At 69.3% G+C, this 56871-nt stretch carries 50 protein-coding genes (2 of these 50 cut by a window edge); 32 read left to right on the top strand and 18 right to left on the bottom strand.

The features are described from left to right. Positions 1 to 45, top strand: the 3' portion of a protein-coding gene (locus CCO03_RS01235) for an MFS transporter (RefSeq protein WP_087276166.1). The gene continues 1590 nt to the left of window position 1, outside the view; only the last 45 of its 1635 coding nucleotides appear in the window; its start codon lies beyond the left edge, outside the window; it ends in the stop codon at positions 43 to 45. A gap of 69 nt (positions 46 to 114) precedes the next feature. Here CCO03_RS01235 and CCO03_RS01240 read toward each other — a convergent pair whose 3' ends face one another. The 4 genes from CCO03_RS01240 to CCO03_RS01255 all read right to left on the bottom strand — a co-directional run bounded on the left by CCO03_RS01240 (position 115) and on the right by CCO03_RS01255 (position 4731). Continuing rightward, on the bottom strand, positions 115 to 1341 hold the full coding sequence (locus CCO03_RS01240; protein WP_205690345.1) for an MFS transporter: 1227 nt from the start codon (positions 1339 to 1341) through the stop codon (positions 115 to 117). A gap of 337 nt (positions 1342 to 1678) precedes the next feature. Next, positions 1679 to 2455 carry an enoyl-CoA hydratase/isomerase family protein gene (locus CCO03_RS01245; protein ID WP_087276168.1) on the bottom strand — a complete coding sequence of 259 codons (777 nt, stop codon included), beginning with the start codon at positions 2453 to 2455 and terminating at the stop codon, positions 1679 to 1681. Positions 2456 to 2477: 22 nt separating this feature from the next. Then, positions 2478 to 3569 carry an acyl-CoA dehydrogenase gene (locus tag CCO03_RS01250; RefSeq protein WP_087276171.1) on the bottom strand — a complete coding sequence of 364 codons (1092 nt, stop codon included), beginning with the start codon at positions 3567 to 3569 and terminating at the stop codon, positions 2478 to 2480. A gap of 13 nt (positions 3570 to 3582) precedes the next feature. Further along, positions 3583 to 4731: an acyl-CoA dehydrogenase family protein gene (locus CCO03_RS01255; protein ID WP_087276175.1), complete on the bottom strand. Its 1149-nt coding sequence runs from the start codon at positions 4729 to 4731 to the stop codon at positions 3583 to 3585. 102 nt (positions 4732 to 4833) lie between these two features. Between CCO03_RS01255 and CCO03_RS01260 the strand changes: the two genes are divergently transcribed. The 3 genes from CCO03_RS01260 to CCO03_RS20135 all read left to right on the top strand — a co-directional run bounded on the left by CCO03_RS01260 (position 4834) and on the right by CCO03_RS20135 (position 8612). After that, on the top strand, positions 4834 to 6081 hold the full coding sequence (locus tag CCO03_RS01260) for a CaiB/BaiF CoA transferase family protein (RefSeq protein WP_087276178.1): 1248 nt from the start codon (positions 4834 to 4836) through the stop codon (positions 6079 to 6081). A 107-nt stretch (positions 6082 to 6188) separates the two neighbouring features. Next, on the top strand, positions 6189 to 7169 hold the full coding sequence (locus tag CCO03_RS01265; RefSeq protein WP_087276181.1) for a Bug family tripartite tricarboxylate transporter substrate binding protein: 981 nt from the start codon (positions 6189 to 6191) through the stop codon (positions 7167 to 7169). Between the two features lie 471 nt (positions 7170 to 7640). Continuing rightward, a complete protein-coding gene (locus CCO03_RS20135) occupies positions 7641 to 8612 on the top strand; it encodes a TetR/AcrR family transcriptional regulator (protein ID WP_157667433.1) in 972 nt (323 codons plus the stop codon). A 382-nt stretch (positions 8613 to 8994) separates the two neighbouring features. Here CCO03_RS20135 and CCO03_RS01280 read toward each other — a convergent pair whose 3' ends face one another. From CCO03_RS01280 to CCO03_RS01305, 6 genes are all read right to left on the bottom strand, one after another. Further along, positions 8995 to 10476 (bottom strand): IPTL-CTERM sorting domain-containing protein, encoded by a 1482-nt coding sequence (locus CCO03_RS01280; RefSeq protein ID WP_087276188.1) that lies wholly within the window; start codon positions 10474 to 10476, stop codon positions 8995 to 8997. A 224-nt stretch (positions 10477 to 10700) separates the two neighbouring features. After that, a complete protein-coding gene (locus tag CCO03_RS01285; protein ID WP_087276191.1) occupies positions 10701 to 11960 on the bottom strand; it encodes a serine hydrolase domain-containing protein in 1260 nt (419 codons plus the stop codon). Between the two features lie 343 nt (positions 11961 to 12303). Continuing rightward, positions 12304 to 13065 carry a class II glutamine amidotransferase gene (locus CCO03_RS01290; RefSeq protein ID WP_087276194.1) on the bottom strand — a complete coding sequence of 254 codons (762 nt, stop codon included), beginning with the start codon at positions 13063 to 13065 and terminating at the stop codon, positions 12304 to 12306. A gap of 146 nt (positions 13066 to 13211) precedes the next feature. After that, positions 13212 to 13454, bottom strand: coding sequence for a cysteine-rich CWC family protein (locus tag CCO03_RS01295; protein ID WP_087276197.1), 243 nt, complete (start codon positions 13452 to 13454; stop codon positions 13212 to 13214). 72 nt (positions 13455 to 13526) lie between these two features. Then, the gene (locus tag CCO03_RS01300) at positions 13527 to 13814 is read right to left on the bottom strand and encodes a hypothetical protein (protein WP_087276200.1); all 288 of its coding nucleotides are present in this window, start codon (positions 13812 to 13814) and stop codon (positions 13527 to 13529) included. A gap of 100 nt (positions 13815 to 13914) precedes the next feature. Continuing rightward, positions 13915 to 15183, bottom strand: a complete 1269-nt coding sequence (locus tag CCO03_RS01305) for an MFS transporter (protein ID WP_087276204.1) — start codon at positions 15181 to 15183, stop codon at positions 13915 to 13917. An 829-nt stretch (positions 15184 to 16012) separates the two neighbouring features. Here CCO03_RS01305 and CCO03_RS01310 point away from each other — a divergent pair. The 18 genes from CCO03_RS01310 to CCO03_RS01395 all read left to right on the top strand — a co-directional run bounded on the left by CCO03_RS01310 (position 16013) and on the right by CCO03_RS01395 (position 34821). Further along, positions 16013 to 17029, top strand: a complete 1017-nt coding sequence (locus tag CCO03_RS01310; RefSeq protein ID WP_087283928.1) for a tripartite tricarboxylate transporter substrate binding protein — start codon at positions 16013 to 16015, stop codon at positions 17027 to 17029. A 312-nt stretch (positions 17030 to 17341) separates the two neighbouring features. After that, positions 17342 to 18334: a Bug family tripartite tricarboxylate transporter substrate binding protein gene (locus tag CCO03_RS01315; RefSeq protein ID WP_087276207.1), complete on the top strand. Its 993-nt coding sequence runs from the start codon at positions 17342 to 17344 to the stop codon at positions 18332 to 18334. Between the two features lie 14 nt (positions 18335 to 18348). Beyond that, positions 18349 to 19539 (top strand): lipid-transfer protein, encoded by a 1191-nt coding sequence (locus CCO03_RS01320; protein ID WP_087276210.1) that lies wholly within the window; start codon positions 18349 to 18351, stop codon positions 19537 to 19539. Between the two features lie 104 nt (positions 19540 to 19643). Continuing rightward, positions 19644 to 20096 (top strand): MaoC family dehydratase N-terminal domain-containing protein, encoded by a 453-nt coding sequence (locus CCO03_RS01325; protein ID WP_087276215.1) that lies wholly within the window; start codon positions 19644 to 19646, stop codon positions 20094 to 20096. Positions 20097 to 20107: 11 nt separating this feature from the next. After that, positions 20108 to 20530 (top strand): MaoC family dehydratase, encoded by a 423-nt coding sequence (locus CCO03_RS01330; protein WP_087276217.1) that lies wholly within the window; start codon positions 20108 to 20110, stop codon positions 20528 to 20530. Between the two features lie 23 nt (positions 20531 to 20553). Next, positions 20554 to 22278 (top strand): long-chain-fatty-acid--CoA ligase, encoded by a 1725-nt coding sequence (locus CCO03_RS01335; RefSeq protein WP_087276220.1) that lies wholly within the window; start codon positions 20554 to 20556, stop codon positions 22276 to 22278. 274 nt (positions 22279 to 22552) lie between these two features. Beyond that, positions 22553 to 23371, top strand: coding sequence for an enoyl-CoA hydratase/isomerase family protein (locus CCO03_RS01340; protein ID WP_087276223.1), 819 nt, complete (start codon positions 22553 to 22555; stop codon positions 23369 to 23371). Between the two features lie 43 nt (positions 23372 to 23414). Then, complete coding sequence (locus tag CCO03_RS01345; protein WP_087276227.1) at positions 23415 to 24332, top strand: SDR family NAD(P)-dependent oxidoreductase; 918 nt, start codon at positions 23415 to 23417, stop codon at positions 24330 to 24332. 347 nt (positions 24333 to 24679) lie between these two features. After that, positions 24680 to 25066, top strand: a complete 387-nt coding sequence (locus CCO03_RS01350) for a Zn-ribbon domain-containing OB-fold protein (RefSeq protein ID WP_087276230.1) — start codon at positions 24680 to 24682, stop codon at positions 25064 to 25066. A 24-nt stretch (positions 25067 to 25090) separates the two neighbouring features. After that, positions 25091 to 26266: a thiolase gene (locus CCO03_RS01355; RefSeq protein WP_087276233.1), complete on the top strand. Its 1176-nt coding sequence runs from the start codon at positions 25091 to 25093 to the stop codon at positions 26264 to 26266. Positions 26267 to 26504: 238 nt separating this feature from the next. Next, positions 26505 to 27536, top strand: coding sequence for a Bug family tripartite tricarboxylate transporter substrate binding protein (locus CCO03_RS01360; protein ID WP_087276236.1), 1032 nt, complete (start codon positions 26505 to 26507; stop codon positions 27534 to 27536). Positions 27537 to 27643: 107 nt separating this feature from the next. Next, positions 27644 to 28801, top strand: a complete 1158-nt coding sequence (locus CCO03_RS01365) for an acyl-CoA dehydrogenase family protein (RefSeq protein WP_087276239.1) — start codon at positions 27644 to 27646, stop codon at positions 28799 to 28801. A gap of 71 nt (positions 28802 to 28872) precedes the next feature. Then, a complete protein-coding gene (locus tag CCO03_RS01370; protein ID WP_087276242.1) occupies positions 28873 to 29844 on the top strand; it encodes an NAD(P)H-dependent flavin oxidoreductase in 972 nt (323 codons plus the stop codon). Between the two features lie 189 nt (positions 29845 to 30033). Continuing rightward, positions 30034 to 30489 carry a PaaI family thioesterase gene (locus tag CCO03_RS01375; protein WP_087276246.1) on the top strand — a complete coding sequence of 152 codons (456 nt, stop codon included), beginning with the start codon at positions 30034 to 30036 and terminating at the stop codon, positions 30487 to 30489. 97 nt (positions 30490 to 30586) lie between these two features. Then, the gene (locus CCO03_RS01380) at positions 30587 to 31825 is read left to right on the top strand and encodes a CaiB/BaiF CoA transferase family protein (protein WP_087276248.1); all 1239 of its coding nucleotides are present in this window, start codon (positions 30587 to 30589) and stop codon (positions 31823 to 31825) included. Between the two features lie 97 nt (positions 31826 to 31922). Continuing rightward, positions 31923 to 32915: a tripartite tricarboxylate transporter substrate binding protein gene (locus CCO03_RS01385; protein ID WP_087283931.1), complete on the top strand. Its 993-nt coding sequence runs from the start codon at positions 31923 to 31925 to the stop codon at positions 32913 to 32915. A gap of 43 nt (positions 32916 to 32958) precedes the next feature. Further along, on the top strand, positions 32959 to 33708 hold the full coding sequence (locus CCO03_RS01390) for an electron transfer flavoprotein subunit beta/FixA family protein (RefSeq protein ID WP_087276252.1): 750 nt from the start codon (positions 32959 to 32961) through the stop codon (positions 33706 to 33708). Positions 33709 to 33888: 180 nt separating this feature from the next. Continuing rightward, positions 33889 to 34821, top strand: coding sequence for an electron transfer flavoprotein subunit alpha/FixB family protein (locus CCO03_RS01395; protein ID WP_087276254.1), 933 nt, complete (start codon positions 33889 to 33891; stop codon positions 34819 to 34821). 136 nt (positions 34822 to 34957) lie between these two features. On the opposite strand, the gene CCO03_RS01400 is transcribed toward CCO03_RS01395, so the two are convergent. Together CCO03_RS01400 and CCO03_RS01405 are read right to left on the bottom strand one after the other, a co-directional pair. Then, the gene (locus tag CCO03_RS01400; protein ID WP_087276257.1) at positions 34958 to 36040 is read right to left on the bottom strand and encodes a Zn-dependent alcohol dehydrogenase; all 1083 of its coding nucleotides are present in this window, start codon (positions 36038 to 36040) and stop codon (positions 34958 to 34960) included. Positions 36041 to 36483: 443 nt separating this feature from the next. Next, positions 36484 to 37323 carry an SDR family NAD(P)-dependent oxidoreductase gene (locus CCO03_RS01405; protein ID WP_087276259.1) on the bottom strand — a complete coding sequence of 280 codons (840 nt, stop codon included), beginning with the start codon at positions 37321 to 37323 and terminating at the stop codon, positions 36484 to 36486. A gap of 527 nt (positions 37324 to 37850) precedes the next feature. Between CCO03_RS01405 and CCO03_RS01410 the strand changes: the two genes are divergently transcribed. Then, entirely contained in the window at positions 37851 to 39284 is a 1434-nt protein-coding gene (locus CCO03_RS01410; protein WP_087276263.1) for an FAD-binding oxidoreductase, read from the top strand. A gap of 921 nt (positions 39285 to 40205) precedes the next feature. Then, positions 40206 to 40880 (top strand): Crp/Fnr family transcriptional regulator, encoded by a 675-nt coding sequence (locus CCO03_RS01415; RefSeq protein WP_087276266.1) that lies wholly within the window; start codon positions 40206 to 40208, stop codon positions 40878 to 40880. Between the two features lie 356 nt (positions 40881 to 41236). Here the strand turns inward: CCO03_RS01415 and CCO03_RS01420 are convergent, their stop codons facing one another. The 3 genes from CCO03_RS01420 to CCO03_RS01430 all read right to left on the bottom strand — a co-directional run bounded on the left by CCO03_RS01420 (position 41237) and on the right by CCO03_RS01430 (position 43740). Next, complete coding sequence (locus tag CCO03_RS01420) at positions 41237 to 41914, bottom strand: alpha/beta fold hydrolase (RefSeq protein ID WP_087276269.1); 678 nt, start codon at positions 41912 to 41914, stop codon at positions 41237 to 41239. 138 nt (positions 41915 to 42052) lie between these two features. Beyond that, complete coding sequence (locus CCO03_RS01425) at positions 42053 to 42847, bottom strand: ABC transporter ATP-binding protein (RefSeq protein ID WP_087276271.1); 795 nt, start codon at positions 42845 to 42847, stop codon at positions 42053 to 42055. Next, positions 42847 to 43740, bottom strand: coding sequence for an ABC transporter permease (locus CCO03_RS01430; protein WP_087283934.1), 894 nt, complete (start codon positions 43738 to 43740; stop codon positions 42847 to 42849). Before CCO03_RS01430 ends, CCO03_RS01425 begins: the two co-directional genes overlap by 1 nt. A 545-nt stretch (positions 43741 to 44285) precedes the next feature. Here CCO03_RS01430 and CCO03_RS01435 point away from each other — a divergent pair. Next, positions 44286 to 46421, top strand: coding sequence for a hypothetical protein (locus tag CCO03_RS01435; protein ID WP_157667434.1), 2136 nt, complete (start codon positions 44286 to 44288; stop codon positions 46419 to 46421). Positions 46422 to 46426: 5 nt separating this feature from the next. On the opposite strand, the gene CCO03_RS01440 is transcribed toward CCO03_RS01435, so the two are convergent. Then, positions 46427 to 46621: a hypothetical protein gene (locus CCO03_RS01440; RefSeq protein ID WP_087276278.1), complete on the bottom strand. Its 195-nt coding sequence runs from the start codon at positions 46619 to 46621 to the stop codon at positions 46427 to 46429. 557 nt (positions 46622 to 47178) lie between these two features. Further along, entirely contained in the window at positions 47179 to 48063 is an 885-nt protein-coding gene (gene pdxY, locus CCO03_RS01445) for a pyridoxal kinase PdxY (protein WP_087276282.1), read from the bottom strand. A gap of 209 nt (positions 48064 to 48272) precedes the next feature. Here pdxY and CCO03_RS01450 point away from each other — a divergent pair, with 209 nt between their 5' ends. The 3 genes from CCO03_RS01450 to CCO03_RS01460 all read left to right on the top strand — a co-directional run bounded on the left by CCO03_RS01450 (position 48273) and on the right by CCO03_RS01460 (position 52278). Further along, the gene (locus CCO03_RS01450; protein ID WP_157667435.1) at positions 48273 to 49412 is read left to right on the top strand and encodes an IPTL-CTERM sorting domain-containing protein; all 1140 of its coding nucleotides are present in this window, start codon (positions 48273 to 48275) and stop codon (positions 49410 to 49412) included. 757 nt (positions 49413 to 50169) lie between these two features. After that, positions 50170 to 51159, top strand: a complete 990-nt coding sequence (locus CCO03_RS01455) for a quinone oxidoreductase family protein (RefSeq protein ID WP_087283937.1) — start codon at positions 50170 to 50172, stop codon at positions 51157 to 51159. Between the two features lie 111 nt (positions 51160 to 51270). Further along, positions 51271 to 52278 (top strand): Bug family tripartite tricarboxylate transporter substrate binding protein, encoded by a 1008-nt coding sequence (locus CCO03_RS01460; protein WP_157667436.1) that lies wholly within the window; start codon positions 51271 to 51273, stop codon positions 52276 to 52278. Between the two features lie 540 nt (positions 52279 to 52818). Here the strand turns inward: CCO03_RS01460 and CCO03_RS01465 are convergent. Beyond that, positions 52819 to 54189 (bottom strand): MFS transporter, encoded by a 1371-nt coding sequence (locus tag CCO03_RS01465; protein ID WP_087276291.1) that lies wholly within the window; start codon positions 54187 to 54189, stop codon positions 52819 to 52821. 402 nt (positions 54190 to 54591) lie between these two features. On the opposite strand from CCO03_RS01465, the gene CCO03_RS01470 reads away from it, so the two are divergent. From CCO03_RS01470 to CCO03_RS01485, 4 genes are all read left to right on the top strand, one after another. Next, on the top strand, positions 54592 to 54792 hold the full coding sequence (locus CCO03_RS01470) for a hypothetical protein (RefSeq protein ID WP_087276294.1): 201 nt from the start codon (positions 54592 to 54594) through the stop codon (positions 54790 to 54792). Next, complete coding sequence (locus CCO03_RS01475) at positions 54789 to 55391, top strand: SCO family protein (RefSeq protein ID WP_087276296.1); 603 nt, start codon at positions 54789 to 54791, stop codon at positions 55389 to 55391. The genes CCO03_RS01470 and CCO03_RS01475 overlap by 4 nt, the downstream gene beginning before the upstream one ends. 30 nt (positions 55392 to 55421) lie before the next feature. After that, positions 55422 to 55883: a copper chaperone PCu(A)C gene (locus CCO03_RS01480; protein ID WP_087276300.1), complete on the top strand. Its 462-nt coding sequence runs from the start codon at positions 55422 to 55424 to the stop codon at positions 55881 to 55883. A 155-nt stretch (positions 55884 to 56038) separates the two neighbouring features. Further along, positions 56039 to 56871 carry the 5' portion of a choice-of-anchor I family protein gene (locus tag CCO03_RS01485; RefSeq protein ID WP_087283940.1) on the top strand. The gene runs 1084 nt beyond the window's last position, so 833 of the gene's 1917 nt are visible here — the first part of the coding sequence; it begins with the start codon at positions 56039 to 56041; its stop codon lies beyond the right edge, outside the window.

Below are 56871 nucleotides of genomic sequence, written 5' to 3' on the forward strand. Positions count from 1 at the left end.
CTGGTGTCGCGCTTCGTGGTCGAGCCGCCCGGGCGGCATGCCTAGCAGTATGGTGGTGTTGCCGTTCAACATGAAACGGCAACAGGCTCATACTGCCTTGATTTAGCGTGGCGATCAGGGGGCAGACCGCGCCAGCGTGCGGTCGTGCAGCAGGGCAGCGAGGTTGCACAGCCCGAAGCCCAGGCCGGCCAGGCAGGCGCCGGTCCAGCCGCCATGCAGCCAGGCCATGGCCCCCACGGCCGAGCCCGTGGACGCGCCGACGAAGTACCCCGTCATGTAGACCGCGTTGATGCGCGATCGCGCCTGGGGCGCCAGCGCATAGATCACGCCCTGGTTGCAGATGTGCACGGCCTGCAGCGCCAGGTCGATCAGCAGCATGCCGGCGATGAAGATCCAGACCGACTGCTGGCCCCACCACAGCGGCAGCCAGCTGAGCAGCAGCAAGGCCACGCCGGCGGCCGTGGTCGCGGTGGCATGGCCGCGGTCGATCAGGCGTCCGGCCAGGTTGGCCATCAGGGCGCCCGTCACGCCGGCCAGGCCGATGAGGCCGATGGTGGCGTCGGACAGGCCGTGCGCAGGCCCGCCCAGCAGCAGCGCCATGGTCGAAAACAGCACGCTGACCGAGCCGAACGAGAACCCGCCCAGCAGCGTGCGGCTGCGCAGGCGCGGCTGGGTGGTGAGCAGCTGCCACATGCTGCCCAGCACCTGGGCGTACGACAGGCCGGCCGTGCTGCGCGAGCGCGGCAGCACCCCGGCCAGCACCGCGGCAACGGCCAGCATCACGGCGCCCGTCACCCAGTACGACAGGCTCCAGCCGCCGATGCCCGACAGCACGCCGGCCACGGTGCGCGCCAGCAGGATGCCCGTGAGCAGGCCCCCCATCACGAACCCCACGGCACGGCCCGCATGGGCCGGCGACGCCAGCAGCGACGCCATGGGCACCAGCACCTGCGCCGCGACCGAGAACAGGCCGGTCAGCAGCGTGCCCAGCACCAGCCAGGTGAACTGGCCCGGCAGCCGCGGCGAGGCGGCGCTGAGCAGCAGGCCCAGCGCGGCCACGCCCATCAAGGTCACGACGAGGCGGCGGCGCTCCAGCATGTCGCCCAGCGGCACCAGGAACAGCAGGCCCAGGGCATACGAAACCTGGGCGCAGGTCACCAGCACGCTGGCCGTGCCGTCGGAGATGCCGAACGACTGCGCGATGGAGTGCAGCAGCGGCTGGTTGAGGTAGTTGGCGCCGGCGCACAGGCCGCAGGCCACCGCCATCAGCAGCAGCACGCGTGGCGTGAGGTGGGGTGCGGCGGGCGTGGGGGCCCGCAAATCGGATTCGGAAGGCGACATGGCGGCCGAGTCTAGGCCTTGCCCGCGGGCATGCCGCGATCAGGGGCACCCTGTGACGGGCCTTCATGACCGAGGCCCCAGGCGTGCGCGGCGCGGGCGGCAGCGCAGGGGTCGTCGCCTGGCGCTGTCAGGCGACGCCGTACTTCGCGAGCCACGGCGCTGCCCATGGTGTTCGACCCGGTCGTGCCTTGCAGCGCGGCGCGGGTGGACGGCGCACGGGGATGAGGTGGCGATCTCCCGGCCCGGCGCCAGGGCCGGCTTCGACGACACGCTGTGGGTTGCCGTGGCCAGGAGGGGCTGCGGTGCAGCCATCGCCGGACAGCGCCCCACCAGCGGCTCAGGCGAAGCGGGGTTCGCGCCGCTCGGCCATGGCCTGGACGCCTTCCTTGAAGTCGTCGGCCTTGAACTGCCAGGCCTGCTCGGCGCTTTCGCGGGCCACGGCGCTGCGGATCTTCTCGACGCGGTCACCCTGCAGCGTGGCGCGGGTGGACTGCACGGCGCCCGGCGACGAGGTCGCGATCTCCTGGGCCAGCGCCAGCGCGCGCTCGCGCACCTGGTCCTGCGGCACCAGCTCGTCGGCCAGGCCCATGGCCAGCGCCTCTTCGCCGTTGATGCGCTTGCCCGTGTAGAACAGCAGGGCGGCCTGTTGCTTGCCCACCAGGGCGGGCAGCGTGTGGCTCAGGCCAAAGCCGGGGTGGATGCCCAGGCGGTTGAAGTTGGCGGAAAACCGTGCCTCGGGGCAGGCGATGCGGAAATCCGCCACCAGGGCCACGCCCAGGCCACCGCCGATGGCCGGGCCCTGCACGGCGGCCACGATGGGTTTGGTGCAGGCGAAGATGCGCAGCGCCTCGTTGTAGATGGGGTTGACCTGGCGGGGGCTGCGCTCGGCCGTCACGTTCGTGGGGCCGCCAAAGTTGGCGCCGGCGCAGAAGGACTTGCCTTCGGCGCACAGCAGGATGACGCGGCAGCTGGCGTCGGCTTCGAAGCGCTCGCAAGCTTCGGCGATGGCCGCCACCATCACGTCGTCGAAGTAGTTGTGGGGGCCGCGTGCCAGCTCGATGATGCCGATGTGGCCTTGGCTGGTGACGCGGATGCCGGTGTCTGTGGTGCTCATGGGGGGAACTCGCTCGAAGGCTTCAGGGGACCAGCAGGGGCTGGGGTGCGACGCGCTGGGTCAGGGCGGGCCAGAAGCCCTCGGCGCGGCCCTGGATGAAGGCCTGGCCCAGGCGCTCGGCCCACCAGCTTGCCGCACCGAAGTCGCTGCGCCAAGCCCATAGGCGACGCGTGGCGAAGTTGAGCGCGTGCTCGTAGGTGAAGCCAATGGCGCCGTGCACCTGGTGGGCAATGGCGGTGCCGCGGTTGGCCGCCTCGCCGGCGCGCACCTTGGCCACGGCGGTGCTGAAGGTGGCCGAGGGGGCCGAGGGCTGCTGCAGCGAGGGCAGGTCGCGGCAGGCCACCAGGGCGGCGACGCGGGCGCTCGCGAACTCGCCCGAGAGTTCGGCCAGCTGCTGCTGGATGGCCTGGTAGCTGCCGATGGGCCGCCCGAACTGGACGCGGTCCTTGGCGTACTGCACCGCCTGATCCAGCGCGAACTCGAGCGCGCCGACCATCATGCTGGCGCGTGCGGCAGCGCCCAGGGTCCAGATCGGCCAGATGAGCTCGGGCCAGGGGCTGGCAAACGGCGTCGCGCGGGCCTGCGTCAGCACCAGGTCATCGGCCGGCATGCGGCTCAGGTCCAGGCCCGGGGTCTGCGCCACGCCGGCGCCGGTCAGGTCGAGCAGGGCGAGCCGACCGTCGCCCAGGCCCAGCACCGCGTGTGAGCACCAGCGCGCCCACGGCACGCGCTTGAGGGTGCCGGTCAGCAGCAGCTGCTCGCCCGCGGGCTGCACGCTCAGCGCCTGCACGGCCTGCTCGCTGACCACGGTGAGCGGGCCATCGGGCACGGCCTGCGCCGCGGCCGACAGGCACAGGCTGGCGATGCAGGTGTCGGCCACGGGCAGGGGCACCTGGTGCCGGCCCAGCGCGGTCAGCAGCGGAAAGGCGGTTTCCCAGTCGGCGGCGATGCCGCCGTCGTCCTCGCGCGCCAGCAGGCGCGTGAAGCCGTTGTCGTCGACCAGCCGCCACAGCGTGGCCGGAAATTCGCCGGCTTCTGCGCGTTCGATGAGGCCGCGGTGGACCTCCTGGGTGAACAGGCGGGTGACGCTGTCTTCGATCAGGTATTCGTTCATGGTGGTGCTTTCGTCAACGCAGGCCCAGACCGCGCGCGATGATGCCGCGCAGGATTTCGCGCGTGCCGCCGCGCAGGGAGAACGAGGGCACGGACAGGGCCAGGTAGTCCAGCACCTGGGCCAGGTCCGAGTCGGGGTCGAGTCCGTCGGCAAACAGCGCGTGGGCGATGTCGGGCATGCCCTGCTCCAGCAGCGCGCCCTGGTCTTTGACGACCGAGGTCGCCACGGCCGGGTCCTGGCCTTCGGCCATCATCAGCGCCACACCTTGCGACATCTGGCGCAGGCAGGCGTACTGGGCCACGATGCGGCCCAGCGCGGCGGCCTGGGCCGGGTTGCCGGGGTCGGCCGCGTCCAGCATCTCCAGCACCAGCTGCGTGCTGCTCAGGAAGCGCTCGGGGCCGGAACGCTCGAACTTCAGCTCGCCGGTCACCTGCTGCCAGCCCTGGCCTTCCTCGCCGATCAGGTGGTCGTCGGGCACGAACACGTCGTCGAAGGTGCATTCGCAGAAGGCCTGGCCGCCCAGCTGGGTCTGGATGGGGCGAATCTCCAGGCCCTGCGTCTGTGCCTGCTTCACGTCGATCAGCAGCTGCGACATGCCGGCGTGGCGGTTTTCGCTGCGGTCGCTGGTGCGCACCAGGGCGATCATGTAGTCGGCCATGTTGGCGCCCGAGGTCCAGACCTTGCGGCCGGTGATCGACCAGCCGCCCGGCACCTTGGTGGCGCGCGTGCGGATCGAGGCCAGGTCCGAGCCCGAATCGGGCTCGCTCATGCCGATGCAGAACGCCACCTCGCCGCGCACGATGCGCGGCACGATCTGCGGCGCTAGCACGTGGGGCGAGTACTTGATCAACAGCGGTCCGCTCTGGCGGTCGGCCACCCAGTGGAAGCTCACCGGCGCCCCCGCCGCCAGCAGCTCTTCCAGCAGCACGTAGCGCTCGAGGTTGGTGCGCTCGCCGCCGCCATAGACCTTGGGCCACAGCATCCCGATCCAGCCGCGCTCGGCCAGCTTGCGGCTGAAGGTCTGGTCCTTGCCGGTCCAGTTCTTGGCGCGGGCGACCTTGCTGTAGGCCGGCATTTCCTGGGCCAGGAAGTCGCGGACCTCCTGACGCAGAACCTCGCATTCGGGCGGCATGTTGCCCGGGGTGATGTGCAACGCTTGCATGGCTTGAGTGGGGCGGTGAAGTGAATGAATCTTGCTTGCTGACGAGCAAATATATGTGCTAGCCTGCGGCCCGTCAATCTGTGAACCACCCGTCGCCAGCGCATGAACACCTCGACCGCTTCTCCTTCGTCATCCACCCCAGGTCCACTCGCCGGCATCCGTGTGCTCGACCTCACCGCCGTGGTACTGGGGCCTGTGGCCACGCAGACGCTGGCGGACTACGGCGCCGATGTCATCAAGGTCGAGAGTCCCGAGGGCGACCTCATGCGGGCCAACGGCGTCTCGCGCCACAAGGGCATGAGCTCCATCTTCCTCAACCTCAACCGCAACAAGCGCTCGGTCGTCATCGACCTGAAGGCGCCCAAGGGGCGGGCGGCGCTGTTGCGCCTGGCCGCGACCTGCGACGTGCTGGTGCACAACATGCGCGTCAAGGCCATCGAGCGGCTGGGCCTGGGCTACGAGGCGGTCAAGGCCGTCCGGCCCGACATCGTCTACTGCGTGGCCACCGGCTTTGGCGAAGCCGGTGTGGATGCGGGCAAGCCGGCGTTCGACGACGTGATCCAGGGCGCCTGCGGCCTGGCCGACCTGATCGGCCGCGAGTCCGGCAAGCCCGAGTACCCGCCTACGCTGCTGGCCGACAAGATCTCGGGCCTGGCCACGGCCAACGCCGTGCTGGCGGCCCTGGTGCACAAGGCGCGCACGGGCCAGGGCCAGCATGTCGAGGTGCCGATGTTCGAAACCATGGTCGCCTTCACCATGGCCGAGCACATGGGCGGCAAGACCTTTGTGCCGGCCACCGCGAGCGCCGGCTATGCGCGGCTGGTGCAGGGCGGACGCAAGCCCGCGCCCACGCGCGATGGCCACGTGGCCATGCTGCCCTACACCACCGAGCACTGGCAGCGCTTTTTCCGGCATTTCGACCGGCCCGACCTGGCCGCCAAGTACGACATCCAGGACCGCCACGAGCGCAACCGCCGCGTGGGCGAGCTGTACGCCGACCTGCGGGCGCTCACGGCACAGCACACCACGGCCGAGCTGGTGGACGCCTGCCGCCAGCTCGACATCCCGATCACCGAGATCTACGCCATCGACACCCTGGATCAGCACCCCCACGCCCAGAGCGTGGGCCTGTTCCAGGCCATGGACCACCCGTCCGAAGGCCCCATGGTCGCCATCCGGCCCACGGCCTTGTTCGCGGCCACGCCCACGTGCATCCGCACCCCGGCGCCCAAGCTGGGGCAAGACACCGAGGCCGTGCTGCACGAGGCGGGCTTCGAGGCGGCCGAGGTCTCGGCGCTGATGCAGGCCGGCGTCGTCCGCGGCGCGCTGCCGTCCGAGCCCGTGGCCTGATTTTGAATGGGGTATGCATGCATCATCGTTTTGCATGAAACGGCAATGACCTCATACCCCATGAACCATGTTCCCAGCCTTCACCACACCACAACACCGGAGACACCATGCACACCACGCTCACCCGCCGCCAGGTTCTGGCCCTGGGCGCCGGGGCCGCTCTGCTGACCCAGGGCACGGCCCAGGCGGAGTCGGCCTTTCCCAGCCGACCCATCAAGTTCATCCTGCCGTTCTCGGCCGGGGGCGGCACCGACGAAAGCTCGCGCGCCTTGGCCGACGAGCTGCAGAAGGCGCTCAAGGTGCCCGTGGTGTGCGAGAACAAGCCCGGCGCCAGCGGCGCCATCGCGGTGCAGACCGTCAAGGCCGCGCCCGCCGATGGCTACACGCTGCTCATCGCCACCAACTCGCTCGTCGCGGTCAACCCCGTGGCCTTGAAAAACCTGGGCTACGACCCCTTCAAGGACCTGACGCCGCTGCACGGCATCACCGTGTCGCCGCCCGTGGTCAGCGCGCCGCTGAACACGCCCTACAGCTCGGTCAAGGATGCCCTGCTCAAGGCCAAGGCCAGCGGCAACCCGCTCAAGATCGGCAACTACTCCGCCGGCTACGAGCTGCTGGCGGCCTGGCTGGGGCACCTCGAGGGCACGCCCGTCATCCACGTGCCCTACAAAGGCCCGTCCAACATGCTGGTCGACCTCGTGGGTGGCCAGCTCGATTTCGCCATCAGCGATCCGGCCAGCGCGCAGGAGCTGATCAAGGGCGGCAAGATCAAGGGCATGGCCACGGGCGCCGACCAGCGCGACCCCAGCATGGCCGACGTGCCCACCATGAAGGAGCAGGGGTACAAGGACTTCGAGTCCTACGTCTGGGCCTCGGTCTACGCCAAGGCCGGCACGCCGCCGGCCGTGCTCAAGACCCTGGCCGAGGCATTGAACGTGGCCAACCGCTCACCCACCATGGAAGCCCGCCGCGCCGGCCGGCCCGGCCAGCGCATGGACATGGCGCTGGGGGAGATGGGCAAGTTCCAGCGCCAGGAGTACGAACGCTTCAAGAAAGTGGCCCAGGCCACGAACTACCAGCCCAAGTGAGGCGTGCGTCGGTGCCTCTGGGCAGGTCACCGATGACCGCCCGCCGGGAAGGGGATCGGCAGCCTGTTGCGGGCCCGGCCGGGAGCCCGTGCTGGCGTGTCGCCGGAGTCCGGCTTGGGCCAGCCCGCCTCAAGGTCGGCCCCCAGCGTGCAGGTGCCGAACGGCGCTGGTGGCAACGCCGGGCCAGGACCCAATCGGGACGCCCGGTCGGGACGCCCTGTCGGGAACGCCTTTAGCATGCAGCCCCGGTGGACGTGCCGGGACGGCTGGCGTGAGGGCTTGCTGTGCTGACGTGGCGAGCCCGCGCTCGCGGCACCCCCGACCGCCGGGAGGCGCCGGTTCAGCCGAGCTGGCCCTGGGCTGGACGGGGCGGCCAGGTGTCTCGACCCCGCGCCGCCCGACCCGTGAACACCGCATGATGGCGCCAGCCGCCTTTCCTCGACTCCTGGCTTTCAACCTGCAGTACCCCGCATGAGCACCTCCGCATCGACGACCCGGACCCGACCCCCTCGCACCCCCTCTGCTGCCGCTGGCGAGGGGAGCAGCCCGTCGCCGCGCGTCCGGACCAGGACCGCCTCGACCCCATCCACCCGCAAGACCCGCCAGGCCGCCGCGATCGAGGCCGAGACGGGGACCGGAACCGGAACCGGAACCGCCAAAGCCCCTGAGGCTGCCAAGACCCGGGCCGCCCAAGCCGCCAAAGCCGAGGTCGCCAAGGCCACCCGAGCGATCCAAGCCACGGCCAGCACGGCCCCAGGCCGCGCGGCCAAGCAGCTGGCGCGCTCGCCGCGTGCCGCAGCGGGCGACGCCGTGCCGGCGGCCCGCCCGGCGCCGCGCCAGCGGCGCACGCAGGAGCAACGGCGCGAGGAGTCCGAGCTGCGCATGCTGGAAGCCGCGCTGGCGCTGGTGGCCGAAAAAGGCACGGTGCGCGTCACGCTGGCCGAGATCGGCGAGCGTGCCGGTTACAGCCGCGGCCTGCCCGCGCACCGCTTTGGCAGCAAGGCCAGGCTGCTCGCCACGCTGGCCGCCTTCATCCACGAGCGGTTTGGCCAGCAGTGGATGCCCCAGCCCGCCGAGCCCGGGCTGCCCACCATCGAGGCGGTGATCCGCGCCTACTTCACGCGCGATGCGTCCAGCCTGACGACGACGCGCGCCCTCATCGTCATGATGGCCGAGGGGGGGCTGGGCGACTCCGAGCTGCAACCCATCCTGGCCGACTACAACCGCAAGCTGCACCGCTACTACGTGCACCACATCGAGCGCGCGCAGCAGGCGGGGCAGGCCCGGGCTGACGTGGACGCCCACTCGCTGGCCGTGGTGCTGCTGTCCGCGTTTCGCGGCGCCATGCTGCAGCGCCTGAACGACCCCGACATCCAGCTCGACCGTGTGCGCGACGAGGTGCTGGCGCTGGTGCGCGCCCGCTTGCTCATCGATCCATCGTGATGGGCAGTATGGCCAGGTTGTCGTTTTGCATGAAACGGTAACAGGCTGATACTGCTGGACTTGACGGGTGTCAGCAGCCCGATTCAGTGTCCACGGTGGCCGGGGTTCCTGGGCTTGCGCACGGTGCGTGCGGCCACAGGCCCTGGGTCGCGCACGCGTGGCGCTTCACCGCCGGGGGCCGCCGAACGCTTGCATTCCCCGCTCACATCGCAACCCCTGGGTCTGTTCAGGGGTGAGCGCCGAGCCGCTGGCCACGGTGGCGCATCGCCGGTCACCGCCCCTCACCATGCACCCGCTGCATGGGCTGGGGTGCCATCGACGACCGCGCGTGTCGTTCGGCCGGGTGCGGGTCCACGGGGTGGCACAGCGCGCGAGGCCGGACTCAGGGCTGCCGCGCAGGCAGGCGGCGCGTGCGGCGCCACCCCAGGCCCGCCAGCAGGGCCGGCAGCAGGCCCAGGCTCCAGGGCGACAGCGCGGGCACCGGCGCCACCACGGCGGCAGCCGTCACCTCCAGCATCGCGCTCAGCGTGCCGGTGGCGCCCCAGATGTCCGTCACCGCGATGACGATGGGGTAGCTGCCCGTGGTGCCGGCTGCCGGCGTGCCCGAGAGCGTGCCATCGGGCGCCAGGCTCAATCCCGTGGGCAGGCTGCCGCTCGTCAAGGCAAAGGTGAACGGCGCCGTGCCGCCCACGGGCGCCAGCACCTGGCTGTAGGCCGTGCCCACCTGGGCATCGGGCAGCACGGCGGGCTGGATGATCAGTGCGCCTGGCGCGGTGACCACCAGCGTGTAGGCCTGGGTGCCTGTGGCGCCCCAGCGGTCGGTCACCGTGGCCTCGATGGCGTAGCTGCCCGCCGTGCCGGCCGCAGGCGTGCCCGAGAGCGCGCCATCGGCCGCCAGGCTCAATCCCGACGGCAGGCTGCCGCTGCTCAGTGCGAAGGTGAAGGGTGCCGTGCCGCCCACCGGGCTCAGCGTTTGGCTGTAGGCACTGCCCACCGTGCCATTGGGCAGGCTGGTGGGGGTGATGGCCAGCGCCGCGGGCGGGTCGATCACCAAGGTGTAGTCCTGCGTGTCTTCGCGGCCGTTGAAGTCGGTGACCAGGGCGGTGAAGGCGTAGCTGCCGGCCGTGCCCGCTGCGGGCGTGCCGCTCAGGGTGCCGTCGGTGGCCAGGGTCAGGCCGGTGGGCAAGGTGCCTGCGCTCACGTTGAACGCGTAGGGCGTGGCGCCGTTCGCAGCCACCAGGGCCTGGCTGTAGCTCACGCCCACCTGGCCCGCAGGCACCGTGGGGGTGGTGATGGCCAGCGGCATGGTGAAGTTCAGGCACCAGCCGCCCAGGCTGCCCACGTCGCCAGCCGCGTCATCCACGATGAACAACTGCCAGCTGCCATTGGGGTTCTGGCCGTTGAAGGTGGCCAGCTGGGTGGCCGTGTACGGGCCGGCCGGGGCTGGGGCGGGATAGTTGTCAGGCTGGAAGTTGTCGTAGTTGGTAGGGCGGTAGCTGCCCGATGCGATGGCCGTGTTGTCCGGCAGTGCAGCGGTTGCGGCGTCGTCCAGCAGCAGGTTGACGTTCACGAGGTCGAGGCTGCCGCCCACGTCGGACATCAGCACCAGGCTTTGGCCCGTGGGGGCCACCAGCAGCATGTCGATGTCGTCTGGGAAGGTGTGGTAGAGGCTGTTGAGGCTGACCGTGACTTTCATCGTCGAACCGGCCAGGCCGCTGACGTTGAGGGCCGAGGGGTAGGGGGTCGCGTTGCCTAAACTGGGGATGGAGGTGCTCGACGGGTTGCAGAAGGATTGGGCGTGGGTGCCACCGGCGGCCAGCACCAGGGCGGCGGCCGCGAAACAGGTTTGAAGGAGTTTGCGCATGGTGAGGGGCCAGGTGGTGGAGGTGGCGCACAGTCACGCCAAACCCAAAGTGTACGGATTAACGACAAAACGTTAAAAAATGCACAGTTCCACGAGGTGCACGCGTGACAGACGCTCGGTGCCTGTCGGGCAGGCTGGCGGGTGAATGGCCATGGCACCCGCGCCGGCTGGTCTGAATGCGGGCTGCGCCGGCCTTGACCCACAGCGCGTTCGCCGATTCGCCTTCAGTCGACGATGGCCTGGTTCACGAGGTTGCGCATGATGATGCGGTAGGGCACGCGCATGGCGGTGGATTGCATCATCAGCACGGCGAACAGCTCTTCCTGCGGATCGACCCAGAAGTAGGTGCCGTAGATCCCGCTCCACGAAAAGTCACCCACGCTGCCCGGCAGCGGGTTCAGGCCCGGTGCGGTGCGCACCGCAAAGCCCAGGCCAAAGCCCTGGCCCATCTCGGCGCTGGGCAGGTGCGAGCCGAAGAACGACATCTCCGGGCCCATGGCGATGCCGGGGTGCAGGTGGTTGCTGGTCATCAGCGCCACGGTCTTGCGCGACAGCAGGCGCACGCCGTCCAGTTCGCCGCCGTTGAGCCAGAACTGGCACAGGCGGGCGTAGTCGGCCATGGTGCTCACCATGCCGCCGCCGCCCGATTTGAAGGCCAGGTCGTCCGTGGGCTTGGGGATGGGGGGCAGCTGCAGGTTGGGGCCCTCGGGCTGCGGGTAGGCCGAGCGCGAGGCCTGGCTGGCGGGGGCCGAGAAGCCGGTGTCCACCAGCCGCAGCGGGCCGGCGATGTGCTCGGCCACGAATTCATCCAGCCCCTGGCCGGAGACCACCTCGACGATGCGACCCAGCACGTCGGTGGACACGCTGTACTCCCAGGCGGCGCCCGGCTGGTGCAGCAGCGGCAGTTGCGCCAGCTTGGTCACGAACTCGGCGTTGGTGTCGCCATGCCGGCCGACCTTGGCCTGGTTGTAGGCCTGCTTGATGGGGTGGTTGCCGGTGAAGCCGTAGACCAGGCCCGAGGTGTGGCGCAGCAGGTCCTGCACCGTCATCGAGCGCTTGAGCGGCACGCGGTTGAGCGTCAGCGTGCCATCGTCGGCCGTGACCAGCTGGCCCACGGTCAGTTGCGCGAACTCGGGCAGGTACTGCTCCACAGGGTCGGAGGTGGCCAGCTTGCCCTGCTCGACCAGCATCATGATGGCCAGCGAGGTGATGGGCTTGCTCATGGAGGCGATGCGGAACAGCGCGTCGGCCGTCATGGGGGCGCCCGATTGCGGGTCGCGCAGGCCGAAGCACTGCTCGTAGGCCACCTGGCCGCGCCGCGCGACCCAGACCACGGCGCCCGGGATCTCGCCCTCGTCCACCCCTTGCTGCATGCGGGCTGTGAGGCGGGCCAGGCGTTCGCTGGACAGGCCGACGGCTTCGGGTCGGGCCCGGGGCAGGGCAGGGGGCGTGGCGGAACGGTGCGCCGTGGCGGTGGGGCTCATGGGGATTCTCCAGATGAGGAACCGGCCATTGTTCGCCCAGGCGAGGGGCACACCTGTGCAGTGCGCGACAGCGGCGCGGGCGCCACGGTGGGCGGCTGCCGGGCGGTGCACAGCGGCGCAGCGTTCAGCGCAGGCGGTAAGGGGATTTTTGAGGAGTATGGGTCGCTTCTCGTTGGTTGAGAAACGAGAGGGTGAGCATACTGGTGAAATCGGATGAGCGGCGTGCCGATGGCGCCGAACCGGGCCCGTGCGTTCCGCATGACGCCCTGCGGTGCGACGCCAGGGCGCATGCCGCCATCCAGTCCGGCAACCGCGTGCCCAAGCGCGTCGAGGCCCGTGCAGGTCAGCGCACGGCGCCGTCGACGAACACCTTGAGTTCGCCGGACTCGAACGGGATCCAGGTTTCGTTGCGGGTCAGCGGCGTGGTGGCGATGACGGCCACGCGGTCGGTCGCCGTGGTCACCTGCTGGAAGTCCACCGACAGGTCCTCGTCGGCCAGCTGCGCGGTGTTGAACGGGTGCTGGCGCACGATGTAGCAGAGCTTGGTCGTGGCATGCGCCCACAGGGCTTCGCCGTTCGAGAGCAGGAAGTTGAAGGTGCCGAAGCGCGCGATGCGCGGGGCCAGCTCGCGCAGCGTCAGCGTCAGCTCATCGATGGGCGGCAGGCTGGCGTGCGACTTGGCCAGCTCCTGCATCAGCCAGCAGAAGGCCTGCTCGCTGTCGGTGCCGCCCACGGGGTGAAAGCCGGCGTGCAGGCGCGGCGCATAGCCGTGCAGGTCGCCGTTGTGGGCAAACACCCAGTAGCGGCCCCACAGCTCGCGCACGAAGGGGTGGCAGTTCTCCAGCATCACCTTGCCGTAGGTGGCCTTGCGGATGTGCGAGATGACGTTGCGGCTCTGGATGGGGTAGTTGCGCACGAAGTCGGCCAGGCGCGAGCTGCAGGCGGGCTCCACGTCGACGAACTGGCGCACGCCCGCACCCTCGAAAAACGCGATGCCCCAGCCGTCCGCGTGGTGGTCGGTGCGGCCGCCACGCTGCGCGAACCCCGCAAAGCTGAAGGTCACGTCGGTGGGCGTGTTGCAGTTCATTCCCAATAGCTGGCACATGCGGGCATTGTGGCGCAAGCGCGCCGGTCACCTGGCGCCGGTGGGCGGTTGGGCCGGGTCTGCCCGGCACAAGCGTGCGATGGTGCGCAGCGGCCGACCCACGGTGGCGCCACTGCCCCTGCATGACCCGCCCAGCGGGTGGCCCGTCAGCGGGTGGGGGTGGGCGGGGTGGCCAGCAGCCGCTGGGCGCAGGCGGCGCACACGCACTGGTCGCCCGGCAGGTCCGCGGGCAGGGCGGGCGCCAGCTGGCCGGTCCAGTCGGCGCTCATGCACCAGCAGGGCGCGGCGCTGCCTGGGGCCATGGCGCAGGCGTTGGACTGGCCGCACAGCGGGCAGGTCTGGGCCCGGTTCAGCGCCGGGGGCGGGGTGAGGGTGCTGCGGGGGTGCATGGTGAAGGTCAGTATGGGTCTATTGTCGTTGCTGATGCGACGGGAGCGCACTCATACTGCTTGTCGTTCGGGTCAACGCATGCCGCGCTTGCCGGAGGCTCCTTGCAGGGCGCCGGCGACCTTGCCGAGGGTGCCCGCATTCCGGGCGGCGCGGCCCAGCAGCGCGGCGGCCACGCCGCCCTTGACCAGCCCGCTCAGCATCGAGCGGCTTTTGCCGGCCGACAGCAGCAGCAGCGCGCCCGCGCCCAGGGCCAGTGCGTCCAGCACGGCGCCGGTCTTGCCGCCCGGGTGGGGCGGTGCAATGGGTTGGCCGTCACGGTCGAAGATGACGTCGCGGGTCTCGTCGGGGCTGGGGCGCATGGGCGGTCTCCGGGTGAAGGGAAGTGACCCGCCAGTGTAGGCAAACCCCGGTGCCGGCACGGCGGCTGGGGTTTGATTCGGTCGTTGGCGTGGCCGCGCGTCAGCCCGGCGGCGGGCCGTCGGCCTGTGGCAGCAACGCAAACGCCAGCGCGCCCAGCGCCAGCATCACGGCCACGGTCAGCAAGGCCGCTTCAAAGGTCTCCACACCGTGCGCCGCGGCCCAGGTGCTGACCACGCCGGTCAGCCACTGCATGAAGGCCACGCCCAGGAACATGCTGGTGTTGAGCAAGGCCATGGCGCGGCCCGTCAGCGCGGCCGGGTAGGCGCTCTTCACGTAGGCGTACTGCCACACGCCGTAGCCGGCCAGGTAGCCATAGCTGATGGCCGCCGCCATGTCGAACCACTTGGACTTGGCCACCGCCATGATGGCGAAGGCCACGGCGCCGAACAGCGCCAGCCCCACCATGTAGCGCGTGCGCTTGCGGCCGCCGGGGTCCAGCCGGCCGAACATGGCCGGCCCCACCAGGTTGCCCACGGTCATGATGAGGGCCACGTTGCCCGCCGCGATCAGCGACAGGCCGTGCCGCTCCTGCAGCAGCGGCCCCAGCCACAGGCCGCGCAGCGTGATGAAGGCCGCGTACGACACCAGCGCAAAGCACAGCAGCCCGGCCGTGTGCGGCATGCGCAGCAGCGGCAGCAGCTCGCGCACGGCCTTCAGAAAGCCGGGCCGCTCGCCCGTGGCGCTGACCGGCGCAGGCGCCGCGCCCTTGGAGCGTACGAGGAGGTAGATCAAGGCGGTGGACGTTGCCGCGATGCCGGTGAGCGCCCAATACCCGGCCCGCCAGTCCCACTGCTCGACGATGAAGGCCAGCGGCGTGCCGGTGAACAGGATGCCCAGGCTCGCGAAGCTCATGCACAGGCCCGACAGCGCGGTGAAGCGGGCGCTCTCGAATTCGCGAGCGATGAACACCGTGCAGGCCAGGAACGCCGGCGCGCAGCCCAGGCCGATCAGGCCCTGGCCCAGCAGCAGCGCGGTGTACGACTGCGCAGTGGCACAGACCACGGCCCCGACCACGGCCCAGGGCGCCGCGCACAGCACCGTGCGGCGCGGCCCGTAGACGTCGATGGCCACGCCCATGGCCAGCTGCGTGAGGCCGAAGGTGAGGTGAAAGGCCGCCGACCAGGCGCCCATCATCTGCGTGGTGAGGCCGAACTCCTGCGTCAGCGGCAGGCCCAGGATGGAGCCCACGGTGCGGAACGCCTGGCTGACGGCAAAGCCGCTGGCCAGCACGAACAGCATGGCCAGGGGGCTGATGCGCATCGCGGCGGGGCCGAGGGCTGGCGAAGGACGGGGATCGGGGCTGGACATGGCAGGGCGAGTGTGCCGCATGCGCCCCGCGCCGACACGCGCGGCCAGACGCCCGCGGAACAACATGGGGCCCCCACGCTCCCCTGCGCTGCGCGCATGGTGCGCTGCCCCTGACCGGGCGTCCCCCAAGGGGGCTGGCCTGGCTCGGGGCGGCCCTTCGCGGCGGCCGGGCCCCCACGCTCCCCTGCGCTGCGCGCATGGTGCGCTGCCCCTGACCGGGCGTCCCCCAAGGGGGCTGGCCTGGCTCGGGGCGGCCCTTCGCGGCGGCCGGGGCCCCCACGCTCCCCTGCGCTGCGCGCATGGTGCGCTGCCCCTGACCGGGCGTCCCCCAAGGGGGCTGACCTGGCTTGGGGCGGCTCTTCGCGGCGGCCGGGGCCCCCACGCTCCCCTGCGCTGCGCGCATGGTCCGCTGCCCCCCAAGGGGGCTGGCCTTGCTCGGGAGCGGCCCTTCGCGGCGGCCGGGCCCCGCGCTGCCCTGTGCTGTGCGCATGGTCCGCTGCCGCTGACTGGGTAGCCCTCGAGGATTGGCTGGCTCGGTGTGGCCTTTCGCGGCAGCCGGTGCGTGGTCATGGAGGGCGCACGGCTTGTGAAGCGCCGATGTTCGTGGCTTGGCGGTGCCGCTGCGTCTCGATAGGGCAGGCCTGGCTCGGGATCGGCCTTGGCTGCGGCTTGGTCCTCGCGCTTGCGCGTGCGTCGTGCGGGTTCGCGGGCGCTGTCGAGCTGGTTTCGCGTGGCCAGGTGAACGGCGATGTCGCTTGGGCGGTCGGTGGGGGCGGCAAGCTGCGGGATGATGGGCACCGACCGAACGGCCACGCAAGAAGGAGACGAGATGGCACCCGATACCCTGGCAACTTCCCACGCCGTGCGCGGCGGCTGGCGGCGACGCACGCTGGCGCTGTCGCTCGCAGCCTGCGCCCTGGGCCTGCCCCTGGCGGGCCAGGCGGCCGATGCCTGGCCGACCAAGCCCATCCAGCTGCTGATTCCCTACCCGCCGGGCGGCAGCACCGACCTCATCGCCCGCCCACTGTCCATCCGGCTGCAGGAGCGCCTGGGCCAGCCGGTGCTGCTGGAGTACAAACCCGGCGCGGGAGGTAGCGTGGCCAGCCAGGCCCTGGCGCGGTCCAAGCCCGATGGCTACACCTTCATCATGGTGTTGGCCGCGCACGCCATCAACGACAGCCTCTACCCCAAGCTGCCCTACAACACGCGCAAGGACTTCGCACCGGTGTCGCTGGTGGCCAACCTGCCCATGATCGTGGCCGGCAGCAAGTCGCTCAAGGCCAGGACCATCCCCGAGCTGATCGCCGAGGCCAAGGCCAACCCTGGCAAGCTGACCTTCGGCTCGGCCGGCAACGGCAACACCGGCCACCTGGCGGCCGAGCTGTTCAGCAGCATGGCCGGCATCAAGATGACCCACGTGCCGTTCAAGGGCAGCGCCGGCGTGGTCAATGCCATGCTGGCCGGCGAGATCGACCTGACTTTCGACTCCATCTCGACCTCGTGGCCCCACGTGAAGGATGGCCGCATGAACGGCCTGGCCGTGACCAGCGCCCAGCGCTCGCCGCTGGCGCCCAACGTGCCCACGATGCAGGAGCAGGGCGTCAAGGGTTTCGACATCAACGGCTGGTACGCCATCCTGGCGCCGGCCGGCACGCCCCCGGCCATCGTCGACCGCATGAGCCGCGAGATCGCCGCAGCCGTGGCCGAGCCGGCGCTCAAGGCCCAGCTCGCGGCCAGCGGTTACGTGCCCGTGGGCTCCACGCCCGAGCAGCTGGGGCAGCACATCGACGCCGAGATGGTGCGCTGGGCCAAGGTGGTCAAGGCCTCAGGTGCCAAGGTGGAGTGAGCGGTGAGCGGCGCACCCCGCACGGGCGCCGACGTGATCGCTTATGCCACTGGGCGCCGGCCTGAGACTGCCGCGCACGCCGCCATAGCGGCGGCTCGCTGTGGCAGCTCAGGCTGGCGGCCCTGATCGGTGTCGGTGTGTGGGTTGTCCCGCACGTGACCTCGAGGGTGGTGCATGAGCATTTATGCCAATCGAGCGAGCGTTCAGGCAATTTCACCCCGGCGGGTCGCTGACCATACTTCGCGCATTTGGCACCCCCGTGGTGCCTGGTTTGCGTGGCACCGCGCCGGTGCCCAACTGGAGTGAACTTTCATGCGCAATGCACGCCGCAGTTTTCTGCATTGGACCCTGGCCGCGACCGTGGCTGGAACCGGCACCTTCGGTGCGTCGCTGGCCCACGCCCAGGCGGACTACCCCGCTGCGGGCAAGACCATCCGCCTCATCGTGCCGTATCCGGCTGGCGGCGGCACCGACATCATCGCGCGCTCGCTGGGTGCCGAGCTGGGCCAGAACCTGAACGCGACGGTCATCGTCGAGAACAAGCCCGGCGCCAGCGGCATGCTGGGCAACACCCTGGTCGCCAAGTCGCCGGCCGATGGCTACACCATCCTGCTGGGCATCACGGCGCTGATCCAGGCGCCGGCGGTCTACCCCAAGGTGACCTACCAGGTGTCGGACTTCGCGCCCGTGTCGCTGATCGCCCGCTCCATGGACGTTTTCATGGTGCCGCGCTCGTCGGGCATCACCTCGCTGAAGGACTTCATCGCCAAGGCCAAGGCCGACAAGGGCATGAGCTTCGCCAGCTATGGCAACGCCACCTCGTCGCACTTCAACGGCGAGCAGTTCAAGCGTCAGGCGGGGGTGGACCTGGTGCACGCGCCGTATGCCGGTTCGGGTCCCGAGATGGCGGCTGTGCTGGGGGCTCAGGTGTCGTCGGCCTTCGTCGATGCCACGGCCATGAGCCCGCACCTGAAGTCGGACAAGCTGAACTTCCTGGCCGTGACCGGCACGCGCCGTCACCCCTCGCTGCCCAACGTGCCCACCTTCGGTGAGCTGGGCTTCAAGGGCCTGGAGGCCAACGGCTGGTTCGCCATGTTCGTGCCGGCCAAGACGCCGCAGCCCATCGTGGACAAGCTCTCGGCCGAGGTGCAGAAGATCGTCAAGACGCCGGCCATGACCAAGCGTCTGGCCGACATGGGCCTGATGCCGGCCGGCTCCACGGCCAAGGAAATGGCCGAGGTCATCCAGAAGGACACGCCGCACTGGGCGGGCATCGCCAAGACCGCGAACATCCAGATCGACTGAGCAGGGCCGCACCCATGAGCGCACAGGACGTGTATGTGATCGGTGTGGGCATGCTGCCCTTCACCAAGCCGGGCGCCAGTGCGCCGTACCACGAGATGGGCCGGGACGCGGCCCGGCTCGCGCTGCAGGACGCGGGCGTGCCCTACGACCGCGTGCGGCAGGCGTACGTGGGCTATGTCTATGGCGATTCGACCTGCGGCCAGGCGGCTGTCTATGGCGTCGGCCTGACCGGCATCCCGGTGTTCAACGTCAACAACAACTGCGCCACCGGCTCGTCGGCGCTGTTCCTGGCGCGCCAGGCCGTGTCCAGCGGGGCGGTCGACTGCGCCCTGGCCCTGGGGTTCGAGCAGATGAACCCCGGCGCGCTCAAGGGCGCGTTCGACGACCGGCCCAGCCCCATGGCCCGCTTTGCCGGCGTCATGAACGAGCTGCAGGGCACCGACCCGCAGGCGCCGCGTGCGGCGCAGTTCTTCGGCGGCGCGGCGCGCGAGCACATGAAGCGCTTTGGCACGCGGGCCGACACCTTTGGCCGCATCTCGGTCAAGGCGCGCCAGCACGCCGCGCGCAACCCGCTGGCCCTGTTCCGCCAGACGCTGACGCTGGAAGAGGTCATGGCCTCGGCCACGGTGTTCGACCCGCTCACGCGCTTTCAGTGCTGCCCGCCGACCTGTGGCGCCGCAGCGGCGGTGCTGTGCTCGGGCGACTTCGTCAAGCGGCATGGCCTCGAGGCCGCGGCCGTGCGCATCGCGGCCCAGGCCATGACCACCGACACCGGCAGCACCTTCGACGACGGCGACATGCGCCGTGTGGTGGGTTACGACATGACGGCGGCGGCGGCCCGCCAGGTCTACGAGCAGGCCGGCATCGGCCCGGACGAACTCGATGTGGTGGAGTTGCACGACTGCTTCACCGCCAATGAACTCATCACCTACGAGGCCCTGGGCCTGACGCCCGAAGGCACGGCCGAGCAGTTCGTGCTGGACGGCGACAACACCTATGGCGGGCGTGTGGTGACCAACCCATCGGGAGGCCTGCTGTCCAAGGGCCACCCGCTGGGTGCGACCGGCCTGGCGCAATGCGCCGAGCTGGTCTGGCAGTTGCGGGGTACCGCACAGCAGCGCCAGGTGGAAGGCGCGCGGCTGGCCTTGCAGCACAACCTGGGGCTGGGCGGCGCCTGCGTCGTCACGCTCTACCAAAAAGGCTGAAGGGTGGCATTGAATTGAGGTATGGCTTTGTTGCCGATGGTTTGAAAACGGTAGCAGGACCATACCCCATGCTGGTGAAGCGCTTCGGCACGTGAAGGAGACACATGATCGACACCAAGCACATCGGGCACGTCTTCGCGCCCTTCGAGGTGACCGTGGAAGCGGGCCGCCTGCGCTTCTTTGCCAAGGCCACCGGGCAACGCGACCCGGTCTACAGCGACGTGCAGGCCGCACGGGCGGCGGGCTTTCCCGACCTGCCGGTGCCCCCCACGTTCTTCATGTGCCTGGAGTCGGAAGCGCCGAATCCGGGCCTGATGCGTGACCTGCTGGAGATCGACTACCGCTACGTGCTGCACGGCGAGCAGCACTTCACCTACCACCGCATGGCCTTCGCCGGCGACGTGCTGCGTTTTCAGCAGCGCGTGGCCGACATCTACGCCAAGAAGGGCGGGGCGCTGGAGTTCGCCGTGCGCGAAACCACCGTGCACAACCAACGCGGCGAGCTGGTCGCCGAGCTGCGCGGCGTCACCGTCGTGCGTCACCCCCAGGCCGCGTGAGGAGCACCGCCATGAGCACCCAACTGCGCTTTGACGACGTGAAGGTGGGCGATGCCCTGCCACCCCTGACCCTGTCGCCCGTGTCGCGCACCGACCTGGCGCTGTACTGCGGCGCCTCGGGCGACCACAACCCCATCCACGTCGACATCGACTACGCCAAGGCGGCCGGCATGCCCGACGTGTTTGCCCACGGCATGCTGTCCATGGGCTGGCTGGCGCGCCTGCTGACCCACTGGGCGCCGCAGACCGCGCTGCGCCAGTACGGCGTGCGCTTCGTCGCCATCACCCACATCGGCAACGAGATCACCTGCACGGGCGACGTGGTCGAGAAAGCCGAGGTGGCCGGCGAACGCCGCGTCAAATTGGCGTTGACCACGCGCGACCAGCATGGTGACGTCAAGCTGACGGGTGAAGCCTGGCTGGCCTTGCCCTGACACCCCTGAACCCGAGACCGCACATGAGCGCCACACCGACCCGCAGCCCCTTCTGGCCCAAAGGCCTGCCATCCGCCATCCTGGCGCCTGAAGTGCCGCTGCCGCACTACCTCAAGACCGCGGCCGAGCGATTCCCCGGTCGGCCCGCCATCGTCTTCGGGGGGGCCGAGCTGAGCTATGCCCAGCTGTGGCAACAGGCGCAGGCCGTGGCTGGCCACCTGGTGGCGCGCTGCGGTGTCCAGCATGGCGATCGTGTGCTCATCATGAGCCAGAACTGCCCCCAGTATGTGGCGGCCTACTACGGCATCTTGCTGGCTGGCGCGGTGGTGGTGCCCGTCAACGCCATGACGACCAGTGCCGAGCTGAGCTACTACGTGCAAAGCAGCGAAGCGCAGACCATCGTGGTGGCGCAGGAGCTGCTGCCCCAAGCCCTGGCCAACTTCGCGCCGGCGGGCGCAGCCGGCCTGCAGCATGGCATCGTGCTCACCTACAGCGATGCGCTGGCCGGTGTGGCCGCCGAGGCCCTGTGGCCGGCCCTGCCGCCGGTCGTGACCGCGGCGGCCGAAACGCTGTCGGATGATCGCCTGAGCGCCTGGCGCTCGGTGCAGGCCGCGGCCTTGCCCGCACCCGCACTCGAGCGCGTGGCGGTGGACGACCTGGCGGTGCTGCCCTACACCTCGGGCACCACGGGCCACCCCAAGGGCTGCATGCATTCGCACCGCACCATGCTGACCTCGGCGCTGGGGGCGGCGTACTGGCGCGGCTTTCATGCCGAGTCGGTCTTCATGTCTGCCGCGCCTTTGTTCCACCTGCTGGGCATGCAGAACGCCATGAACACGCCCATTGCCGTGGGCTGCACGGTGGTCATGATGCCGCGCTGGAATGCCGAGTTGGCGGGCGAGCTCATCGAGCGCTACCGCGTGTCGGTGTGGACGGCGCCGCCGGCGATGCTGATCGACTTTTTCACGCACGCCAGCACCCCTGCGCGTGACCTGAGCAGCCTGGCGCTGCTGTCGGGCGGTGGCGCGGCCATGCCCGAGGCCGTGAACACCATGATCACCGAGCAGCATGGCATCGCCTTCAACGAGGCGTATGGCATGACCGAGTCGGCGTCGTTCCTGCATGCCAACCCCGTGCAGCGCGGCAAGAAGCAGTGCCTGGGCATTCCCACCTTTGGTGTGAGCTCGCTCGTGGTCGACCCGGCCACGCTGGAAGAGGTGGCGCCCGGCGAAGTCGGCGAGCTGGTGACCAGCGGGGCGCAGATCATGCTGGGCTACTGGCGCAACCCCGAGGCCAACGCCAGCAGCTTCTTCGAGCGCGACGGCAAGCGCTTCTTCCGCACCGGCGACCTGGTGAGCGTGGACGAAGACGGTTACTACTTCATGCGCGACCGCCTCAAGCGCATGATCAACGTGTCGGGCTACAAGGTGTGGCCGGCCGAGGTCGAGTCCATGCTGTACGAGCACCCCGCGGTGCGCGAGGCATGCATCATCGCCCTCAAGGACGCCAAGGCGGGCGAACAGGTCAAGGCCCTCATCGTGCTCAAGCCCGAGTTGCGTGGCCAGACCACCGCCGAAGACATCATCGCCTGGGCACGCCAGCGCATGGCCGTGTACAAGGCGCCGCGTCAGGTCGAGTTCGTGGACGAGCTGCTCAAGTCGGGCACGGGCAAGGTGATGTGGCGCGAGCTGCAAGAGCAGGCCCAGCAAGCGCAGGACCGGGCACAGAACGCCATGGGCGTGGACTGATCGGCATGACCCAAGGCCGCTCGCGCGCACGGGGCCTGCCCCCGCAGCCTTCGTGCCCTAGGGGTATGCCCCAGGTCACAGCTGTGACAGCGTTGTGCATCGGCCTGTCGGCCAATGGTGGATATTGCGCCCCGGTGTTCCGTGCCGTCGCCCGCGCGAGCGGCCCCGCTACCGCCGCCATGACGCGTCCCTGGCGGCAGTATCTGGCAATCAGCGGTAAGAAAATATCGGAACACACGGCATACCCCTCACTTGCCATGACTCAGGAAACCGCATGAACATGAATTTCGACACCTTGCGCTTCGAGGTTGAAAACGGCGTGGGCACCATCACGCTGGACAACGAGCGCAAGCGCAACGCCTTCGACATGGCCATGCGCGAAGGCCTGGCCAAGGTCGTGGCCCACATCAAGACCGACCGCAGCATCCGCGCCGTCATCCTCACCGGGGCCCACAACCATTTCTGCTCGGGCGGCGACCTGTCCAACATCGCCGCCAGCAGCGACCTGGGCACCGATGGCTGGCGCAACCGCCTGCAGGACGTGCACCACTGGATCCGCGACCTGTTGACGCTGGACCGCCCCATCATCGCGGCCTGCGACGGTGCGTCGTACGGCGCCGGTTTCTCCATGGCGCTGCTGGCCGACATCATCCTGGCCACGCCGCGCGCGAAGTTCTGCATGTCCTTCATGAAGGTCGGCCTGGTGCCCGACTGCGGCGCCTTCTACACCCTGCCGCGCGTGGTCGGCGTGCAGCGCGCCAAAGAACTGCTGATGTCCGCCCGCGAGCTGGACGTGAACGAGGCCAAGGACCTGGGCATCGTGCTCGAGATCCACGAACCCGATCAGCTCATGGCCCGTGCCCGCGCCATGGCCGAAAGCTTCACCCAGGCCAACCCGGCCGCCATCGGCATGGTCAAGCGCACCATGAACAGCGTGGGTGGCCTCGACCTCGACAACCTGCTGGACATGGAAGCCTCGGCCCAGGCCCTGGCCATGTTCACCCCCGAGCACAAGGTGGCCATCCAGGCCTTCCTCGACAAGAAGGCGCCACCGTACAGCTGGAAACCCAACCCCCAGGCAGTCAAGGCGTGAGCCTGGCACCTGGCCAACCGATCCATTGAAGAAGGAGATTGAAATGAGCGAGAAACTGGTGCAAGACAAGGTCATCATCGTGACCGGCGCAGGCGGCGGCATCGGCCGTGACTTCGCCCTGGCCCTGGCCAAGGAAGGCGCCAAGGTCGTGGTGAACGACATCGGCGCTTCGGTGACCGGCGAAGGCAACGACGCTGGCCCGGCCCAGAAGGTCGTGGACGAGATCAAGGCCGCCGGTGGCCAGGCCGTGGCCAACACCGACTCGGTGGCCGACGCCTCGGCCGCTGCCAAGATCGTGCAAAGCGCGCTGGACACCTTCGGCCGCATCGATGGCGTGATCAACAACGCCGGCATCCTGCGCGACCGCATGTTCCACAAGATGAGCCTGGACGAGTGGGACGCCGTGCTCAAGGTGCACCTGTACGGTTCGTATTACATGAGCCGCGCTGCCGCCAACCACTTCAAGGAGCAGGAAAGCGGTGCCTTCGTGCACATGACCTCGACCTCGGGCCTGATCGGCAACAACGGCCAGGCCAACTACGCCGCCGCCAAGCTGGGCATGATGGGCTTGTCCAAGTCCATCGCCCTGGACATGCAGCGCTACAACGTGCGTTCGAACTGCATCGCGCCCTTCGCCTGGAGCCGCATGATCGGTTCGATCCCGACCGACACGCCCGAGCAGCAAGCCCGCGTTGCCAAGATCCAGCAAATGACCCCCGCCAAGATCGCCCCGCTGGCCGTCGCCCTGATGAGCGACAAGGCCAAGGACACTAACGGCCAGGTCTTCGTCGTGCGCAACAACGAAATCTTCCTGATGAGCCAGCCGCGCCCCGTGCGCTCGGTGCAGCGCAGCGAAGGCTGGACGCCCGAGACCGTGATCGAGCACGCCCTGCCGGCCTTCAAGGGCAGCTACTTCGGCCTGGACAAGTCGGGCGACGTGTTCAGCTGGGATCCGGTCTGAACCATTGACCCCTACGCGCCCTGTGCGCTGCGCGCATGGTCCGCTGCCCCTACGCCGGGCGCCCCCCGAGGGGGCCCGCTTCGCTCGGGAGCGGCCCTTCGCTTCAGCGAGGTCTTGGCGACAGCCCATGCGTGCTTGCACGCATCGATCAGGGCGCGCGGGGCTTCTGCCCGTGGCGGCGCGTGCGCGCGTCGTCACGTTCGAGTGTGTTCAATCAATGGCAGTATGCATTCATTCTCGTTCATTCATGAACGAAAAAATGTCCATACTGCCTTTGCTTGACCATGCTGACGTGGCCTGAATCCTCAGGACCACGCATCCACAACCCAAGCTTCAGGTGAACCACCATGTCTGACACCATCGACCTGGCCAAGGCCGGGATCGAGCTGCGCCACAAGGCCGAGCTCGACCAGGGCAATTTCCTCATCGGATACAGCGCGACCAGCGGCAAGTACCACTACTACCCACGCGAGAACTGCCCCTTCAGCGGCGCGGGCGACGTCACCCTGGTGGCCCCCAAGGGCACCGGCGTGGTCTATTCCTTCACCGTGGTGGCGCGCAAGCCCGAGGCGGGCGGCGACTACAACGTGGTGCTGGTCGACCTGGACGAAGGCGTGCGCCTGATGAGCCGCATCGAGGGCGTGGACCCGCACTCGGTCAAGATCGGCCAGCGCGTGAAGACCCGCGTGCAGGTCACCGACGGCAAAGGCCTGGTGGTCTGCGATCTGGCGTGAAGCTGCGAACAAGGAACTTTTGACATGACCGATTTGAAATCCTTGCGCGGCAGCTGCGCGATTGCAGGCGTGGGCCTGTTTGGCAACGGCGAGGCCCACGGCTTCACCGACATGGAACTGCTGGCGCGCTCGGCGCGCATCGCCATCGAAGACGCCGGCCTCACGCTGGCCGACATCGACGGCATCGCCACCTGCTCGGTGTCCGCCTCGATGTGGACCATGCCCGTCATCGAGTACCTCGGCATCCGCCCGAACTACATCGACGGCACCATGATCGGTGGCTCGAGCTTCATCGCCCACCTGCTGCCGGCCATGATGGCGCTGCAGTCCGGCCAGTGCAACGCGGTGCTGGTCTGCTACGGCTCGGTGCAGCGCACGGCCGCCAACGGCCGCAAGGCGCAGGCGCCCATGCGCAAGCAGATGGACCCGCAGCCCTACGAGCACCCCTACGACCCGTTCAACCCGGCCAGCTCGTACGCCATGGCGGCGCACCGCCACATGCACCAGTACGGCACCACGCGCGAGCAGCTGGCCGAAGTGGCCGTGTCGGCACGCAAGTGGGCGCAGCTGAACCCCGAAGCCTTCATGCGTGGCCCGCTCTCCATCGAGGACGTGATCAACGCCAAGCCCGTGACCACGCCGTTCACCGTGCGCGATTGCTGCCTGGTGACCGATGGTGGCGGCGCCTTCGTGCTGGTGCGGGCCGACCGCGCCAAGCACCTGAAGCAAAAGCCGGTCTACGTGCTGGGCAACGCCACGGCGTGCTGGAACCGCCAGATCTCGTCCATGCACGACCTGACCGTGTCGGCCGCGCAGCAGTCGGGCCAACAGGCTTTTGCCATGGCCGGCCTGCAGCCCAAGGACATCGGCGTGCTCGAGCTGTACGACGCCTTCACCATCAACACGCTGCTGTTCCTGGAAGACCTGGGCTTCGTGCCCAAGGGCGAGGCCGGCCGTTTCGTCGAGGGCGGCACCATCGCCCCGGGCGGCAAGCTGCCCGTGAACACCAACGGCGGCGGCCTGTCGTGCACCCACCCGGGCATGTACGGCATCTTTGCCCTGATCGAAGCCGTGCGCCAACTGCGTGGCGAAGGCGGCGACCGCCAGGTGCAGGGCGTGCACACGGCCCTGGCCCATGGCAACGGCGGCACGCTGTCCAGCCAGGCCACGGCCATCCTGGGCACGGCCGACGCGCTGTGAGGCGGGCTTCGGGCGGTCTCACCGAGGCCGTCCGAAGCTGCCAGCGCCCGCCCGGGCGCTGCGTTTCCGGACCGGATGGCCCCCGGCCACACCCTCGCCCCGTGATGGGGTGACGAGGCCGGCAACCCCCGCGTCCACCACAGGCCATGTCGGCAACCGCCGGCATGGCCTGATCCACAACCGGTTCGGGCTCCCCCGATCCGGCCTTTGTTCACGTTCATTTGACAGGAGTATTCACATGTTGTTGTTTCGGAATCAACGTCATTCGCTGCATACTCCTGTTGTGTATGCGCGCCGCCAGCTGCTGACGCTGGGTGCCGCCGGACTGGCCGTGCCGGCGCTGCTGGCGGCCACGCCCGCCCTGGCCGACGCCTGGCCCCACAAAGCCATCACCATCGTCGTGCCCGCCGCGGCTGGCGGCACCACCGACATGGCGGCCCGCCTGCTGGCGCAGGACATGGGTCAGCAGCTGGGCCAGAGCGTGGTGGTCGACAACCGCGCCGGCGGTGGCGGCATCATCGGCACGCAGGCCGCGCTGGCGGCCAAGCCCGATGGCTACACGCTGCTGATGGGCAACATCGGCCCCAACGCCATCAACTACAGCATGTACAAAAAGCTGCCGTACAAGCCGGCAGACCTGGTGCCGCTGACCAACGTCATCTCGGTGCCCAACGTGCTGGTCGTGCATGCCGATTCGCCCTTCAAGACCGTGGCCGAGCTGATCGCCTACGCCAAGGCCAACCCGACCAAGATCACCATGGGCTCGACCGGCACCGGCCAGTCGCCCCACATGTCGGCCGAAATGTTCATGCAGCGCGCCGGCTTCACGGCGCCCCACGCGCCCTACAAAGGCGCCGGCCCGGCCGTGCAGGGCCTGCTGGGCAAGCAGTTCGACTTCATGATCGACAACCTGCCCAGCTCGCTGCCGCACATCCAGGCCGGCAAGTTCCGCGCCCTGGCCGTCACCAGTGCCAAGCGCAACCCTGCGCTGCCCAACATCCCCACCATGGCCGAAGCCGGCGTGAAGGACATGGTCGTCACCGCCTGGTTCGGCCTGTTTGCACCGGCTGGCGTGCCCCAGGCCGTGCAGGACAAGGTCCACGCCGCCGCCGCGCACGCCCTGCAGCAGCCCGAGGTGCGCAAGCGCCTGACCGAGCAGATGGGCGGCGAGGTCGGCGGCGAATCGCAGGCCGACTACAAGGCCTTCGTCGCGGGCGAAATCCAGCGCTGGTCGCAGGTGGTGAAGCAGGCCGGCATCTCGGCCGATTGAGGAGGCCGCCGGGCGGCGTTTTCGCTGTGGTCTGCCGCAGCGATTCGGGGCCCCGCCGGTGCCAAGATCGACCGATTCACATCCCCATCAAGCAGTAAGGAAACACCATGATCCGCGATCCAGAAACCATGAACGTCTTCGTCGACACCGTGCAGCGTTTTGTGCGCGAGCGCCTGGTGCCGGCCGAAGAGGTGGTGGCGGAGACCGATGCCATCCCGGCCGACATCGTGCAGGAGATGAAGGACATGGGCATGTTCGGCCTGACGGTGCCCGAGGAGTTCGGCGGCCTGGGCCTGACCATGGAAGAGGAGGTGCTGGTCATGCTCGAGATGGGCAAGACCTCGCCGGCCTTCCGCTCGCTGTTCGGCACCACCGTGGGCATCGGCTCGCAAGGCATCCTGATGGACGGCACGGCCGAGCAGAAGGCCGAGTACCTGCCCAAGCTGGCCAGCGGCGAGCTCATCGCCTCGTTCGCGCTGACCGAGCCCGATGCCGGCTCGGACGCGGCCTCGCTGCGCACCACCGCCGTGCGCGACGGCGACGACTACATCGTCAACGGCACCAAGCGCTTCATCACCAACTCGCCGCACGCGGGCATCTTCACGCTGATGGCGCGCACCAACCCCGACAACAAGGGCGCGGGTGGCGTGTCGGCCTTCATCGTCGATGCCAAGTCGCCCGGCATCAGCATCGGCAAGATCGACAAGAAGATGGGCCAGAAGGGCGCCCACACGGCCGACGTGATCTTCGAGAACTGCCGCGTGCCGGCCAAAAACATCATCGGCCTGAAGGAAGGCCAGGGCTTCAAGACCGCGATGAAGGTGCTGGAAAAAGGCCGCATCCACATCGCCGCCATCGCCGTGGGCTGCGCCGAGCGCATGCTGCAGGATTCGCTGGCCTATGCCATGGAGCGCAAGCAGTTCGGCGAGCCCATCGCCAACTTCCAGCTCGTGCAGGCCATGCTGGCCGATGGCCAGGCCGAGCTGTACGCCGCGCGCTGCATGGTGCTCGACGCCGCACGTCGCCGCGATGACGGCAAGGACGTGGCGGTCGAGGCGTCGTGCTGCAAGATGTTCGCCACCGAAGCCTGCGGCCGCATCGCCGACCGCGCTGTGCAGATCTTTGGCGGTGCCGGCTACCTGAGCGAATACGGCATCGAACGTTTCTACCGCGACGTGCGCCTGTTCCGTCTGTACGAGGGCACAACCCAGATTCAGCAGATTGTGATCGGGCGTGGCATGGTCAAAAACGGCCACGTGAGCTGATTGCGGACTGAATTGGGTGGCAGGATGGTCTGCCGCCCGTTTTATTGTGAACCATTGTGAGGGGATACTCCATGAAGACAAAAATCACCGAGATGCTGGGCATCGAATACCCGATCATCCAGGGCGGCATGCAGTGGGTGGGCCGTGCCGAACTCGCCTCGGCCGTGTCCAACGCGGGCGGCCTGGGTATCCTGACCGCGCTGACCCAGCCCACGCCGGCTGACCTGGCCAAGGAAATCGAACGCTGCAAGACCATGACGAGCAAGCCGTTCGGCGTGAACATCACGCTGTTGCCCATCGTCAAGGCGCCTCCGTACGAAGAAATCGTGCAGGTCATCATCGACGGCGGCGTCAAGGTCGTGGAAACCGCGGGCAACAGCCCCAAGGAATTCACCGCCAAGCTCAAGGACGCCGGCATCGTCGTGGTCCACAAGTGCACGTCGGTGCGTCACGCCCTGTCGGCCCAGCGCAATGGCGTGGATGCCATCTCCATCGACGGCTTCGAGTGCGCCGGTCACCCCGGTGAAGACGACGTGCCCGGCCTGGTGCTGATTCCGGCCGCTGCGCGTGCGCTCAGCATCCCCATCATCGCCTCGGGCGGCATCGCCACCGGCGCCGGCATGGCCGCTGCCCTGACCCTGGGTGCCGAAGGCGTGAACATGGGCACGCGCTTCATGGCGACGAAAGAAGCGCCCATCCACGACAACATCAAGCAGGCCCTGGTGGCCGCTGGTGAACGCGACACGCGCCTGATGTTCCGCACCATGCGCAACACCTCGCGCGTGCTGGCCAACGACATCTCCAACGAGGTCGTCGAAGCCGAACGCCGTCCCGGTGGCGTCAAGTTCGAAGAAATCCACCACCTGGTGGCCGGTGTCCGTGGCCGTGCCGCCATGGAAAGCGGCCAGGTCAACGACGGCGTGGTCTCGGCCGGCCAGGTCGTGGGCCTGATCGACGACGTGCCCACCTGCCAGGAGCTGATCCAGCGCATGGTCAAGGAATGCCGCGAGGCCCTGGCCCGCGCCACCGCCTGGGCCGCCTGAGGTTGACCCCCACGCTCCCCTGCGCTTCGCGCATGGCCCCCGCAAGGCGGCCTGCTGCGCCGGGGTCGGCCCGTCGTTTCGGCGATGCGGCCGCCTGTGCGTCAAGGCCTGGCTGGCGCGCAGCGGGGCGTGTTTCCAATGCCTGCGAAGGCAGGTATCTGGCGTTCACCGCCTGAATTCATTTGCACCATGAGCAGTACTGCTGACATTCAAGACGCTGCGGCGCTGGCCGCCCGCAAGGCCGAACTGAAGGCCAAGGCCGATGCCTTGTTCGCCAAGGTCACCTTCAACCAGATGATTGGCCTGAAGCGCGAGTTTGCCGAGGCTGGCGTCTCGCGCCTGGTGCTGCCCATCAACCCGCAGCTGTTCAACAACTTTGGCGTCGTGCACGGCGGCGTGCTCATGTCCATGCTGGACAGCACCATGACGGCCGCGGCGCTGTCGCGCTTCGAGTTCGAGCGCCTGGTGGTCACCGTCGACCTGCAGACGCAGTTCGTCAAATCCGGACGCGGCGTGCTCACCGGCCACGGCAAGGTCGTGGGCGGCGGCAAGTCGCTGGCCTTCTGCGAGGGCCGCATCGAGGACGAACAGGGCGACCTTGTGGCCAAGGCCTCGGCCGTGTTCAAGTACGTGACCTCCGCCTGACCGCCTTCCCCTTCACCCCACGCGCGTGATGCGCGCCCGGCCCGCCACCGGCGGGGCTCCAACGGCTTCCCAGCCTCCTTTCATTGAGAGACCTCCCATGACCACCCAACAACTGCCCGACGACATGGACTTCCCGCTGGAAGGCGTGCGCGTGCTCGACCTCTCCCGCGTGTTTGCCGGCCCCATGTGCGGCATGGTGCTGGCCGATTTCGGCGCCGAAGTGATCAAGATCGAACACCCGGGCCGCGGCGACGACACGCGCGACTGGGGCATGCGCGTGGGCACCACGACCACGACCTACTTCAACGCGATGAACCGCAACAAGCGCTCCATCACCGTTGACCTGCAGACGCCCGAAGGCGTGAAGCTGATCCATGACCTGATCCCGCAGTTCGACGTCGTGGTGCAGAACTTCAAGACCGGCGGTGCCGACAAACTGGGCCTGGGCTACGAGCAGCTCAAGGCCATCAAGCCCGACCTGATCTACTGCTCCATCGCCGGCTACGACAGCTCGGGCCCCGAAGCCAAGCGCCCCGGCTACGACCTCGTCATCCAGGCCGAATCGGGCCTCATGAACATCAACGGCGAGCCGACGCAGCCGCCGCTCAAGTTCGGCGTTGCCGTGGTCGACCTGATGACCGGCATGTACTCGGCCCAGGCCGTGCTGGCCGCGCTGTTCCGCCGCGAGCGCACGGGCAAGGGTCGCCACATCGAGATGGCGCTGTACGACTGCGGCCTCACCGTCACTTCGTACTACGGCCTGGACGCGCTGCTGCTGGGCCACGATGCGGCCCGCATCGGCAACGCCCACCCGTCCATCGTGCCCTACGGCATGTTCGAGGCCGCCGACGGTCCGCTGATCATCGCCGTCGGCAACAACGGCCAGTTCAACCGCTTCTGCAACGAGGTGATCGACCGCCCCGACATCCCGCAGAACCCCAACTACAAGACCAACCTGGACCGCGCCACGCACCGCGAAACGCTGGTGCCCATCATCCTGGCCGCCATCAAGGCCATGCCGCGCGCCACGTTGCTCGAGCGCCTCTCGGCCTGCGGCGTGCCCTGCGGCGAGGTGGCCGGTGTGCACGAAGCGCTGACCAGCGAACGCACCCGCCGCGGCGGCTTGATTCAACGCATGCCTCACCCCGAAGCCGGCGAAGCCGATGTGTTCGCGCCGCCCTACCGCCTGGACGGCAAGCGCCTGCCCGTGCGCGCCATTCCGCCCACGCTGGGCGAGGGCACGCGCGAGCTGCTGCAAGGCTTGCTCCAGCTGTCCGAGGACGAGCTGCAGGCCCTCAAGGCCAAGGGCGTGCTGACGCTGCCAGAACAGGCGTGAGTTCCCGCAGGCGCACGGCGCCTGCACCGTGGCCATCCGCGGCCACACGCCATGCCAGGGGCTGTTGACCTGGCGTTTCCCTGAGATGGGCCTCTTCATGCTGTTCCGAAACAACCTGTCTTCGATGGCGCGCCGCGGCGTGCTGACCCTGGCGCTCGCCCCCCTGCTGGCGGGCACGGCCATGGCGCAAACCCCGTGGCCCAACGCCATGATCAAGCTCGTGGTGCCGTTCCCGGCCGGCGGGCCGACCGACACGGCCGCGCGCATCGCGGGTCAGAAACTGGGCGAACGCCTCAAGCAGACGGTGGTGATCGACAACCGCGCCGGTGCCTCGGGCTCGATCGCCGCGAGCCAAGTGACCAAGGTGCGGCCCGATGGCTACACCCTGATGATGCTGGCCACGCCCACGCTGCTGGCCCCGCACCTGATCAAGACCAGCTACGACCCGGCGCGTGATTTCACGCCCGTGGCCATGGTGTACGACCTGCCCATCGTGCTGGTGGTCAACCCGCGCCTGCTGCCGCAGGTGACGGACCTGAAGTCGCTGATCGCGCAGGCCCATGCCGACAAGCACCTGAACTACACCAGCGCCGGCACCGGCAGCTTTGGCCACCTGAGCATGGAGCTGCTCAAGCAGATGGGCGGCTTCGAGATGCAGCACGTGCCCTACAAGGGCAGCAGCCCCGCCATCGCCGACACCATCGGTGGTCAGGTGCCGGCGATGTTCGCCGACCTGGTGGCCGCGCTGCCGCACATCAAGGCGGGCAAGCTGCGCGCGATTGCCGTGGGCTCGCCCGAGCGCATCGAGGTGCTGCCGCAGGTCAAGACCGTGGCCGAACAGGGCTTCGCCGGCTACCAGGCCGTGTCCTGGGGCGGACTGGTCGCGCCGCCCGGCACGCCCAAGGCGGTGGTCGACCGCGTCGCGGCCGAGATGAAGCAGATCCTCGACGAACCCGAGACGCGCGCCAAAATGGCCGGCGCCGGGGCGTTTGCCCACTTCGTGCCGCCGGCGCAGTTTGGCCAGCGCATTGCACAGGACTACCAGAAATGGGGTCAGGTGATCCGAGACAAGCACATTGCAGGCGACTGAGGTTGCCGCACCCCTTTTTCACTCTTCCACAAGGACCCTCATCATGAAAATTCTCGTCCCCGTCAAACGCGTGGTGGACTACAACGTCAAGGTTCGTGTCAAGGCGGACGGCACGGGTGTGGACATTGCCAACGTCAAGATGAGCATGAACCCCTTTGACGAGATTGCCGTCGAAGAAGCGGTGCGGCTGAAAGAAAAAGGCGTGGCCACCGAAGTCATCGCCGTCTCGTGCGGCGTGGCGCAGTGCCAGGAAACCCTGCGCACCGCCATGGCCATCGGTGCCGACCGCGGCATCCTGGTCGAGTCCGCCGACGAACTGCAGCCCCTGGCTGTCGCCAAGCTGCTCAAGGCCCTGGTCGACAAAGAGCAACCCGGCCTCGTCATCTGCGGCAAGCAAGCCATCGACGACGACGCCAACCAGACCGGCCAGATGCTCGCCGCCCTGGGCGACTGGGGCCAGGCCACCTTCGCCTCCAAGGTCGAAGTCGACGGCGCCAACGTCAAAGTCACGCGTGAAGTCGACGGCGGCCTCGAAACCATCGAGCTCAGCCAGCCGGCCGTCATCACCACCGACCTGCGCCTGAACGAGCCGCGCTACGTCACCTTGCCCAACATCATGAAGGCCAAGAAAAAGCCGCTGGAAACCGTCAAGCCCGCCGACCTCGGCGTCGACGTCGCCCCGCGCCTCAAAACCCTCAAAGTGTCCGAGCCGCCCAAGCGCGGTGCCGGCGTCAAAGTGCCCGACGTCGCCACCCTGGTCGACAAGCTCAAGAACGAAGCCAAAGTCATCTGATCCGGTGCATTCCAGGGTATGACCCCACGCCCGATTCAAACTGAACGGGAAACCGGCCATACCCCTGATGCACACCTGGACACCGACTCACCCTTGAGCCTCCCCCGCGACCGCCGCCCGCGCACCTGATGCCCGCGTGACCGCCGCGACCCGCCCGAACACCTTGACCGAAAGATCACCATGACCGCACTCGTCATCGCCGAACACGACAACGCCAGCCTCAAATCGGCCACCCTCAACACCGTCACCGCCGCTCTCGCCTGCGGTGGCGACGTCCACGTCCTCGTCGCCGGAGAAGGCGCCGCCGCCGCTGCCGCTGCCGCCGCCCAGATCGCCGGCGTGGCCAAAGTCATCCACGCCGACGGCGCCGCCCTGAAGAACGGCCTGGCCGAAAACGTCGCCGCGCAAGTGCTCGCCATCGCCGGCAACTACAGCCACATCCTCTTCCCCGCCACCGCCTCGGGCAAGAACATCGCCCCGCGCGTGGCCGCCAAACTCGACGTCGCCCAAATCAGCGACATCACCAAAGTGGACAGCGCCGACACCTTCGAGCGCCCCATCTACGCCGGCAACGCCATCGCCACCGTCCAATCCACCGACGCCGTCAAAGTCATCACCGTGCGCGGCACCGGCTTTGACGCCGCCGCCGCCACCGGTGGCGCCGCCGCCGTGGAAACCGTCGCCGCCGTCGCCGACACCGGCAAAGCCAAATTCCTCGGCGCCGAAATCGCCAAGAGCGACCGTCCCGAGCTCACCGCCGCCAAGATCATCGTCTCCGGTGGCCGTGCCCTGGGCAGCAAAGAAAAGTTCGACGAAGTCATCACCCCGCTGGCCGACAAGCTCGGCGCCGCCATCGGTGCCAGCCGCGCCGCGGTCGACGCCGGCTACGCCGCCAACGACCTGCAGGTGGGCCAGACCGGCAAGATCGTGGCCCCGCAGCTGTACATCGCCTGCGGCATCTCGGGCGCCATCCAGCACTTGGCCGGCATGAAGGACTCCAAGGTGATCGTGGCGATCAACAAGGACCCCGAAGCGCCGATCTTCTCGGTGGCCGACTACGGCCTGGAGGCTGACCTGTTCGCGGCCGTGCCCGAGCTGGTCCAGGCCGTGTGAGCTTGAGCAGGTGAGCCGGCTGGCTCATCACGTCAAAAGGCAGTATGCCCCGGTTGCCGTTCAATTTTGAACGGCAAACGGGGCATACTGCCTTTGTCTCTGAGGAGGTGCCGCTGAATCACGGCACCCTTCAGGCTCAGTCGAACACGACGACGCTGCGCGCGATGCCACCGCGCTCCATGGCGGCAAAGCCGTCGTTGATGTCTTCGAGGCGGATGCGCTGCGACACCAGCTGGTCGAGCTGCATGCGGCCCTGCATGTGGAAGTCGACCAGGCGCGGGATGTCGACGGTGAAGTTGTTCGAGCCCATCATCGAGCCCTGGATGCGGCGCTCGAACAGGAACTCGAAGCCGTGGAACTCGACCTTGGTGCCCAGCGGGATCATGCCCACGATGGTGGACAGGCCGCGCGGCCGCAGCATGGCGAAGGAGTCTTCGGTGCACTTCTTGACGCCGATGCATTCGAAGGCATAGTCCACGCCGCCGTTGGTCATGGCGATGACCTTTTTCACCAGCTCGGCGTCGTTGCCGTCGATGCCGTCGGTGGCGCCGAAGAGCTTGGCCATCTCCAGCTTGGTGGGGTCGATGTCGATGGCGATGATGCGCGCCGCGCCGGCCAGGCGCGCGGCGTGGATGGCCGACAGGCCGACGCCGCCGCAGCCGAACACGGCCACCTGCGAGCCCGCTTCGATCTGGGCGCTGCGGGTGACCGAGCCGTAGCCGGTCAGCACGCCGCAGCCCAGCAGGGCGGCCAGGTCCAGCGGCATGTCGTCGCGGATTTTGACCAGCGCGTTCTCGTGCACCAGCATCTGCTCGGCGAACGACGAGAGGTTCAGGTACTGGTTCAGGTGCTCGCCTTTCCAGCTCAGGCGCTTGGACACCCCGGGCGGCAGCTTGACGGCGGTGTTGTTGCACACGCTGAGGTGGCCGCTGACGCAGTATTCGCAATGGCCGCAGAACACCGACAGGCAGGAGACGACGTGGTCGCCGGGCTTGAGCGTGGTCACGCCGTCGCCCACGGCCTCGACCACGCCCGCGGCCTCGTGGCCCAGGATGGCGGGCACGGGTGTGGGGTACTTGCCCTGGATGAAATGCAGGTCGCTGTGGCACAGGCCCGTGGCCTTGGTGCGCACCAGCACCTCGTTGCGCTGGGGTTTCTGGATCTCGACCGTTTCAATGGTCATGGGCTGACCGACGCCATGGAACACCGCTGCTTTCAAGTGAGTCTCCTGATGGTGAGTTTTCATGCCGTGGGGCGGCCCGCAGGACCACCCCACGCGGTCGAGTGTGGACCAACAGGGGGGTTTTGTGGTGCGGGCAAACGCCCATGGGACGCGCTGTCGCGCCCAGGGCACAGGTGCGGCCCGGCGGTCACGTGCGCTGTTGCGCCGACGCCTGCGGTGTGCGCAAGTCTGGCGGTGCAGCGGTGCAGCGGTGCAGCGGTGCAGCGGTGCGGAACGGGCTGCCATCAAGCCCTGACAGGGCAGGGCGAGCCCCCGTGCACGGCTGCGGCGCCAGCCTGCACAGGGGCTCGCTGCCGCGAGGGGCGGTGGCATCCCGACCGCGCCAGTGAGCACGGCCCGCCAGACCCAGCCCAGTCACGCCCTCGCGGGACATGCGGCGCGGTTCAGGCCCGGCGCGATGCGCCGCGCGGAGCCGTCGTTCAGGCGTTGCGGGCCATGAGGCCGCCGTCCACTGGGATGGTCACGCCCGTGATGTACGAGGCGGCGGGCAGGCACAGGCTGACCGTCATGTGGGCCACCTCGACCGGCAGGCCGTAGCGGTTCAGGGCGGTGCGGCGGCGCGCGAACTTCTTCTTGTCTTCGGGCGGCACGCGGTGCGTCATGGCCGTGTCGATGGGGCCGGGGCAGATGCAGTTGACGGTGATGCCCTCGGGGCCCAGCTCGACGGCGTAGGCGCGCGTCAGGCCTGTGACGCCGGCTTTGGCGGCCGCGTAGGCGCTGTTGGTGGCGGTGGCGCCCAGCGCTTCGGTCGAGGCGATGTTGACGATGCGCGGGGCCTCGGACTGACGCAGGTGCGGCAGGGCCGCGCGGATGATGCGCTGCTGCGCGGTCAGCATCACGTTCAGCGCCAGGTCCCAGCGCTCGTCGTAGTTGGCCTCGTCGACCGCGCTGCGCGTGGAGACGCCGGCGTTGTTCACCACGATGTCGATGCCGCCGAAGGCCTGGGCCACGTCGGCCACCACGCGGGTGATGGCCTGGGCATCGCCCACGTCCAGCGCAAAGGCCTGGGCATCGCCGCCGCGGGCGCGGATGTCGGCCGCCACGGCCTCGGCGTCCTGCTGGCGCAGGTCGGTCACGGCCACGCGCGCGCCCTCCTCGGCGAACACGCGCGCCGTGGCGCGCCCCATGCCGCTGGCCGCACCGGTCACCAGCACCACCTTGCCCCGCACCGAGCGGCTGAGCGTCGGGTCGTCGAACGCCGGGGCCTCGGCATTCGGGTTCCAGAGGGTGGGGGGCTGGCGGCGGCTCACGTCGGTCATGGTGTCTCCTGGCTTGGGGGATGGAAGGCACGCGCCTGGGGCGTGCTCGGGCCATGCTAGCGGCGGCCTGGGCGGCGGACTGTGCTTTGCAGCACTCGGCCGCCGGCCCTCGCCAATGCACCGGCCCGCGTGCCCGAATGACGGTGTCCATGCCGGCGCGCCGACAGGGCCTGCGGGGTGGGGCCGGCCAGACGCTGACTGCCGATGGGTTCTTGCCCGGCTGGTGGGGCCACCGCATCGGGTCCAGGCTGCGTCTGCCTGGCGTGCGGTCGGTGTCGCGGCCCGACGCCGCGGGCCGGGTTGGCCAGAAGCGCCTGGCCGGGCGGCGAAAGCCGGTTCAGCCAACGGGCGGTGCGACCAACGGCACCCCCGCAGAGGCCGCAACGGCGCAACAGCCGGAGCCCCCGGGCCTGGTCGGCCATCGGCCCCGGCCACTGGCGGCCAGGCTGGCGAGGACTACACTTGCCCGCCTGCGCCGTGCCTGCCCACCGCTGTTCGGGCGGCGTGGCTTTTGCCAGGATTTGCCCATGAACGCCCCCGAGACTCCCCCTGTTTCCGACCTGCCCGCGCTGGCCCTGCGCGAGGTGCCCGCCGATTTTCTGGCCGCGCTGGCGGCGCGCTTTGGCGACCAGATGTCCACGGGCGAGTCGGTGCGCGCCCAGCATGGGCGCGATGAGTCGGCCTACGTCCACATTCCGCCGCCCGCGGCCGTGGTGTTTGCCGAAAGCACCCAGGACGTGGCCGACACGCTGCGCCTGTGCAACGCCTATGGCGTGCCCGTGATCGCCTACGGCGTGGGCTCGTCCATCGAGGGCCAGCTGCTGGCCGTGCAGGGCGGCATCAGCCTGGACGTGAGCCGCATGAACCGCGTGCTGCACGTGAACGCCGAAGACCTGACGGTGACCGTGCAGCCCGGCGTCACGCGCAAGCAGCTGAACGAGGCCATCAAGGACACCGGCCTGTTCTTCCCCATCGACCCCGGCGCCGATGCCTCCATCGGCGGCATGAGCGCCACGCGCGCCAGCGGCACCAACGCCGTGCGCTACGGCACCATGCGCGAGAACGTGCTGGCCCTGGAGGTCGTGCTCGCCAACGGCGAGGTCATGCACACCGGCACGCGCGCCAAGAAGTCCAGCGCCGGCTACGACCTGACGCGCCTGCTGGTGGGCAGCGAAGGCACGCTGGGCGTGATGACGGAGGTCACCGTGCGCCTGCACCCGCTGCCCGAAGCCGTGTCAGCGGCGATCTGCCAGTTCCCCACCATCCGCGATGCGGTGCAGACCGTGATCACCACCATCCAGATGGGGGTGCCGATCGCGCGCGTCGAGTTCATCGAGGCACACACGGTGGAACTCATCAACGCCTACGCCAAGACCACGCTGCGGCCCGAGCACATGCTGCTGATGGAGTTCCACGGTTCGCCCGCGGGCGTCAAAGAGCAGGCCGAGACCGTGCAGGCCATCGCCAGCGAGCACCACGGCAACGACTTCGAGTGGGCCGACACGCCCGAAGGCCGCACCCAGCTGTGGAGCGCGCGGCACAACACCTTGTTCGCGGGCCTGGCCTCGCGTCCCGGTGCCAAGGCCGTCACCACCGACGCCTGCGTGCCCATCTCGCGCCTGGCCGACTGCCTGCTCGAGTCCGTTGCCGACGCCGAGGCGCACAACCAGCCGTACTTCCTGGTCGGCCACGTGGGCGATGGCAACTTCCACTTCGGCTACCTCATCGACCCCGACAGCGCCGAAGAGCGTGAGCGCGCCGAGGCGCTCAACCACCGCCTGGTGGCGCGCGCCATCGCCATGGACGGCACCTGCACCGGCGAGCACGGCATCGGCCTGCACAAGATGGGCTTCCTGGTCAACGAGGCCGGCCTGCCCGCGGTGGACGCCATGCGCGCCATCAAGCGCGCGCTGGACCCGAACGGCATCCTCAACCCCGGCAAGGTGTTCGCGGCCGATTGAGGCGGCGCAGGAGAAGCCACGCGCCGGTGACGGCCGCTGGCGTCGCATTCCCACGCGGTGGGGGACACCGCGAACCGCTTGGCCGGTCCCGTTGGAACCGGCGACATGACAATTTGATGGGGGTATGGTGCCCTGTCCGATGATGGTGAATCGGATGGTGAGGTATACCCCCTGATGGCGTCATCGAGCCGGTTGATGCCGACGCCGGCGCGTTGGATCGACTCAAGGCTCGGCTTGGGGCAGGGCGGACGCCGGGCCAGGCGTTGTGTGTATCCAAGGCGCCGTGACGACGTGCTGGCCGGGCCTGGGCCCGACAGGGTGGTCACGGCGCCCCAGGCGACACCGATGGCCAAGGCCTGGGTTTCTTCGGCCGCCCACAGCGTCTGCCCCATGCCGGCCAGCACGCGCCGGTGCCGGTCTGGGCATCACCGAGGCGGCGCTGAGGAGGCACACCATCGGCCAAGGCGCGGGGCCGATGCGCGACCTGGTCTCCGGCGGGCGTCAAGCCGATCGACCTGCGCCATCGCGGATGGCCCGAGCCGTCCATCCGCCTCCCACTGCGCGTGATGCGCGGCCTTCACGGGCTGCTGCTGGGCGGCATGTCCGGCGCCTGCGTCGGCCGTCCTTCACGCGCCATGCCTGAATCCGCGCTGAACCCGGGCCGCAGGTTCGCGGACGAGCCGCAGACCGGGTTCAAGTCACAGGCCATCACGCCCACGACCGCCGGCCATCCACCTGCCCAGGCGCGCGTCTGCGTGCATCCACCTTGCCCTGGCGGCCGCTGCCGCAGGCGCCGCCCTGCGCACCGTTCAGGTGCACGCCGTCGGCCGCCCGTCGGGCCGTGTGACGGAAGTCCCGGGGAATCAGGGATGTCTCGGGGGTGCAAGTGTTACCATTTCATGATAACTATGTGCACAGGGAATGATCATGTTAATCCAGGATTTGGAGCTGCTGGACCGGGTTCCGCTGCTGTCCGCATTGACCGATGGGCAAAAGGCGCAGGTGGCCCGGCTGATGGTCAAGCGGCGGTTTGAGCGGGGCGAGACCCTGGTCAAGCAGGACATGAAATTCAACGCCTTGTTCGTCCTGCTGACGGGGCAGGTGCGCGTGGTTCGGACCAATGAGCAGGGGCGCGAGGTCATCCTGGCCACGCTGCAGCGGGGTGACTACATCGGCGAGATGAGCCTGATCGACCACCAGCCCCATTCCGCCACGGTGAAGGCGGACCAGCAGACCGAGGTGTTGATGCTGGGTCGCACGGCGTTCGAGTCGTGCCTGCCCGAACCGGGCTCGCTCGCCCACGCGCTGCTGCACGGCCTGGTGCAACGCCTGCGCCAGGCGGACCAGACCATCGAGTGCCTGGCGTTGAGCGATGTGCAGGGCCGCGTGAAGCGGGCGCTGCTGGAGATGGCGGTGCGGGATGCGCAGGGCGAGCTGCGCATCCGCGACAAGGTGTCGCGCCAGGACATCGCCAAGCGCGTGGGGGCCTCACGCGAGATGGTCAGCCGCGTGCTGGGCAGCCTGCAAGCGCAGCAGCTCATCGAGCTGCTGCCCAACGGCGGGTTGGTGGTCAAGCGGGCGCTCGAACTCGCCTGAGGCGTGCGCCGGGGTGCGGGCAGCCTGGGGGTGTGGGCTTGCGAGGGCGGATTCATATCAGAGTATGAGTGATCTGCCGTTTTTCAAACAACGGAGATGACGCCATACTGCTTGCGTGTGTGCGATACGCCTTGACCTGCTGACCTGCATCGCCGGCCTCGGCTGCAGCCAAGGCCCCGGCCAAGAAGGCTGCGCCCGTCAAGTCGCTCGCCCCAAGGCCCCGGCGAAGCAGGGTGCGCCGGCCAAGACGCTGCTGCCAAAGCGCCTGCCAAGACGGCCCCGTTACGCAGACCCGTTCTGTCGAGGCGTTGCCGGGTTGCTGCCCACCGTTCGCCGTCCACGAGGCGGGGCGCGCGTCAGGCCGGCTGGCCCTCGGCCAGAAACGCGCGCAGCGGCTTGGCCAGCGCATCGCTGCCGAAGATGTAGCTGGCGTGGTCGTGCCCGGGCAGCACGGACAGCCGGCCCTGCGGCAGGTGTGCCGCGATGGCCTCGAACACGCTGCGCGGGCAAGCGTCGTCCTCACCGGCCACGACCCAGGCGGGCACGTCGATGCGGCGCAGCTCGGCCAGCGGGATGTCGGGCTGCGTCAGCATCAGCTGCATCAGCGGGTCCTGGGTCGCGGCCCATTGCGATTCGATCCAGGCCCGCGCCTCGGGCTTGAAGTCGGCGGGGCTGAGGTTGGGGCCGAGCAGGGCCAGGCGCGTGACCAGCTCGGGCCGGGCGAGCGCCAGCAGCAGGGCGATGATGGCGCCGTCGCTGAAGCCGACGATGGCCAGCGGGCCCGTGCCCTGCGCGTCGATGAAGGCAGCAGTGTCTCGCGCCATCGCCGCGTAGCTGCAGTCGGCGTGGCGGCCGCTGCGCCCATGGTTGCGGCTGTCGAGCAGATGCACCACGTGGTGGCGGGCCAGGCGACGCGCCAGCGGCAGCAGGCTGCGGTGGTCTTCGCCGTTGCCATGCAGCATCAGCACCGGCGAGCCCTGGGTGCCCAGGGTGTCGTGCCAGAGCTCAAGCCCGTGAATGGTCAGCGTCGCCATGTGCAGGAATGCATTGGAGGCAGTATGGGCTCATGGCTGATTAAAAATTAACGGGGATGAGGTGATACTGCCTGTTCTGATTGATGGCCGCGCATGACGATCCCGGCGCTGCTGTTGCAGCACCAGGCGCACACGCGGTCAGCTCAGCAGCAGCTTGTCGTCGGCCACGGCCTCGCCGCGCACGCGCTCGAACATGTGCAGCAGGTCGGCCACGTCGAGCTTGCGGCGTTCTTCGCCGCTCACGTCGAGCACGATCTGGCCCTGGTGCAGCATGATGGTGCGGGTGCCGTGGTCCAGCGCCTGGCGCATGGAGTGGGTGACCATGAGCGTGGTCAGCTGGTCCTTGCCCACGATCTGGTCGGTGAGCTGGAGCACGAAGGCGGCGGTCTTGGGGTCGAGGGCGGCCGTGTGCTCGTCGAGCAGCAGCAGCTTGGACGACTGCAGCGAGGCCATGAGCAGGCTGACGGCCTGGCGCTGGCCACCCGAGAGCAGGCCCATGCGGTCGGTCAGCCGCTTTTCCAGGCCCAGGCCCAGCGTGGCCAGCTTCTCTTGGAACAGCTCGCGCTGGCCGCCGCGAATGGCGCGGCCAAAGCCGCGGCGCTGGCCGCGTTGCCAGGCCAGGGCCAGGTTTTCTTCGATGGACAGGCGCTCGCAGGTGCCGGCCATGGGGTCCTGAAACACGCGGGCCACCAGGGCGGCGCGTTGCCAGGCGTTGCGGCGCGTGACGTCCTGGCCATCGATGGTCAGGGTGCCTTGGTCCACCATCAAATCGCCGCTGATGGCGTTGAGGAAGGTGGACTTGCCGGCGCCGTTGCTGCCGATGACGGTGATGAACTCGCCTTCGCGGATGGTCAGGTCGATGCCGCGCAGCGCGGGGTTCTCGATCACGGTTCCGGGGTTGAAGGTCTTGCGCAGTCCTTGGGCTTGCAGCATCACGCGGCTCCTGGTTGGCGGCGCTTGAGCTTGGCCTTGACCTGCGGCAGCACCAGGGCCACGGCCACCAGCACGGCGGTGATGAGGTTCAGGTCCTGCGCCTTCAGGCCGATGAAGTCGGCTTGCAGCGCCAGCGCGATGAACAGGCGGTACACCACGGCGCCGAGCACCGTGGCGATGATGATGGTGCGCATCAGGCGGCTGGGCAGCAGGGTCTCGCCGATGATCACGGCGGCCAGCCCGATCACGATGGTGCCCACGCCCATGTTCACGTCGGCCCCGCCTTGCGACTGCACGTAGAAGGCGCCGCCCAGTGCGATGAGCGCGTTCGACAGCGCCATGCCGCCCAGCGTCAGGCGGTCGGTCGAGATGCCCTGGGCGCGTGCCATGCGCGGGTTGGCGCCCGTGGCACGCAGGGCCAGCCCCAGCTGCGAGCTGAAGAACCAGGCCAGCGCCAGCATGGCGACGACCACGACCACGGCCAGCACCAGCGGCTGCATCCAGATGGCGTTGGTGTCGTTCACCAGCGGTGTGAAGACCGTGGTTTCACCCAGCAGCGGCACGTTGGGCGCGCCGGCGATGCGCAGGTTGATCGAGTACAGCGCGATCATGGTCAGGATGGACGCCAGCAGCTGCAGGATGTTCAGCCGCACGTTGAGCCAGGCCGTGAGCAGCCCCGCCACGGCCCCGGCCAGGGCCGCGCACAGGCTGGCCACCCAGGGGTTGTAGCCGCCCACGATCATCACGGCCGCCACCACGCCACCCAGCGGAAAGCTGCCATCGGCGGTGAGGTCGGGAAAATCCAGGATGCGAAACGAGATCAGCACCCCCAGCGCGACGAGCGCAAAGATGAGGCCGATCTCCAGCGCACCCATGAACGAAATGAAGGTCATGGCGCCACTTTCCTCGTGCAGCAGCCCAGTCTTGCGCTGGGCCTTCGGTGAATGTCGATGCCCGCAGCGCCAGGCAAAAAACAAAGGCCAGCCTGGCGGGCAAGGCTGGCCCGTTTGGCGTCGGGGTGCGCGCATTTTAGGCGATGGGTCTGGCGCGCAAGGGGTGGTGCGCCCTGGGACAAGCCCGGTGCCCTGGCGCCGGAGAGCTGCGGCGGCGTGAGGGGTCGGCAGGCTGTGCAGCACGGCGTGAGCACCTGCTGCTCGTCACCCAACAACACGCCCGCCCCGGTGTGCTTGCGCTCCAGTAGGCGCCGGGCCGTCTGCGGCGGCCGGGTCGCTCGCGGGTTGGGCATCGTCATGAGGGTGCAGCCGTACCGGTCAACCGGCGCGTGCGCACCGCGGCAAATCTGACGCCGCGCCGCCTTTTGGCGTGGCGGCCCTGCCACGGCCACCCGCGACCCGGGGCCGGCCACTACAGTGCTGGCAAGAGGGCGTTCTGGCAGTGACCAGGGCGGGGATAGGCCCTTCGAGCAGGAGCAGTCAGCATGCAGACAACAACAGGAACCGTGGCTGAAATGGGGCGCCGTGGCGTGGCCCGAATGGCGTTGGGCGCCGCCGGCCTGCTCGCCGCCTCGGCGACCTGGGCCGCCGCAGGTGCGCCGCTGCCGCGGTGCTCGGCCAGCGCCGCGTCGTTCTACCTGATGCAGTACACCGAGGCGACGGCACCGAGCACGGCGCCCACGACCACGTTGTCCCGAGCCGCCGTGCCGGCCACTGGCGCGGTCACGCTCAACCCGGTCTGGAGCGGCCAGACCGCCCCCACGCCGTCCCCGCGCGACCTGTCGCGCAATGCCGGCGCCACGGTGGCTGGTGGCATGGCCAACGACGGCTACATCTACGCCATGCGGGCCGTGGGCACCCAGGAGCCCGGCTGGGACTTGCAAGGCGGGCTGTGGACCAGCGAGTGGCGCACACACACGCGCCATTACGAAATGCTGCGCTATGGCCGCGATGGCGTGGACAACCTGGGCATCGTCGATGGCTTGGGGATTTACCTCACCTCGACCGCCGCGGGCGGCACCTCGGTCACCGGTGCCATCGACGCCCGGCTGGGCCCCAACTTCAACGCGGCCGACGTGGACCCCGTGACCGGCGTGCTGTACCTCGCGAGCTTCCAGACCGGCGGCGCGCTCAACCGCGTGTTCCGCATCGACATCACCCAGTCACCGCCCAAGTACCTCAGCACCCTGGATCTGAGCAGCGCCATCCCGGGCACCCAGTCGGGGGACTTCGCCATCGATGCGGCGGGCGAGTGGGCCTATGGCGTGGCCAACACGTCGTTCACCGGCCAAAGCTACCGGTTCAACCTGGCCACGGGCGTTGTGCAGTCATTGGGCAGCACGTTCTTCAGCTTGCCGTTTGGCGGCGCTGCGCGCCTGCTCAACGACCCCAGCAAATTCGCGTTCTATGGCTTCGGCACGCGCGTGATGACGGCGCCCGCCGGCACGCTGGGGAACACTCAGGCCACCAGCTCGGCCGACAGCGCGGATGCCGCCTCGTGCCTGCCCAAGTTCATCGCCACGCTGCAGTGCACGCCCACCGACCTGGTGGACGCCGACGGCCAGGTGGCGAACTGCACGGTTGCCCTCAACCAGCCGGCGCCCGCGGGCGGTGTGGCGGTGGCCCTGACGCCGGCGCCCGCCAGCCCCCGCTACAGCACGACCTGCGGCAGCAGCGTCACCGTGGCCGCTGGCGCCACCTCGGCGGCGTGCACCGTCACCGCCACGCCCAACACCGTGCCCGGCGACGGCGACGTCACCGCGACGGTGCAGCTGAGCACGCCCGACCCATCGGCCGACTACGAGCTGGGCACGCCCACGGCTGCGCTCGTCACCGTGCGCAACGACGACCTGCCGTCCGTCAGCCTGAGCTGCGCGCCCGACAGCCTGTTTGATTCGCCCGGTCAGACCGCCACCTGCACCCTCACCGCCAATGCGCCCGCGCCGGCCGGCGGTCTGACGGTGGGTCTGGTGCCGCCCACTGCCAACCCCCGTTACACCACCACCTGTGGCGATGCCCTGACCCTGGCGGCCGGGGCCACCACGGCCACCTGCACCGTCACCGCCGTGCCCAACACCGTGCCCGCCGATGGCGACGTACCGGCCGTGGTGAGCCTGGCCACGCCGGCTGCGGGCGCGGGCTACCAGCTGGGTGCACCGACCCAGGCCACCGTGCTGGTGCGCAACGACGATGCCGCGCCCCCGGTGGCGCAGGTGGTCTGCACGCCCGACAGCCTGGTGGACGCCGCCGGGCAGGTTGCCACCTGCACCGTGAGCCTGAGTGAGCCGGCGCCCGCCGGTGGGGTCAACATCGTGCTGGCGCCACCGGCCAGCAACCCGCGCTACACGACCAGCTGTGCCTCGCCGCTGCTCGTGGCGGCAGGGGCCACCACGGCCAGCTGCTTGATCACCGCCACCGCCAACACGGTGCCCGGCGATGGCGACGTGAGCGCTGTTCTGGGCCTGCTGCCCGGCAGCGGCTACACCGTGGGCCCGGCGGCGCAGGCCACGGTGACGGTGCGCGACGACGACCGCACCCCGCACCCCGTGCCCACGCTGGGTGGCTGGAGCTTGTTGCTGCTGGCCTTGGGCCTGGGCTGGGCGGCGCGCCGCCGTGCTTGATCGCGCTAACGGTTGGCGCGTCCCGGAGGGGGCGTCTGGGCGCCCCGGTTGCGTTTGGCCGCACCTCGGGTGATCACCCAGATCAGTGCGGTGCAGGCACCGATGATCAGACCACCGAACAACAGGTGAAGCGAGCTCAGCAGCGCGGCACCGACCAGAAACAGCGCTGTGGAGATGGCTCCAAACACGGCGAACATCATGGCGTTGATCTCCTGGATTGATCACGTGAGCATGTCGCTTCAGGAAGGTCGGTGCATGTGACGTCCATGGCCACGGTCACACCGAATCGATCTGCCAGCGAGGGCCCATCGAGGCCGCTTGGGCCATGCTGGGCACACATGCCGCGCTCGCCATCCATGGGCGGCGCGCCCGCGACAGGTTCCACCGTGCGAGCACCGAATGCGGCCGCGCCGTGTTCCTGGCCAAACCCTCCGGACCCCGGTGGGATCCGTTCGGGTCGTCACGCGCCAGCGTGGCCCTGCCAAACTCCACCGAAACGAGGTGCCAAGCCAGGTGAAGGCGCGCTACCGGGGGCTGGCCTTGATCCCGCTCGCTGCGCGCACAGCGCCCATCCGCACCGTCAGCCGGCTTCGCGCCCGGTACTTGCCGGGGACATGGCGATGCGCAGACCGAGACCTTCAGCTGGGGTGCGGTAAGCCTCCGAAATGGTGTGGGCGGCAGTATGGGTTGATTGCCGTTCTTGTTTGATCGGCAATGGGTTCATACTCTCTTTGAAAATTGCCTGAGATCGCCCGTTTCACCGCACCCGGCGCACCGCGAAATGCTGGCCCGGGTTCACGTAGGCCTCCTGGGCCTGCACCAGCTGCAACTCGCGCTGGCCCGATTGCTGCGTGCGCAGCAGCAGCTCGTAGACGCTTGCCGTGGTGCGGGCCAGCGCATCGGCCGCGGCGCCCGGCTGGCCAAAGCGAGGGCTGTAGTGGGCGGTGAACAGCGCCGCCGTCACGTCGCCCGAGCCATTGGCCTTGAAGGGCAGCTGCGGCGTCTGCACGATCCAGGCGCCCTGGGCGTCGATGGCCAGCATCTCCAGCGTGCCGGGTTCGCGGTCGGGCCGCTCCACGCTGGTGACCAGCACCGCTCGCGGTCCCCGCTGGCCAGTCTCTGGGGCGCCGGCCATCACCGCATCGGCGGCCGACAACGTGGTCTCCAGGGTGTCGGCCGTCACGCCTGCCAGAAAGCCCAGCTCGAACTGGTTGGGCGTGATGAGGTCGGCTGCCGGCACCACGCGCTCGCGCAACAGGGTGGGAATGGCCGGGTTCACGAAGCAGCCGGATCGGGCATTGCCCATGACCGGGTCGCAGGTGTAGGTCGCGGCCGGGTTCAGCGCCTTGACCCGGGCCACCGCGGCCAGGATCACGTCCGCGATGTCGGCGCCGCCCTGATAACCGCTCAGCACCACGTCCACCTGCGCCAACGCGCCGCGCGCCGCCATGGCCTCGACGATGGCCGCCACCTCGGTCGCCGCAATCGCCGAGCCGCCCCAGGCGCCGTAGCCCGTGTGGTTCGAGAAATTGACCGTGTACACCGGCCACACCTCGTGGCCCAGGCGCTGCAGGGGAAACACGGCCGCCGAGTTGCCCACATGGCCGTAGGAAACGTGGGATTGGATGGAGAGGATGTTCACGCCGGGATTGTCGCGCGATGCGGCGCGCGGCTCAGGTCCGCCGCCATCGCCCCATGGGCGACAGGGACGGGCTGGCGGTTGACCCGGCGGGCGTTGGCTCCGGCTGCTGGGGCCACAAGCGCGACAAGGCGCCCGGCTCAGGTGCTTGTGGGTGCGCACGCTCAATGCAACAATTTGTATTACAAATAAACGAGTTGAAAGGGTTCTCCATGCGCGTGCGTTTCTTGAGCGGTTGCCTGGGCCTGCTGGCCTGGATGGGCACCCAAGCGGTCTGCGCCGCGCCCACGCTGTATGCGGTGAACCCGTTCGGCAACGCCGGTGATGCCCCCGGCACCTTTGGGCTGTATGCGCTCCATCCGGCGGACGGGTCGGTCATGGCGTCCCACACCATCACCGTGCCCAGCCGCACCATCATCGGCGCCAACGGCTTGACCATGGACCCCGGCACGCACGTGGCCTACGCCATCGTGCGGGCGCAGGGCGTGAGCGGGCGCCTGCTGGTTACGCTGGACCTGAGCACGGGCGTGGGGACCGAGGTCGGCAACCTGGGCGACAACTTCTCGTCCATCGCCTTCCGCGCGGATGGGCAGCTGCTGGGCGTGACGGGCGACGGCGCCACGGTACCCGAGACGCTCTACACCATCGACAAGGCCACGGCGACGACGGCCCTGGCCGTTCCCCTGGGCAACGGCGCGGATGGCGAGGTCATCGCCTACAACCCGCTGACGGACGAGCTGCACCACTTCTCGGGCAATGGCACGGCCATCCACGAGCGCTTTCCGGCCACGGCGCCCTACACGCCCATCACCCCGGTGTCGACCGGCAGCCGCGAGGTCTTCGGCGCCGTGTGGGATCCGAGCCAGAACCGCTTTTACGTGACCGACATCGCCTCGGAACTGCGCACGATGGCGGTGGACGGGACGCAAGGGCCCTTGCTGGGCGTCATGGTGAACGACCTGCGCGGGCTGATCCTGCAGCTGGACCAGACCCTGGCCTTCACCCCGACCCCCACTGCCGTGGCTGGCATGGCGCCGGTCGGCCTGGTGGCCACGGCGGGGCCGTCCACCCAGCCGGTGGTTTTTTCAACGCCCAGCGCCAGCACCATCTGCACCGTCAGCGGCAGCCAGGTGACCTACGTGGGCCCCGGCACCTGCACGCTGGTGGCCGAACAGGCCGGCGACGCCTCGTACGCGGCCGCGCCGGCCGTCAGCGTGGACGTGCTGGTCACGGCTGCGCCCCCCGCCAGCGTGAGCGCCCAACCCGTGCCCACGCTGGGCACCTGGGCCTTGGGTTCCCTGGCGGGCCTGCTCGGCGTGTTCGGCTTGCGCCGCCAGCGCACCGGCGCCTGAGCGCGTGCGACCGACCGCGTGGGCCCGACGCGGCCGGCAACACGGCGGGGCGGCGCTGGAACGTCAGCTGCCCGATGGCCGCCGATGGCGCCGAACGGCAGCACCCTCACTGACCCGTGGTGCGGGATGCGAGAGAGAGGATGTATCAGATGGCTGTCGTTTGACTGGAAACGGGAGTGGCTGGATACCCCATCGCATTCTGCGCGATGCGTCGATGCACGACGTGGACGGCTGCGCCGAACCCGTCCGCCCTCTACAGCCGGGCTTGGCGTTCACGTCGTGATCGGCGTTGCCCAAGGCGCGCCATCCATGGGTCGCGACCAAGCCTCTCGGCCAGCGGGGCAGCACGGCATACCAGCACAGTGCACCAGGCCTGCTCGGGTGGCTGGAGCGGAGCCCTGTCGCGCTGGCACCGTCTCGCGTACCGGTGTGCGAGCGGTCGGGCCGCCGGGGCTGCAGGCAACAGCGCGGGCATGCCGCCTTCTGGCACCCGGCACCTCGGGGCGCCATGCACGGTCGTGGGCGCGGCCATCGGGCAGGCTTCTGTCGATCGCGGTGGTCTGTGGCGCCGTCGCCTGCCGGGGCGCCGCAGTGGCGCTGGGCCCGGGCATCGTCCGTGGCGTGTCACCGCGTTCTTGCTTCGCCACGACCTCCCTCGCTATCATGGTTCGATGCTTGATTTGGTGAATTAAATTTCAACCATTGAAATTTAATTGCCAATCAATTTAATCGCCCGATCTTTCCTTTGGAGCCCTCCATGCCTGCGTCCACCCCCCACGCCATCGTGCTGCGCGAATTTGGCGACCCCGCGGTGCTGCGCGCCGAGCCCATCGCGCTGGCGCCGCCCGGCCCGGGTGAGGTGCGCGTGCGCCACACCGCGATTGGCGTCAACTTCCACGACGTGTACGTGCGTTCGGGTCTGTACAAGACCCTGGCATTGCCCGGCATTCCGGGGCTGGAGGCCGCGGGCGTGATCGAGGCGCTGGGCGAGGGCGTGACCGACCTGCAGGTGGGGCAGCGCGTGGCCTGGCTGACGCGCGCGTACGGCGGCTACGCCAGCCACCGCAACCTGCCCGCCGAACTGGCCCTGCCCTTGCCCGACGGGGTGAGCGAACGCACGGCCGCGTCCAGCCTGCTGAAGGCCTTGACGGCCTACGACCTCACGCACCAGGTGCACGCCCTGCGGGCCGGCGACTGGGTGCTGAACCATGCCTCGGCCGGCGGCGTCGGCCAGCTGGTGGCGCAGTACGGTCGCCACCTGGGGGCGACCGTGATCGGCACCGTGGGCAGCGCGGCCAAGGCCGAGATCGCCCGCGCGTGCGGCTGCGACCACGTCATCCTCTACCGCGACGAAGACTTCGTGGCCCGCGTGCAGGCCCTCACCGCCGGGCGCGGCGTGGACGTCGCCTACGACGCCGTGGGCCAGACCACCTTCATGGGCTCGTTGGCCAGCCTGGCGCAGCGCGGCCACCTGGTGAACTACGGCCAGTCGTCGGGCCCGGTGCCGCCGTTCGAGGTGTCGGCCCTCATGCCCAAATCGGTGTCGCTGACGCGGCCCAGCGTGTTCTCGGCCTACCGCAACCCGGCCGAGTTGCGCACGCTGGCCACCCGCGTGTTCGCGGACTTTGCCGCCGGCGTGCTGCGCGCCGATGCGCCGCAGACCTTCGCCCTGGCCGAGGCTGGCCGCGCACACGAGGCGCTGGCGTCGCGCGACCGCACGCAGGCCTTGGTCTTGATTCCCGATTAGCAGTATGCATGGTATGGCGTTGTTCAAAAAACGCCAGCCATGGTATACCCCGTGAGGATTTTCGGCAGGTGGTGGTTGCAGCCTGCGCCACCCACCGTGCAGGAGACCCGCATGCCCATGTCCCGCCTGGCCGCCCGCTTCCGGGCCGCCGCCTTCCGCTTGACCTCGCTGGCCCTGGCCGGCGCCCTCACCGGGGCCGCCGGCACCGCCTGGGCCCAGGAGGGCGCCTACCCGAGCAAGCCCATCCGCCTGGTCATCCCGTTTGCCCCGGGCGGCGTGACCGACCTGGTGGGCCGCGCCATGGCGCAAAGCCTGACGCAGCACCTGGGCCAGCCCGTGGTGCCCGAGAACCGCGCCGGCGCCAGCGGCGTGCCCGGGGCCGAGATCGTCGCCAAGGCCGCGCCCGATGGCTACACGCTGATGGTGTCCAACATCTCCATCAACTCGGTCAACGCCGCGGCCTTTGCCCGCTTGCCTTACCACCCGCAGAACAGCTTCACGCTGATCTCGCAGGTGTCGCAGCAGCCGCTGCTGGTCACGGTCAACCCGCAGGTGCCGGTCAAGACCCTGCCCGAGCTGGTTGCGCTGGCCAAGGCGCAGCCGGGCAGCCTGAACTTCGGGTCGGCCGGCACCTCGCTGCAGCTGGCCAGCGAGGCCTTCAACCAGGCCGCCGGCCTGCGCATGACACACGTGCCCTACAAAGGCAGCGGCCCCGCCATGACCGACCTGGTGGCCGGCCACATCCAGGTGCTGTTCGACGCCACCTCGTCGCTGGGCCCGTTCGTGAAGGACGGCCGGGTGCGCGCCCTGGCCATCACGGCGGCCAAGCGCTCGCCCCAGTTTCCCGACGTGCCCACGCTGGTCGAGCTGGGCTACCCCAGCATCGAGGTCAACTCGTGGCAGGGGCTGGCCGGGCCCGCGGGCCTGCCCCCGGCCGTGGTGGCCCGGCTGGGCGCCGCCATGAAGCAGGTTGCCGACGACCCCCAGGTCAAGGCCCAGTTCGACCGCCTGGGCATCGAGGCCGTGCACACCAGCCCTGAGGCCTTCCGGCGCTTCGCGGCCGCCGAAACCGCACGCTGGCAAAGCGTGGCCCAGAAGGCCGGCCTCAAGCCCGAGTGATCGGGGTGCTGGGCGGGTGACGGCGCGACCCAGATGCCGTGCTCGGGCATCGGCCAGGTCATGATCGACCACATGCCATGGTCGCGTCTGGTGTGGCGGACCCGCTGCTTCCCCCAAGGGCTCGTCCGCCGCGTCATGCCGAACGTGGCGTCGCCAGGCCTGCGCCGGGTGCGGGGTCACGCGGCGCGCCGTGATGGCTGGGCTGCTGCGCAGTTGCAGCGTCCGCAAGAACAGTTGGAGAGTATGTGTTCATGGTCGTCATACATGAAAAGACTTTGCATGGATACTGCTGAAGTGGCCTGCGCCAAACCGAAAACGATGCGGATCGGCGGGGATTCCCTCTGTGGTGTTCGGCGGCCGCTGGCGCTGCAGCGTTGGCGCCGCTCCCTCACGGGTCATCACCGCCCAGCGCGGCCAATGGCGCTGTGTGGCCGTTGATGCGGCGAGCTGGGGTTGGGCATGCAGGACTCAGCCACGGTGCCCTCCACGCGGTCCGGGCAGTTTGACGGGCGCTGCCCGGTGGCCGCAGCGCTCGGTCCCTCAGCGCGCCTCGATCTGCGGGCTGGCGAGGGTGGCCGCGGCGGTCTGCCGGGTCATCACGCGCTGCAGGCCCGCCAGCGCCAGCAGGCCGAGCACGCTCAGGCCGGCGGTCAGCCACAGCGCCTGGCCGCCCCAACTGGCCAGCGCCAGCCCAAACCACCAGGGCGTGAAGGCCTGCGTGATGCGCGCCGGCGCCAGCAGCCAGCCTTGCAGCTGGCCATAGCCCTTGGGGCCGAAGATCGCCAGTGGCAAGGCCCCGCGCGCGATGGTCAGCAAGCCATTGCCCACGCCATGCACCAGGCCGAACACCAGGGCCGCGGGCGGGCCCAGCAGCAGCAGGCACAGCGCGCCCACCGGGTGCAGGCCCGTCGCCAGCCAGGTGCTCAGCATGGGGCTGCGGTTGCCCATGAAGCGCAGCTCGACGATGCGCGCGGCCACCTGCGTGGGCCCCACCAGCATGCTCACCCACAGCGCGGTGCCGGCGCTCACGCCGCTCGCCATCAGCACGCCCGGCAGCTGCGAGGCCATGGCCGTGGCCACGATGCCCAGCGCCGCGAACAGGAACGCCAGCAGCAGCACGCGCGGATCGTTCAGGCGCACGCCCATGCCGTTGGCCGGCGCGCCTGCGGGCGCGGTGGTGACGGTGCCGGGGGCATGCGGGGCGGCCTGAGGCGCCGCGGTGGGCACCGCAAGGGGCGAGGCTGTGGTCGCAGGGCTGAGCGTCGCGCTGGGCGTGGTGCTTGGCGTGGCGCCGATTCCCCCCGGCTGCCCGGCCGGGCTGGTCAGCGCCGGCGCCTCCTGGCGTTCGGGCGGCAGGGACAGGTACAGCGGCAGGCAGACCAGCAGGTTGATCGCGGCCCACACCACGCAGGCCCAGCGCCAGCCCAGGTGCGCCTCCAGAAACGTGGACAGCGGCCAGCTCACCGTGCCCGTGAAGCCGCCGATCAGCGTGATGCCCGTGATCGCGCCGCGCGCGCTGGCGCCATACAGCCGCACCACGGTGGCGAAGGCGGCCTCGTACAGCCCCATGGCCGAGCCGATGCCGATGCCCACCCAGGCCAGGATCAGCGTCCACCGCCCCTGGGCCAGGGCCAGCATCAGCAGGCTGACGGCAAAGATCACGCTGGTGGCCGCCATGAAGGGGCGACCGCCGCGCTGGTCGATGGCGCGGCCGAACCACGGGCCCAGCACTGCCGTCACCAGCAGCGACATGGAAAACGCCGCGAACACGAACGAGGCCGTCACGCCCAGGTCGGCCGCCATCGGCGTGGCCAGGATGGCCGGCAGGTAGTAGGTCGAGCCCCAGGCAAAGGTCTGCGCAATGCCCAGCGTGATGACGATGCGCCGGCGCTCGCGGTCGGCGGCCGTCATGGGGTCGTCCGGGCCAGGACGGGGGCGGATGGCCGGCCGGGCCAGGCCGGGCGGTGAAAGGGGTGAAGCAAGGCGGACGACATGCGGGCAAGGACAAAGCGCCGTGGGCGGCACGACCGCATGTTGCCTGCGCATCGCGCCCCGGCCTGCTGCACACGCGTCAGCGCCCGGCAGCGCACCGCGCCGGCCGGCGGCAAAACCCGCATCGGTCGGCTGGCGTTCGGCCCGTGCGTGGCGGGCGTGGCAGGGCGCACGGACAATATGTCCTATTGCCCAACCGTTGCCGCGTTGGTCAAACTACCCCGCAGTTTGCAATCTGCCGGCAGCCTTGGCCGGCACTGGGGTGCACGCCCTGAGCCGCGCGCGCTCACGGCCTGCCCCAGCACCCCCTTGGAGCCTCACATGCCCGCTTGGATGACGCGATGGCGCAGCATTCTGGGAGCCTTGATCGTCTTCACCGTGCTTGCCCTCACCCTGGGAGCGCTGGGTGCGAAGCTGATTCTGCGCGACCACCACGACAGCGTCTCGACCCTGCACTGGGTCGAGATCTGCACCGACGCCGGCACCCGCTTGGTGCTCATGGACTTGGGGGTGCCGCGATGACGCGCCTGCCCGCACCCCTGACCACCCGCCGCAGCTGCCTGGGCTGGTTGGCCCTGGCCGCGCTGGCCGGCTGCGCCGACAAGGCGCCCAGCTTTCGCGGCATCGACGTGACCGGCGCCGGCTACGGCAAAGCCCTCAGCCTCAAGGACCCCGACGGCCGTACGCGCACGCTGGCCGACTTTCAGGGGAAGGCCGTGCTGCTGTTCTTCGGCTTCACCCAGTGCCCCGATGTGTGCCCCACCGCGCTGCTGCGCGCCGCCGAGGTGCGCCGCCTGCTGGGCGCCGATGGCGACCGCCTGCAGGTGCTGTTCGTCACGCTCGACCCCGAGCGCGACACCCCGCAGGTGCTGCGCGAATACACCGGCGCCTTCGACCCCGGCTTTCTGGGCCTCGCCGGCGACCTGGCCGAGACCGAGCAGATCGCCAAAGAGTTCCGCGTCTACTTCAAGAAGGTGCCCACCCAGTCGTCGTACACCATCGACCACTCGGCCTTCACCTACCTGTTCGACCCCGCCGGCCAGCTGCGCGTGCTGCTCAAGCACGAGCAGACGGCGCAGGATTACGCCGCCGACGTGCGCACCGTGCTGTCGCGCGCCTGAACGCTTCCACCCTTTCCCCAGGACCTCCTCATGACCCTCAGCTCCCTCGTCCCCGCGCTGCTCGTGGCCCTCTCGGCCGGCCTGGCCCATGCCGAAGTCACCGTGACCGACCCCTGGGTGCGCGGCACCGTGCCGGGGCAGCAGGCCTCTGGCGCCTTCATGACCCTGGTCAGCAGCACCGGCGGCAAGCTGCTCGCCGTCAGCTCGCCAGTGGCCAGCCAGGCCGAGGTGCACGAGATGGCCATGGCCGATGGCGTCATGAAGATGCGCCAGATGCCCCACCTCGACCTGCCGGCCAACAAGCCGGTCGAGCTCAAGTCCGGCGGCTACCACATCATGCTGATGGGCCTGAAAGCGCCGCTGACGGCAGACACCCGCGTGCCGCTGACGCTGACCGTGGAAGAAGCCGGCCAGCGCAAGACGGTGGAGGTCTCGGCGCCGGTGCGCGCCCTGGGCGCAGCGCCGCAAGGGCACGGCGGGCACAAGCACTGAGCCTGCGGCTCGTGGGATGCTGCCGCGGACAGGCCGGCTTGCGCTCAAGCCGGGCGGGCGTCTGACCGGCTGCAGGCTGAAGAGGGGCTGGCATGTCATGGCGGTGTCATGCGGCTGTCAAAGAATGGGCATTTTTGCAACACGCGATGCTCACCATGACACGTTTTGGCCGCACGGTGCCCCTGCTGGGCTTGAGTCTCTTGTCCGCTGCCGTGCTCAGCGCCTGTGGCGGTGGCGGCGACGATGACGACTCGACGTCTCCACCCCCGGTGACCACGCCGGTCAGCGTCAGCCTCGAGAAGGTCGGCAGCTACGAATCGGGCGTGTTCCTGAAGAGCGCTGCTGAAATCCCCGCGTTTGATGCCGCCTCCAAGCGCGGCTTCGTCGTCAATGCCCAGAAGGGCGCGCTCGACGTGCTGGACATGAGCCAGCCGGCCGCGCCCAGGCTGATTGGCCAAATCGACGCGACGGCCGTACGCGCGGGCGCCTCGGTCAACAGCGTGGCCGTGCAGGGCGGCTTGGTGGCCGTCGCCGTGCAGGACGCTGTGAAGACCAACCCCGGCCTGGTGGCGATCTACCGCGCTGCCGACCTCAGCCTGGTGGGCCAGGTGGCCGTGGGCGCCTTGCCCGACATGCTGACCTTCACGCCCGACGGCAAGACCCTGCTGGTTGCCAACGAAGGCGAGCCCAGCGACGACTACCAGATCGACCCTGAAGGCTCGATCAGCGTCATCGACGTGAGCGACCCCGCCAAACCTGTGGCCCGCGTGGCCGACTTCTCGGCCTTCAACGGCCAGAACGCCAGCCTGCTGGCGCAGGGCGTGCGCATCTTCGGCCCCGGCGCCAGCGTGGCGCAAGACCTGGAGCCCGAGTACATCGCCGTGGCGCCCGACGGCAAGACCGCCTGGGCCAGCCTGCAGGAGAACAACGCGCTGGCCGAGATCGACATCGTCACGGCCCGCGTCAAGCGCATCGTGCCGCTGGGCTA

Origin of the sequence: Comamonas serinivorans, from assembly GCF_002158865.1 — a bacterium.
In the GTDB taxonomy this organism is placed as follows: domain Bacteria; phylum Pseudomonadota; class Gammaproteobacteria; order Burkholderiales; family Burkholderiaceae_C; genus Comamonas_E; species Comamonas_E serinivorans.

Bases quoted from the DNA above. Each gene is read 5' to 3' on its own strand.
- CCO03_RS01240 (WP_205690345.1), bottom strand. From the start codon at position 1,341: ATGTCGCCTTCCGAATCCGATTTGCGGGCCCCCACGCCCGCCGCACCC.
- CCO03_RS01245 (WP_087276168.1), bottom strand. From the start codon at position 2,455: ATGAGCACCACAGACACCGGCATCCGCGTCACCAGCCAAGGCCACATC.
- CCO03_RS01250 (WP_087276171.1), bottom strand. From the start codon at position 3,569: ATGAACGAATACCTGATCGAAGACAGCGTCACCCGCCTGTTCACCCAG.
- CCO03_RS01255 (WP_087276175.1), bottom strand. From the start codon at position 4,731: ATGCAAGCGTTGCACATCACCCCGGGCAACATGCCGCCCGAATGCGAG.
- CCO03_RS01260 (WP_087276178.1), top strand. From the start codon at position 4,834: ATGAACACCTCGACCGCTTCTCCTTCGTCATCCACCCCAGGTCCACTC.
- CCO03_RS01265 (WP_087276181.1), top strand. From the start codon at position 6,189: ATGCACACCACGCTCACCCGCCGCCAGGTTCTGGCCCTGGGCGCCGGG.
- CCO03_RS20135 (WP_157667433.1), top strand. From the start codon at position 7,641: ATGAGCACCTCCGCATCGACGACCCGGACCCGACCCCCTCGCACCCCC.
- CCO03_RS01280 (WP_087276188.1), bottom strand. From the start codon at position 10,476: ATGCGCAAACTCCTTCAAACCTGTTTCGCGGCCGCCGCCCTGGTGCTG.
- CCO03_RS01285 (WP_087276191.1), bottom strand. From the start codon at position 11,960: ATGAGCCCCACCGCCACGGCGCACCGTTCCGCCACGCCCCCTGCCCTG.
- CCO03_RS01290 (WP_087276194.1), bottom strand. From the start codon at position 13,065: ATGTGCCAGCTATTGGGAATGAACTGCAACACGCCCACCGACGTGACC.
- CCO03_RS01295 (WP_087276197.1), bottom strand. From the start codon at position 13,454: ATGCACCCCCGCAGCACCCTCACCCCGCCCCCGGCGCTGAACCGGGCC.
- CCO03_RS01300 (WP_087276200.1), bottom strand. From the start codon at position 13,814: ATGCGCCCCAGCCCCGACGAGACCCGCGACGTCATCTTCGACCGTGAC.
- CCO03_RS01305 (WP_087276204.1), bottom strand. From the start codon at position 15,183: ATGTCCAGCCCCGATCCCCGTCCTTCGCCAGCCCTCGGCCCCGCCGCG.
- CCO03_RS01310 (WP_087283928.1), top strand. From the start codon at position 16,013: ATGGCACCCGATACCCTGGCAACTTCCCACGCCGTGCGCGGCGGCTGG.
- CCO03_RS01315 (WP_087276207.1), top strand. From the start codon at position 17,342: ATGCGCAATGCACGCCGCAGTTTTCTGCATTGGACCCTGGCCGCGACC.
- CCO03_RS01320 (WP_087276210.1), top strand. From the start codon at position 18,349: ATGAGCGCACAGGACGTGTATGTGATCGGTGTGGGCATGCTGCCCTTC.
- CCO03_RS01325 (WP_087276215.1), top strand. From the start codon at position 19,644: ATGATCGACACCAAGCACATCGGGCACGTCTTCGCGCCCTTCGAGGTG.
- CCO03_RS01330 (WP_087276217.1), top strand. From the start codon at position 20,108: ATGAGCACCCAACTGCGCTTTGACGACGTGAAGGTGGGCGATGCCCTG.
- CCO03_RS01335 (WP_087276220.1), top strand. From the start codon at position 20,554: ATGAGCGCCACACCGACCCGCAGCCCCTTCTGGCCCAAAGGCCTGCCA.
- CCO03_RS01340 (WP_087276223.1), top strand. From the start codon at position 22,553: ATGAACATGAATTTCGACACCTTGCGCTTCGAGGTTGAAAACGGCGTG.
- CCO03_RS01345 (WP_087276227.1), top strand. From the start codon at position 23,415: ATGAGCGAGAAACTGGTGCAAGACAAGGTCATCATCGTGACCGGCGCA.
- CCO03_RS01350 (WP_087276230.1), top strand. From the start codon at position 24,680: ATGTCTGACACCATCGACCTGGCCAAGGCCGGGATCGAGCTGCGCCAC.
- CCO03_RS01355 (WP_087276233.1), top strand. From the start codon at position 25,091: ATGACCGATTTGAAATCCTTGCGCGGCAGCTGCGCGATTGCAGGCGTG.
- CCO03_RS01360 (WP_087276236.1), top strand. From the start codon at position 26,505: ATGTTGTTGTTTCGGAATCAACGTCATTCGCTGCATACTCCTGTTGTG.
- CCO03_RS01365 (WP_087276239.1), top strand. From the start codon at position 27,644: ATGATCCGCGATCCAGAAACCATGAACGTCTTCGTCGACACCGTGCAG.
- CCO03_RS01370 (WP_087276242.1), top strand. From the start codon at position 28,873: ATGAAGACAAAAATCACCGAGATGCTGGGCATCGAATACCCGATCATC.
- CCO03_RS01375 (WP_087276246.1), top strand. From the start codon at position 30,034: ATGAGCAGTACTGCTGACATTCAAGACGCTGCGGCGCTGGCCGCCCGC.
- CCO03_RS01380 (WP_087276248.1), top strand. From the start codon at position 30,587: ATGACCACCCAACAACTGCCCGACGACATGGACTTCCCGCTGGAAGGC.
- CCO03_RS01385 (WP_087283931.1), top strand. From the start codon at position 31,923: ATGCTGTTCCGAAACAACCTGTCTTCGATGGCGCGCCGCGGCGTGCTG.
- CCO03_RS01390 (WP_087276252.1), top strand. From the start codon at position 32,959: ATGAAAATTCTCGTCCCCGTCAAACGCGTGGTGGACTACAACGTCAAG.
- CCO03_RS01395 (WP_087276254.1), top strand. From the start codon at position 33,889: ATGACCGCACTCGTCATCGCCGAACACGACAACGCCAGCCTCAAATCG.
- CCO03_RS01405 (WP_087276259.1), bottom strand. From the start codon at position 37,323: ATGACCGACGTGAGCCGCCGCCAGCCCCCCACCCTCTGGAACCCGAAT.
- CCO03_RS01410 (WP_087276263.1), top strand. From the start codon at position 37,851: ATGAACGCCCCCGAGACTCCCCCTGTTTCCGACCTGCCCGCGCTGGCC.
- CCO03_RS01415 (WP_087276266.1), top strand. From the start codon at position 40,206: ATGATCATGTTAATCCAGGATTTGGAGCTGCTGGACCGGGTTCCGCTG.
- CCO03_RS01420 (WP_087276269.1), bottom strand. From the start codon at position 41,914: ATGGCGACGCTGACCATTCACGGGCTTGAGCTCTGGCACGACACCCTG.
- CCO03_RS01425 (WP_087276271.1), bottom strand. From the start codon at position 42,847: ATGCTGCAAGCCCAAGGACTGCGCAAGACCTTCAACCCCGGAACCGTG.
- CCO03_RS01430 (WP_087283934.1), bottom strand. From the start codon at position 43,740: ATGACCTTCATTTCGTTCATGGGTGCGCTGGAGATCGGCCTCATCTTT.
- CCO03_RS01435 (WP_157667434.1), top strand. From the start codon at position 44,286: ATGCAGACAACAACAGGAACCGTGGCTGAAATGGGGCGCCGTGGCGTG.
- CCO03_RS01440 (WP_087276278.1), bottom strand. From the start codon at position 46,621: ATGATGTTCGCCGTGTTTGGAGCCATCTCCACAGCGCTGTTTCTGGTC.
- CCO03_RS01450 (WP_157667435.1), top strand. From the start codon at position 48,273: ATGCGCGTGCGTTTCTTGAGCGGTTGCCTGGGCCTGCTGGCCTGGATG.
- CCO03_RS01455 (WP_087283937.1), top strand. From the start codon at position 50,170: ATGCCTGCGTCCACCCCCCACGCCATCGTGCTGCGCGAATTTGGCGAC.
- CCO03_RS01460 (WP_157667436.1), top strand. From the start codon at position 51,271: ATGCCCATGTCCCGCCTGGCCGCCCGCTTCCGGGCCGCCGCCTTCCGC.
- CCO03_RS01465 (WP_087276291.1), bottom strand. From the start codon at position 54,189: ATGACGGCCGCCGACCGCGAGCGCCGGCGCATCGTCATCACGCTGGGC.
- CCO03_RS01470 (WP_087276294.1), top strand. From the start codon at position 54,592: ATGCCCGCTTGGATGACGCGATGGCGCAGCATTCTGGGAGCCTTGATC.
- CCO03_RS01475 (WP_087276296.1), top strand. From the start codon at position 54,789: ATGACGCGCCTGCCCGCACCCCTGACCACCCGCCGCAGCTGCCTGGGC.
- CCO03_RS01480 (WP_087276300.1), top strand. From the start codon at position 55,422: ATGACCCTCAGCTCCCTCGTCCCCGCGCTGCTCGTGGCCCTCTCGGCC.